This window comes from Deltaproteobacteria bacterium, from assembly GCA_016223005.1.
Taxonomy (GTDB): Bacteria; Desulfobacterota; GWC2-55-46; order UBA9637; family GWC2-42-11; genus JACRPW01.
The window spans coordinates 1-49,317 of the sequence record JACRPW010000001.1 but is presented as its reverse complement, the minus strand read 5'-3'; the positions used below and the strand labels follow the sequence as shown (position 1 = coordinate 49,317).

At 39.8% G+C, this 49,317-nt stretch carries 50 protein-coding genes and 1 tRNA gene; 20 read left to right on the top strand and 31 right to left on the bottom strand.

What is annotated here, in order from left to right; all coding sequences use genetic code 11:
- The 25 genes from HZC45_00255 to HZC45_00135 form a co-directional block, all read right to left on the bottom strand.
- On the bottom strand, positions 1-106 hold a 106-nt coding region (locus HZC45_00255), incomplete at its 3' end, for a redoxin domain-containing protein (GenBank protein ID MBI5681603.1).
- A gap of 186 nt (positions 107-292) precedes the next feature.
- Positions 293-1,123, bottom strand: a complete 831-nt coding sequence (ccsB, locus tag HZC45_00250; GenBank protein ID MBI5681602.1) for a c-type cytochrome biogenesis protein CcsB — start codon at positions 1,121-1,123, stop codon at positions 293-295.
- Positions 1,120-2,538 carry a cytochrome c biogenesis protein ResB gene (locus HZC45_00245; GenBank protein MBI5681601.1) on the bottom strand — a complete coding sequence of 473 codons (1,419 nt, stop codon included), beginning with the start codon at positions 2,536-2,538 and terminating at the stop codon, positions 1,120-1,122. Before HZC45_00245 ends, ccsB (HZC45_00250) begins: the two co-directional genes overlap by 4 nt.
- 13 nt (positions 2,539-2,551) lie before the next feature.
- Positions 2,552-3,109: a tetratricopeptide repeat protein gene (locus tag HZC45_00240; GenBank protein ID MBI5681600.1), complete on the bottom strand. Its 558-nt coding sequence runs from the start codon at positions 3,107-3,109 to the stop codon at positions 2,552-2,554.
- 17 nt (positions 3,110-3,126) lie between these two features.
- Positions 3,127-3,573, bottom strand: coding sequence for a hypothetical protein (locus tag HZC45_00235; GenBank protein MBI5681599.1), 447 nt, complete (start codon positions 3,571-3,573; stop codon positions 3,127-3,129).
- Between the two features lie 62 nt (positions 3,574-3,635).
- Positions 3,636-3,731 (bottom strand) — tRNA-Sec (locus HZC45_00230).
- A gap of 13 nt (positions 3,732-3,744) precedes the next feature.
- The gene (selD, locus tag HZC45_00225) at positions 3,745-4,794 is read right to left on the bottom strand and encodes a selenide, water dikinase SelD (protein MBI5681598.1); all 1,050 of its coding nucleotides are present in this window, start codon (positions 4,792-4,794) and stop codon (positions 3,745-3,747) included.
- Positions 4,795-4,879: 85 nt separating this feature from the next.
- Positions 4,880-5,824, bottom strand: a complete 945-nt coding sequence (hemC, locus tag HZC45_00220) for a hydroxymethylbilane synthase (GenBank protein ID MBI5681597.1) — start codon at positions 5,822-5,824, stop codon at positions 4,880-4,882.
- A 46-nt stretch (positions 5,825-5,870) separates the two neighbouring features.
- Positions 5,871-6,617: a hypothetical protein gene (locus HZC45_00215; protein MBI5681596.1), complete on the bottom strand. Its 747-nt coding sequence runs from the start codon at positions 6,615-6,617 to the stop codon at positions 5,871-5,873.
- Between the two features lie 10 nt (positions 6,618-6,627).
- Positions 6,628-7,650, bottom strand: coding sequence for a site-specific DNA-methyltransferase (locus tag HZC45_00210; GenBank protein MBI5681595.1), 1,023 nt, complete (start codon positions 7,648-7,650; stop codon positions 6,628-6,630).
- A 15-nt stretch (positions 7,651-7,665) separates the two neighbouring features.
- A complete protein-coding gene (locus HZC45_00205) occupies positions 7,666-8,967 on the bottom strand; it encodes a glutamyl-tRNA reductase (protein MBI5681594.1) in 1,302 nt (433 codons plus the stop codon).
- A gap of 9 nt (positions 8,968-8,976) precedes the next feature.
- Complete coding sequence (gene ccsB, locus HZC45_00200) at positions 8,977-9,795, bottom strand: c-type cytochrome biogenesis protein CcsB (protein MBI5681593.1); 819 nt, start codon at positions 9,793-9,795, stop codon at positions 8,977-8,979.
- The gene (locus HZC45_00195; GenBank protein MBI5681592.1) at positions 9,792-10,454 is read right to left on the bottom strand and encodes a bifunctional precorrin-2 dehydrogenase/sirohydrochlorin ferrochelatase; all 663 of its coding nucleotides are present in this window, start codon (positions 10,452-10,454) and stop codon (positions 9,792-9,794) included. Before HZC45_00195 ends, ccsB (HZC45_00200) begins: the two co-directional genes overlap by 4 nt.
- 47 nt (positions 10,455-10,501) lie before the next feature.
- Complete coding sequence (locus HZC45_00190) at positions 10,502-12,973, bottom strand: PAS domain S-box protein (protein MBI5681591.1); 2,472 nt, start codon at positions 12,971-12,973, stop codon at positions 10,502-10,504.
- The gene (locus HZC45_00185) at positions 12,960-14,003 is read right to left on the bottom strand and encodes a chemotaxis response regulator protein-glutamate methylesterase (GenBank protein ID MBI5681590.1); all 1,044 of its coding nucleotides are present in this window, start codon (positions 14,001-14,003) and stop codon (positions 12,960-12,962) included. The genes HZC45_00190 and HZC45_00185 overlap by 14 nt, the downstream gene beginning before the upstream one ends.
- On the bottom strand, positions 14,000-14,461 hold the full coding sequence (locus tag HZC45_00180; protein ID MBI5681589.1) for a chemotaxis protein CheD: 462 nt from the start codon (positions 14,459-14,461) through the stop codon (positions 14,000-14,002). The genes HZC45_00185 and HZC45_00180 overlap by 4 nt, the downstream gene beginning before the upstream one ends.
- Position 14,462: 1 nt before the next feature.
- Complete coding sequence (locus tag HZC45_00175; GenBank protein ID MBI5681588.1) at positions 14,463-15,326, bottom strand: protein-glutamate O-methyltransferase CheR; 864 nt, start codon at positions 15,324-15,326, stop codon at positions 14,463-14,465.
- A 158-nt stretch (positions 15,327-15,484) separates the two neighbouring features.
- Positions 15,485-17,224, bottom strand: a complete 1,740-nt coding sequence (locus HZC45_00170) for an MCP four helix bundle domain-containing protein (GenBank protein MBI5681587.1) — start codon at positions 17,222-17,224, stop codon at positions 15,485-15,487.
- A 27-nt stretch (positions 17,225-17,251) separates the two neighbouring features.
- Entirely contained in the window at positions 17,252-17,722 is a 471-nt protein-coding gene (locus HZC45_00165) for a purine-binding chemotaxis protein CheW (GenBank protein ID MBI5681586.1), read from the bottom strand.
- A gap of 19 nt (positions 17,723-17,741) precedes the next feature.
- Complete coding sequence (locus HZC45_00160; protein ID MBI5681585.1) at positions 17,742-19,859, bottom strand: chemotaxis protein CheA; 2,118 nt, start codon at positions 19,857-19,859, stop codon at positions 17,742-17,744.
- A gap of 16 nt (positions 19,860-19,875) precedes the next feature.
- Complete coding sequence (locus HZC45_00155; GenBank protein ID MBI5681584.1) at positions 19,876-20,247, bottom strand: response regulator; 372 nt, start codon at positions 20,245-20,247, stop codon at positions 19,876-19,878.
- A 1-nt stretch (position 20,248) separates the two neighbouring features.
- Positions 20,249-21,439, bottom strand: coding sequence for a hypothetical protein (locus tag HZC45_00150; protein ID MBI5681583.1), 1,191 nt, complete (start codon positions 21,437-21,439; stop codon positions 20,249-20,251).
- Entirely contained in the window at positions 21,436-21,693 is a 258-nt protein-coding gene (locus HZC45_00145; protein MBI5681582.1) for an STAS domain-containing protein, read from the bottom strand. The genes HZC45_00150 and HZC45_00145 overlap by 4 nt, the downstream gene beginning before the upstream one ends.
- Before the next feature lie 225 nt (positions 21,694-21,918).
- Positions 21,919-23,271 (bottom strand): sigma-54-dependent Fis family transcriptional regulator, encoded by a 1,353-nt coding sequence (locus HZC45_00140; GenBank protein ID MBI5681581.1) that lies wholly within the window; start codon positions 23,269-23,271, stop codon positions 21,919-21,921.
- A gap of 6 nt (positions 23,272-23,277) precedes the next feature.
- Positions 23,278-24,336 carry a diguanylate cyclase gene (locus HZC45_00135; protein ID MBI5681580.1) on the bottom strand — a complete coding sequence of 353 codons (1,059 nt, stop codon included), beginning with the start codon at positions 24,334-24,336 and terminating at the stop codon, positions 23,278-23,280.
- Between the two features lie 184 nt (positions 24,337-24,520).
- Between HZC45_00135 and HZC45_00130 the strand changes: the two genes are divergently transcribed.
- The 14 genes from HZC45_00130 to HZC45_00065 all read left to right on the top strand — a co-directional run bounded on the left by HZC45_00130 (position 24,521) and on the right by HZC45_00065 (position 35,239).
- On the top strand, positions 24,521-25,168 hold the full coding sequence (locus HZC45_00130) for a TraR/DksA family transcriptional regulator (protein ID MBI5681579.1): 648 nt from the start codon (positions 24,521-24,523) through the stop codon (positions 25,166-25,168).
- 19 nt (positions 25,169-25,187) lie between these two features.
- The gene (locus HZC45_00125) at positions 25,188-26,216 is read left to right on the top strand and encodes an FAD:protein FMN transferase (GenBank protein ID MBI5681578.1); all 1,029 of its coding nucleotides are present in this window, start codon (positions 25,188-25,190) and stop codon (positions 26,214-26,216) included.
- Between the two features lie 59 nt (positions 26,217-26,275).
- Positions 26,276-26,491 carry a glutaredoxin family protein gene (locus tag HZC45_00120; protein MBI5681577.1) on the top strand — a complete coding sequence of 72 codons (216 nt, stop codon included), beginning with the start codon at positions 26,276-26,278 and terminating at the stop codon, positions 26,489-26,491.
- A gap of 243 nt (positions 26,492-26,734) precedes the next feature.
- Positions 26,735-27,151 (top strand): nucleoside-diphosphate kinase, encoded by a 417-nt coding sequence (gene ndk / locus HZC45_00115; GenBank protein MBI5681576.1) that lies wholly within the window; start codon positions 26,735-26,737, stop codon positions 27,149-27,151.
- Positions 27,152-27,154: 3 nt separating this feature from the next.
- Positions 27,155-28,042 (top strand): phosphate-starvation-inducible PsiE family protein, encoded by an 888-nt coding sequence (locus tag HZC45_00110; GenBank protein ID MBI5681575.1) that lies wholly within the window; start codon positions 27,155-27,157, stop codon positions 28,040-28,042.
- 58 nt (positions 28,043-28,100) lie between these two features.
- Positions 28,101-29,132 (top strand): 23S rRNA (adenine(2503)-C(2))-methyltransferase RlmN, encoded by a 1,032-nt coding sequence (rlmN, locus tag HZC45_00105; protein MBI5681574.1) that lies wholly within the window; start codon positions 28,101-28,103, stop codon positions 29,130-29,132.
- A 98-nt stretch (positions 29,133-29,230) separates the two neighbouring features.
- Complete coding sequence (gene lipA, locus HZC45_00100; protein ID MBI5681573.1) at positions 29,231-30,103, top strand: lipoyl synthase; 873 nt, start codon at positions 29,231-29,233, stop codon at positions 30,101-30,103.
- Between the two features lie 70 nt (positions 30,104-30,173).
- A complete protein-coding gene (gene alaC, locus HZC45_00095) occupies positions 30,174-31,352 on the top strand; it encodes an alanine transaminase (protein ID MBI5681572.1) in 1,179 nt (392 codons plus the stop codon).
- A 69-nt stretch (positions 31,353-31,421) separates the two neighbouring features.
- Complete coding sequence (locus tag HZC45_00090; protein ID MBI5681571.1) at positions 31,422-31,634, top strand: DUF4258 domain-containing protein; 213 nt, start codon at positions 31,422-31,424, stop codon at positions 31,632-31,634.
- Entirely contained in the window at positions 31,631-31,831 is a 201-nt protein-coding gene (locus tag HZC45_00085; protein ID MBI5681570.1) for a DUF2283 domain-containing protein, read from the top strand. The genes HZC45_00090 and HZC45_00085 overlap by 4 nt, the downstream gene beginning before the upstream one ends.
- 176 nt (positions 31,832-32,007) lie before the next feature.
- Entirely contained in the window at positions 32,008-32,313 is a 306-nt protein-coding gene (locus HZC45_00080; protein ID MBI5681569.1) for a nucleotidyltransferase domain-containing protein, read from the top strand.
- Positions 32,310-32,669, top strand: a complete 360-nt coding sequence (locus tag HZC45_00075; protein ID MBI5681568.1) for a HEPN domain-containing protein — start codon at positions 32,310-32,312, stop codon at positions 32,667-32,669. The genes HZC45_00080 and HZC45_00075 overlap by 4 nt, the downstream gene beginning before the upstream one ends.
- 67 nt (positions 32,670-32,736) lie before the next feature.
- Complete coding sequence (locus HZC45_00070) at positions 32,737-34,116, top strand: homoserine dehydrogenase (protein ID MBI5681567.1); 1,380 nt, start codon at positions 32,737-32,739, stop codon at positions 34,114-34,116.
- 70 nt (positions 34,117-34,186) lie between these two features.
- Entirely contained in the window at positions 34,187-35,239 is a 1,053-nt protein-coding gene (locus HZC45_00065) for a threonine synthase (protein MBI5681566.1), read from the top strand.
- Positions 35,240-35,271: 32 nt separating this feature from the next.
- On the opposite strand, the gene rsmB is transcribed toward HZC45_00065, so the two are convergent.
- From rsmB to HZC45_00045, 4 genes are all read right to left on the bottom strand, one after another.
- Positions 35,272-36,603: a 16S rRNA (cytosine(967)-C(5))-methyltransferase RsmB gene (rsmB, locus tag HZC45_00060; protein MBI5681565.1), complete on the bottom strand. Its 1,332-nt coding sequence runs from the start codon at positions 36,601-36,603 to the stop codon at positions 35,272-35,274.
- Between the two features lie 20 nt (positions 36,604-36,623).
- The gene (locus HZC45_00055; protein MBI5681564.1) at positions 36,624-38,312 is read right to left on the bottom strand and encodes an arginine--tRNA ligase; all 1,689 of its coding nucleotides are present in this window, start codon (positions 38,310-38,312) and stop codon (positions 36,624-36,626) included.
- 65 nt (positions 38,313-38,377) lie between these two features.
- A complete protein-coding gene (locus tag HZC45_00050; protein MBI5681563.1) occupies positions 38,378-39,196 on the bottom strand; it encodes an acyltransferase in 819 nt (272 codons plus the stop codon).
- Positions 39,197-39,202: 6 nt separating this feature from the next.
- Positions 39,203-39,493: a septum formation initiator family protein gene (locus HZC45_00045; protein MBI5681562.1), complete on the bottom strand. Its 291-nt coding sequence runs from the start codon at positions 39,491-39,493 to the stop codon at positions 39,203-39,205.
- A 277-nt stretch (positions 39,494-39,770) separates the two neighbouring features.
- Here HZC45_00045 and HZC45_00040 point away from each other — a divergent pair, with 277 nt between their 5' ends.
- The 3 genes from HZC45_00040 to hpt all read left to right on the top strand — a co-directional run bounded on the left by HZC45_00040 (position 39,771) and on the right by hpt (position 41,916).
- The gene (locus HZC45_00040; GenBank protein ID MBI5681561.1) at positions 39,771-40,274 is read left to right on the top strand and encodes an ATPase; all 504 of its coding nucleotides are present in this window, start codon (positions 39,771-39,773) and stop codon (positions 40,272-40,274) included.
- 86 nt (positions 40,275-40,360) lie between these two features.
- Entirely contained in the window at positions 40,361-41,368 is a 1,008-nt protein-coding gene (gene amrS, locus HZC45_00035) for an AmmeMemoRadiSam system radical SAM enzyme (GenBank protein ID MBI5681560.1), read from the top strand.
- A gap of 5 nt (positions 41,369-41,373) precedes the next feature.
- The gene (hpt, locus tag HZC45_00030) at positions 41,374-41,916 is read left to right on the top strand and encodes a hypoxanthine phosphoribosyltransferase (protein MBI5681559.1); all 543 of its coding nucleotides are present in this window, start codon (positions 41,374-41,376) and stop codon (positions 41,914-41,916) included.
- Here the strand turns inward: hpt and radC are convergent.
- Positions 41,894-42,586 (bottom strand): DNA repair protein RadC, encoded by a 693-nt coding sequence (gene radC, locus HZC45_00025; GenBank protein ID MBI5681558.1) that lies wholly within the window; start codon positions 42,584-42,586, stop codon positions 41,894-41,896. The genes hpt and radC overlap by 23 nt on opposite strands.
- A gap of 3 nt (positions 42,587-42,589) precedes the next feature.
- On the bottom strand, positions 42,590-44,935 hold the full coding sequence (locus HZC45_00020) for an endonuclease MutS2 (protein ID MBI5681557.1): 2,346 nt from the start codon (positions 44,933-44,935) through the stop codon (positions 42,590-42,592).
- A 30-nt stretch (positions 44,936-44,965) separates the two neighbouring features.
- Here HZC45_00020 and HZC45_00015 point away from each other — a divergent pair, with 30 nt between their 5' ends.
- The 3 genes from HZC45_00015 (at position 44,966) to hflX (ending at position 48,692) form a co-directional block, all read left to right on the top strand.
- On the top strand, positions 44,966-46,075 hold the full coding sequence (locus HZC45_00015; GenBank protein ID MBI5681556.1) for a DUF1925 domain-containing protein: 1,110 nt from the start codon (positions 44,966-44,968) through the stop codon (positions 46,073-46,075).
- Entirely contained in the window at positions 46,069-46,977 is a 909-nt protein-coding gene (locus HZC45_00010) for a DUF1926 domain-containing protein (protein MBI5681555.1), read from the top strand. Before HZC45_00015 ends, HZC45_00010 begins: the two co-directional genes overlap by 7 nt.
- A gap of 98 nt (positions 46,978-47,075) precedes the next feature.
- A complete protein-coding gene (gene hflX, locus HZC45_00005; GenBank protein MBI5681554.1) occupies positions 47,076-48,692 on the top strand; it encodes a GTPase HflX in 1,617 nt (538 codons plus the stop codon).
- Positions 48,693-49,317 lie beyond the last annotated feature (625 nt).

Sequence of the window (49,317 nt, the reverse complement as noted above, 5' to 3'; positions counted from 1 at the left end):
AGTTTATAAATACAACCTTGCCCCTATATTCCGAAAGACTTTTATTCCCACCTTTTAAATCTGGAAGTGTAAATTCAGGTGCCCGCGTCCCTGCCTCAACAGACATGAATTTCTCGCTTCTGCCAAAGACAACAACAAGGACTATTATCAGCAATATGGCAACAAATATACCTGTAAGGACAGAGGTAGAAAGTCCTTTATTTTCATTTCCTATGTTTTGCTCTTGTTCAATTTTTTTTTTTTTTCTTATAACTCATAACTCTCAACTCAACTCTTAACTCATCACTGTCTTTTATGCATACGCATGTAACCCTGGCAGGATAAAACTAACCCCCCAGTAAAGGAATATCACTGCCAGAAAGCCAATGACTGAGAGCCATGCAGCCCTCTTGCCCCTCCATCCCCTTGTAACCCTTGCATGAAGATACGCTGCATAGATAAACCATGTAATAAGCGACCATGTCTCCTTCGGGTCCCAACTCCAGTATGTGCCCCATGCGTTATTTGCCCAGTATGCCCCTGTGATTATACCTATTGTCAGAAACGGAAATCCCCACATAATGCCCTTATAACTCAATTCATCCAGTATTGTAGTCGCAGGAAATGCATCTATCAAGGCATTCCTTCTCCCCTTTTCAATCATCAACTCCTTTATTAGATACATTATAGACAAACCAAATGCTATGGCAAAGGCAGCATAACCTACAAATGTTGTAAATACATGGATTTCCAGCCATATGCTCTGCAGTGCAGGGTTCAACTTCTCAACATTCTGAAACCTGTACGGCAGTTGCGATGCAGAAAACATAGCAATAAATGCCAACGGCATCACAACAGCACCTATGACCTTAATCTTATACCTGAATTCAATAATAAGATAACCTATTGCTGTAGCCCATACAAATAAAACCATTGATTCGTAAAGATTTGAAAAAGGCGCATGACCTGACTCTATAGTCCTTGTAACCAGTATCATTGTATTTGCAAAAATCGCAATAAATGCCATTACTGTAGCAGACTTTCCAATCCAGTCATACTTAACAATCCAGTTAAGTATATACAATACGGCAGTTATAAGATAGAACCAAAATGCCATATCAAAGAACATAAGGGATTTTATCATTTTACAACCTCCACATTTGCCTTTAAAGACTCAACTAATTCTGAAAATTCCCTCTCAAACATAATCTTATTTTTATTTATCATACCGCCTATATAAATATCCATACCATTTTCTCCCCTTTTAATCCTGACCCACACCCTTTTATAAAATATAAAAAAGGCAAGTGTGAAACCAACAGCCATCAGGATTGAACCGAGCCACACAATATTTGTGCCGGGGTCCTTTGTCATCTGCAGTCCTGTAAAGTAAATCCCCTTGTAACCCATGAATATCAGGTCATAGTCTGTATCCGGTATTGCGGCAAATATTTCAGGATAATTAAGAAAAAGCCACGGGCGGGATATAAGTTTATCACCATCATAAACTTCTACACCAATTGCCGGGTTATTATGCTCATTAGACCTTGTATATATCTGTTTCATCTTTTCATCAAAACCAAAGTCTGCAACAAAACCTGTGGCCCTGACAGTAAAATTTGAATCAGGTATTTTAGATTGCTCATCCCATTTTATTGTAAAGGGTTTACCGATAATCTTATTCTCTTTTTTATTCTTTAGAACCAGTTGTGCCTCTTTTATCCTGTCATATGCCAGCCCATAATTGCTCTGATAAAACCAGACGCCTTTATATTTGAGAGGTTCGTTAACCCATATCTGTTTTGATAATACCCCTTTGCCATCTTCAATAACAGTCAAACTGCTGTTGAACTGTTTTATAGCACCCGAATCATAATAGTCTATCCAGAACTTATCCAGTTTAAGTTTGAAATCCGTTCTTGGGGTCTTGACTGTTTCCCCCTCTATTATGCTCACATAATCTCTGAAACCGAAGATACTCCCTAGTATTGCACCTGTAAGAATGAGGATTAAGCTCACATGCGTAACATCGGAACCAAAACGTCCTATTGTCCCCTTCCACGCATAGATTGAAGCACCTTTATCTGTGTCAGAGTTTTTTATCTTATACCTTTTTCTCTTAAGATAATCTATCACCCTTGCCTTTATATCCTGAAGATTGCCTCCTTGAATGGTAAAATAACTATTATTGCCAAGACTTTTTATAAATGACGGCTCTGCCTCAATCTTCCCACCAAAGGTGGATTTCCACTTTTGAGGGAACCTATCAATAGTGCATACTATTATATTTGCTGTAAGCAGCCCCAGAAGTGCAAGAAACCACCATGTATGATACATATTATGAAAGCCGAATGTTACAATATACGATGCTATCTTCTCACCGTATTCCTTTGTATAAACTTCAATGGGCTTGCCCTGCTCAATGATAGTGCCAATGATGGAGGTAGCAGCCAGACTCAAAAGAACTGTAAGGTTAAGTTTAAGGGAATTGAAAAAATCCCAGACCTTACTGCCAACATTACTGCTGTTTTTCACCTTCTGTCCATCACCCTTTTCCAAGAATACCCCCCATTTATCTATTCTTTAACAGAAACTCCTCTGCAGCCTTACCCACATCGCTGTCAGGTGCCATCTTATACGCTATTTCCCATGACTGTCTTGCCTCTGGCAGTTTCCCTCTTACAGACAATATAAAACCCTTTGAAAGATATATCCTCTGATAGTTGGGATTTCTTTTTATGCAGTCATCAATATATTTAATTGCCTCTTGTGTTCTCCCTGTGTAATGCAGACATAACCCAAGGTCATTACATGAATCAATATCATCAGGGTCTATTGCAATTGCCTTTTTGTAAACATCTACTGCATCTTCAAACCTCTGGAGTTCAAAATATGTATCTCCAAGTGCGGCAAGTGCCTTTGCGTCATTCGGGTTTGTCTTAAGATGTCCTTGAATCTCCCCTATTACCTCATTATAATCTATATGTGAATTTGCTGCACCCTCGGATGAAGCAGTTTTTTTATCTATCTTGATGATACTTGGTTTTTTTGTCTTTGCACCAAACATATATCCCATTATCAGTGACAGCACAATAACACCAGCAACAAGTAAAATAATCTTTCTGTTCAAGCCTCACCTCTTTAGGGTCAATGGGAAAATGACGAATATTTTTTATCTATATATTTTCTGATACTGATTACATCCTTACCCTGCTTATAGAGGTCATATGCAATAATTGCCTCATCCATGCACACATCACAATATGCTGCATGGTCATCCACATAACACGACAGAAGGCTTTTATGTCCAAAATTTTCCTTGCACCTGCAGTAACAATAAAGGCTGTCCAGCACCTCAGGTATCTCCTTTGCTATCTGGTATGCCTTTGCTGTTCTGCCTGTAAATTTTACAGGTGAGAGTGTGGGGCTGGTTTCACCGCCGCGCAGTAATGCAATGTCAGTAATATCTCCATCCTTATCTGTTAAATACACAGAAAAGAAATAGCCGCCGCCAAAACCAATTAGTGCAAGCAGGATTATACCAATAATAAGGTTTTTGTTTGATGCCTTACCTTTTTCTTGTTTTTTTGTCATGCACCTATTATTTCACAGATTTGTTAAAAGCAGGTTAAATGAATATTAAGAAATTTTAAAACTGGCGGAAGGCGGAGGGAGTCGAACCCACCTCTCCTGTATTCACAGGACAGCACAGTTTTGAAGACTGGCAGCACCACCGGGTGATATCGCCTTCCAGATTACAATAATTCACTTTACAGATATCAGCCATTCGTTCCGCCTCATCACAGCCTCACCAATCTTATATCCTGCCACACCTTGTGATTTTAATCTTTCTAGTAATTGAGGCATCTTCTCCTGTGCCACAGATAATAACAACCCCCCTGATGTCTGGGGATCGTAAAAGAGGTCTTCCAATGCACTAGGCACATTATCAGAACACTCAACCCTTTCTTTAAAATACTCCTTGTTTGCAGCAATAGACTTGGGCATATTGCCCCTTTTCTTAACCAGTTTAATCGCTATGTCAAAGACAGGCACCTTTTTTGAGTTTATAACCGCAGAAACATTGCTTGCATCTGCAACTTCTGTTAAATGACCTATGAGTCCGAAACCTGTTATATCTGTGCAGGCATTGACACCTATTTCTGTCATAACCTTTGCCGATATATTATTCAATGCCTGCATTGAAACAATCGCATTATCAGCATCTTCTAGTTTTATATTTCTATTTTTCAGCGCAGTCGTAATAACACCCACGCCCAGCGGTTTTGTCAATATAAGGCTGTCCCCCGGCTTTGCGCCTGCATTCCTGACTATCTCATCAGGATGAACAAAACCTGTAACAGAAAGTCCATACTTGACCTCTTTATCCTCTATAGAATGACCGCCAACAAGCAAAACACCCGCCTCTTTTAATTTATCAACACTTCCTTTAATAATATCCTCAAGTATGGACAAATCTAAATCAGGTGGAAAGCACGCTATATTCATAGCAAGTTTAGGAGTCCCACCCATTGCATAAATATCACTTAAGGCGTTCGCCGCAGCAATACTTCCAAATATATATGGGTCATCAACAATCGGCGGAAAAAAATCAAGCGTATTCACAACAGCCGTGTCATTTGAAATTTTATACACCCCTGCGTCATCAGCAGTATCAATGCCTACCAAAAGATTTTCATCTTTTACATCTGGCAGATGATGCAGAACCTGCATCAGGGCTTTTGGCCCCATCTTTGCCGCTCAACCTGCGCATGATGCATAACTTGTGAGTCTTATTTTTTTGCCAGATGCCATTTAACTACCCCTTGAGACAAATAGGAAATAAGGGACACTTCCCCTATTTTTTATTTCTGACAACCAAAAAGAGAAATTGCAGTTGCTACCCCCCATATACCTCTTTTAAAATCTCCCATGCGCCTTTATTCAGAAGGGTTTCGGCAAGTTTTATGCCAAGGGATTCTGCATCTTTAACACTGCCGATAATAAAATCCTTTATAATATTTTTGCCGTCTACAGATGCTACAAGCCCTGTAAGGCTTAGGTTTTTATTTTCAATAACACCATATCCGGCAATCGGCACCTGACATCCGCCCTCTAGTTTCTTTAAAAACACCCTTTCAGCGCGAACGCAAATAGATGTTTCATTGTGGTTTAAAAATGCAGCCATCTTATTTGTGTCTTCATCATCAATCCTTGTTTCAATGCCAACAGCGCCCTGTCCAATTGCAGGTAAACTAATATCAGGGGAGAGGAGTTCTGTAATCCTATTTTTTAAGCCAAGCCTTTTAACACCGGCAGCAGCGAGGATTATGGCGTCAAACTGCCCTTCATCCATTTTTCTAATCCTTGTGTCAAGATTGCCGCGCAACCGAACAATCTTTAAATCAGGTCTTATATTTAGCAGTTGAGACGAGCGTCTCAAACTGCTTGTGCCAATAGTTGCACCCTGCGGCAGGTCTTTAAACCCTTGCCCCTTGCCCCTTGCCCCTTGCCCCTTTATTATCAACGCATCCCTTTGGTCTTCCCTTTCTAAAATTGCAGAAAGATGAAGGCCTTTTGGAAAATCAGTCGGCACATCTTTCATTGAATGAACTGCCAAATCAACTTTTTTTTCTAACAGCGCCTCTTCAATCTCCTTAACAAAAAGCCCTTTGCCACCGACCTTTGCCAAAGGCACATCTAATATTTTATCCCCTGTGGTCTTGATTTTCACAAGTTCAACCGTGCAGTCAGGGTATCTTTTTTCAAGTTCTGATTTGACGAAATTCGCCTGCCAGAGCGCCAATGCGCTGCCGCGTGTGCCGATTTTAATGACTTTCTTCAAGAGATACCTCTTTCATATGTTATTATTTTCCCATAACAATCGTGGTTTAAATCTTATGTTGCCTTTTGTAAGCCTCAATAACAGCTTTTTTAATATGCGTTGATTCAATAAGGTATTTATTAAATTCCTTAATGTTGTCATGGTTTAGGTGCAATTGTCCTTCATCTACATTTCCCCGGTGTTGTCCCTTTGAATAATACTTGCTGCTTTCAACTTCCTTTGAGGATAAAACCCAATATCTTATTTTATCCCGCCATACAGCAATCCATATAAACACATCGCAGCATTTTGGCTTGATTTGTTGGAAATTCATATCAAATGGTCGCTTTGAATCATGCGTGAGGGCTTTAATATACAAAGGTTGGTCGGCTCTCTCAAAATCAACAGCCCTTGATGCTTTTACCTCTATCTTGATTCCGTGAGTTTTCTTTTTGCCATCTGCCCATTCAAGATAAAAGTCGTATTCCCCGGAATAATCAGGGTCTATTTTTTTGGAGGGTCTTTGAAAATCCGGAACCAATTCTCTTAAGTGTCCAAATGCCCAAGTGTCGCCGAAACCTCTTGGTGCGGAAATTTCAAAAATGTATAGATATAGGTTGCGATCAATGTAAGAAATTCTCAGTTCTAAATATTCATCAAAAGTCAGCCTTCTTTTCCAGAGTAAAGTTGAAATGATATATTCATATTCGCTAAATGGAAATATTGACCTTAATGTTAAAATTTCTTCTCTGAAATTTTTGGCATGTTCAAGTCTGTCAATTAATTTTTGTAGTTGTTTGGTTAGTTCTTCCATAAAGTATCTCTTAAAAGCCAAAAAGTGTTAGAGGCTTCATTTTTTTATTATTTTCTATAGGTTCTTCTTGTTCTAATTGCAACTCACCTAGTTCAGGGAAAGGATTTTTAAATTGCCAACCGGTCTTGCCTGTTTTCCTCAAATGTTCCAATCTTCTAATCGTAACTTCAGCAAAAATCGGGTCAATGTCCATTGTGTAAACCCTTCTTTTATGGATTTCCCCTGCTATCAAAGTGGTTCCTGCATGGCTGAAAAAATCTGCAATCAAATCCCTTTGCTGGCTGCCCGCCCTAACAATTCTTTCAATCGACTTCAAAGGTTTTTGCGCATAACAACCGGGGACATTTTCTTCCATTCTGTAAAATACTTGCTGAATATCAACCCACACATTCCCCGCGCGAATGTTTTCCGACTTGCTTCTCTCAAAGTTTTCTGTTTTTTTACCATTTACCTCTTTGTAGTAACCTCTTAAAATCTTCGGAATGTCCGTATATTCAGCGTCAACATTGAAACATGCTTCTCCCTTTGTATAATAAAGCAGTTCCTGTCTTACCGCCATCCAGTTTTTCTGCGTGCCATATCCCCTTTGATTGCGCATGGTGATGAAGCTTCTTGAACGAATATCTTTGAAGCCTCTCATCATAATCATAAAATCAGGCAAAGGCTGAAAATGCTCTTTTTGGTCTGCGCCTAGCCAGATATAGAAGTTTGCATCTTTATCTAGAATTGAAATCGTATTTTCAACCCACTTTTTTGAAAATTCCATATACTGCTCTAACGTCCACTTAAAAAGATTATCGGTATTTTCATTTCCTACAATAACATTATACGGAGGGTCGCTAACAGCAAGTGTGGCTTTTTGTTTCTCAAATAATTCTTGTATATCCTCAATTTTAGCGGCATCTAGAATACCAACTCTATGCCCACTTACTTTATCCTCCCAAATCTCGCCATATTTTAGCCTGCAATACGGCAATATTTTTTCTCTAATTACGGGGGCAACATCAAGTCTTGGTAAAGGTTCTATTGACATAAACTTAACATCCAATTAACTTTCTTCAACCTTTCTTGAAACATCTTCCCCTTCTTTATCCAAATCAAACAACTTCCTTGCTGCCTCTATGTAAAAATCTCCTTCAATATTATGAGATTCTTTTTTCAAATGTGTTACAGGGTCGTGCATGACCTTTTTAATAATCGCATCAGCCATCTTTTCAATTGTCTTTTTCTGCTCATCTGAAAGGTCTTTCAATGATGATAATGCCTCGTTAAGTTCACCCTTTTTTATCTCATCAAACTTTTTACGGAGGGATATTATCGTTGGCACAACATTAAGTGATTTTATCCACCTGCAAAATTTTGCTACTTCATCATGAGTTATATTTTCTGCCAGCCTTGCCTCTTTCTGACGCTCTTTCAGATTTGCCTCTATCACACCCTGAAGGTCATCTATATTATACAAATAGACATTGTCTATATTGTTTATAAGCGGGTCAATGTTTCTTGGAACAGATATGTCAATAAAGAACATAGGCTTGTTCTTCCGTTCCTTTATTACATCTTCTATCTGAATGGGCATTATTATATACCGCGGGGCTGCTGTAGAAACGATAACTACATCAACCCTTTTCAGATAGTGTCCGAATTCCCTGAACATTATAGGAGTGCCTTTAAATGTTCTTGCCATCTCCACTGCCCTCTCATAACTCCTGTTGGCTATCAGTATTTCATTGACCCCGTTATTTAAAAGATGTCTTGCTGCGAGTTCCGCCATCTCTCCTGCACCGATTAACATTGCTGCCTTGCCTTCCATTTTGCCGAAAATCTTCCTCGCAAGTTCAACTGCAGCGTAACTTATAGACACAGCGCTTGAACCGATATTTGTCTCTGTCCTTATCCTCTTTGCAACGGAGAATGCCTTGTGAAAGAGTTTGTTTATGATTATCCCTGCTGTCTTATACTGGACTGCGTAACCGTATGCATCCTTAATCTGTCCGAATATCTGGGGTTCACCAATAACCATTGAGTCCAGTCCTGCTGCTACCTTAAAAAGATGTTGGACAGCGCCATCTCCTGTATATGTGTAAAGATGCTCCTCCAATGCATCTATCTGGACATTGTGGTATTCTGACAAAAACCTCTTTACCTGCCATAGACCCTTTTCAACATCAGGTGTTATTGCAAATATCTCTACCCTGTTGCATGTAGATACTATGACCCCTTCGTTTATGCTGGAATTACTGCATAACTTATTCAGAGACACGGCAATTGTTTCCGCAGGGAATGAAAGTTTTTCCCTGATTTCCACAGGCGCTGTTTTGTGGCTTAAGCCAACGATGATGATGTTCATAGATATCTATTACCTCAAAAACCCATGCCCGCCGAGTGATAAAAGATTTATTATTAAAAATGAACCAAGCAAAATACCAAACCCTGCAATTGCATACATCGCTGCCTTTCTTCCCCGCCAGCCTACTGTAAGCCTTCCGTGCAGAAGCGCTGCATACAAAAACCATGTAATTAAAGACCATATTTGTCTTGGCTGCCATGACCAATAACTACCCCAAACATATTCAGCCCATATAGCGCCTGTTATTATCCCTGCGGTCAGAAGCGGAAAGCCATAAGTAAGACACCTGTAACCCAGTTCATCAAGCACATCAAGAGACGGCAAGAGAAAATAAAGCCCGCCGAGTTTTCTTGATTTAAGATAATGCTCCTGTATCATATACATTATGCTTAATAAAAATGTCAGGGCAAAAAAGGCATTGCCAAGCATTGCAAGGGGCACATGGATATAGAGCCAGTAACTCTCAAGTTGGGGAACAAGCGGAACAATCTCCTTTGGCAGAAGGGATGCGGTTATCAAAAGTAAAAGCGCCAGGGGTGCAGCAAAAGATCCAAGTGATGCAATGCTGTATTGTCTGTCCACAATTAGATAAATCCCCACGAGCATCCATGCAAGAATAGACAGGGATTCATGCAGGTTTGTAACAGGAAGTCTCCCTGCCTCAATGCCTCTGGTTATAATTGTGATTGTATGAAGCAGGAAAGAGAAGAAAAGGATTCTACTGCCTGCCTTAACTATCTTCTCATTGTGAGAAAATAGAAATGCAGTATACACGCATGAAGCCGCCAGATATAAAAAAACTGTTATGTGGAATAATAGAAAGTTCAAAGTTTCACCTTCATCTTTGACAGTGTAAATGAACTGCCAAGCAATCTCTTTAAAAGGCTGTCAATCTCCTTTTTGTTCTTCTGCCTTATTAAATCAAGAAGCGCAGAGTTCACAAGTTCTTCAAATATCTTTTTATTTTTATCAGGCTCCTTACTACCGGTCAACACCTTCTCCCTTATCTTGCCCATAATATCAAGGAACACGCCATATTCCGTGCCGAATTCCTTTTCCAATCTTTCCCTGATTTTTTTTGCCATAGCAGGCGATTTCCCAGAAGTTGATATGGCAATCAAGAGAGCGCCCCTTTCAACCACTGACGGCACTATGAAATTGCACAATTCAGGCACATCAACCACATTGAGCAGTATGCCATTTTTTTGAGCCTCTTTAAAGACCATCAGGCTTACTGTCCTATTATCTGTTGCACTGTAAACAAGAAAGAGGCCTTTTACATCTCCTTGTTTGTATGCCCGAGAGATAATCTTTATTTTTTTTTGACAGGCAAGTCTTTTTATGGCGGGTGTAACATCAGGGCTTATTACACAAACCTTCGCGCCTGCATCAAGAAGGGACAACACCTTTCTCTCTGCGACCTTGCCGCCGCCGATAACAACACAGGGTTTGTCTTTTATGTCAAGAAATATTGGATAATACTCCATGAACTATCTATAACCTAAAAAGAGATGGGATTGCAAGGGGGGAATATTTACCTGTCCAGCACCTCTCTGACCTTAGTCAAAAACTGGCTGAGTATGAATGGCTTGCAGATAAAATCCATGTCATGTTCAAGGATTTTTCTCTCAAAGAGCATATCAGCGCCATAACCGCTGACAAATATAGTTTTAATATCAGGTCTGATTTTTTTCATTTCATCATATACCTCTTTGCCGTTCTTATCCGGCATTATTACATCAAGGATAACAAGACCTATGCCTTCCTTATTTTCTTCAAAGAGCCTTATGGCAGATTCCCCGCTATCTGCCTCTATGACCTTATAGCCAAATTCTTCAAGAAAGGTTTTTACAGCAGTTATTGTTTCGCAGTCATCATCTACAACAAGTATAGTTTCTTTCCCGCCTAACAGGGTAACTTCATGTCGTGTTTCAATAGTAACCTTTTCTTCAGTAAAAGGAAGGTATATTGTAAACTCTGTCCCTTTGCCCTGTTCACTATATACATTTATATAGCCGCTGTGTTCTTCAATCATCCCATACACAATTGCAAGTCCTAGTCCTGTGCCTTTTCCTACATCCTTGGTTGTAAAGAACGGCTCAAAGATATGCTCCCTTGTCTTTTCATCCATGCCTTTACCTGTATCTGCAAATAAGATAACAGCATATCTCCCGTTTTTGCCAAACCCGTGCGCCTTTATAAAACCATCATCCATCTCTATAATTTTCGTCTTTATGATTAAAACCCCTCCATCAGGCATGGCATCCCTTGCATTGGCAGCAAGGTTCATTAAAACCTGTTCAATCTGACCTCTGTCTGCTATTACACTAATTTTCTCATCGCTCAATACCTGTTCAATCTTAATATCTTCCCCAATCATGCCCTCTATAAAAACTATAGATTCTTTTACTATCTCATTTAAATTTACAGCCCTTTTTGAAGGTGTTAAGTCCTTTCTACTGAATTCAAGGAGACCCCTTATGAGATTGGCAGCCCTTTCTGATGAGGCAAGGATTTGCCTTGTATATGTAATCAATGGATCGTTATTAAGTTTTTTCTGCAAGATATAGGTGTAGCCTATTATTGATGTGAGTATATTATTGAATTCATGGGCTATGCCTCCAGCCAGTTTGCCTACTGCATCCATCTTTTGTGCATGACGGAGTTGTGTCTCAAGTTTCTTGTGCTCTGTTATATCCTGTGATGTCCCTGACATGAGTATTGCCCTGTTATCTTCATCAAAGGTTACCTTGCCCTCTGAATGCATAAAGCGGACTGAATTATCAGGCAGTATAATCCTGTGCTCAATAGAGTAAGGTCTTTTGTCATATACGGCTTCATTAACTGACCTTCTGACAAATCCCCTGTCTTCATGGTGCGCCCTGTTGAGAAAATCTTCATATGCAGGCGTAATCTCATATGGTTTTAAACCAAAGAGGCGGTAGGTTTCATCAGACCAGTATAATCCTCCTTTTTCTATGTCCCATTCCCAACTTCCTATGTGGGCAATTGCCTGAGCATGAGCAAGATGTTCTCTGCTTTTTATCAGATTATATTCTAATTGCTTGGATTTACTTATATCTCTGGCAATAGTAGAAAAGAATTTTACACTTCCATCATGTCTTTTGTGTGCTATTATTGTCTGGGATAAGGGTATCTCTGTGCGGCTGCGGGTTAAAATAGCGGTTTCACCTGTCCATGTGCCATGCTGGATGGCAAATGGAATGCCTTTATTTAACACAATATTATAAGCCCATTCAGGATGATAATCAGGGATGTATGTTTTTGAAATATCATCGTGCAGACCAATGCCAAGCATCTCTCTTCCTGCCTTGTTTATATAAATCAGCCTTTTGTCAGGAGAGGCAACCCCAACAAGGTCAGAGGTTGATTCTATAATAGATGTAATCTGCTCTATTGTCTTTACCAAAGATTTCTGGGCTGTTATATCCCTTGAAACCCGCAGTATGCTGGTAATATTGCCATTTGAATCCTTTATTGGTGTTAATTTGGAATCCCACCAGATTTCTGCGCCGTTTTTATTAACAGACTTATACTCAAGAGATATAGATTCACCCTTTGCAGCAGTCCTTACTGCGTCTTCTGCCAGAACCTTGTTGTCTATTATGCTGGCTGTGCAGTCTTTTCCAATAACCTCTTCTGGACTATCAAGTCCGTTCAATTTTAAGCCTGCCCTGTTCATACTAATAAATTTACCATCCAAAGAGATATGGCACATGCAGTCAGGAGATGATTCAAAGAGAAGATGTGTCTTTGTAAGTGTTTCAGAAAAAGGTTTAATAACCAGATACCAAAGGAAAGGTATCATTACAATTGCAAGGGCTGTCACATCTAAAAATGTTTCTACAATTATGCCCTTTTCAGGCAAAAATATGTGCAGAATAGACATAATAAATAGTTCAGCAAGGAAGATAACTGCAAGGACTTTAAAAAAGATATTGCGGAGTGAGATGGAATAACCTGATGGATTATTAGATGTTTTCATTTATACCCTCTGCTATCTTTTCCAGAGGTAATACCTTGTCTATTGCGCCAATCTCTATTGCCTTTTTTGGCATGCCGAATACAACAGATGTTGCCTCGTCCTGTGCAATTGTCCATGCCCCTGCCTCTTTCATCTCCAGCATCCCCCTTGCACCATCTTCACCCATGCCTGTAAGAATAACTCCGATAGCATTTTTACCTGCACATCTTGCAACAGACCGAAACAGGACATCTGCAGAAGGTCGGACAAAGTTTACCATAGGACCGTCCTGAATATCCACATAATACATGGCGCCGTTACGCTTTACTGTCATGTGTTTATTACCGGGCGCTATTAAGACAGTCCCTGTCAACACCCTGTCTCCTGAACATGCCTCTTTTACATCCAGTCTTGAAACAGAATTTAACCTGTCAGCAAATGAGCGGGTAAACACAGGAGGCATGTGCTGGACTATAACAATGCCGGGTGTAGATTCAGGGAGATTGGCTAGGACCTCTGTTATAGCCTGTGTCCCGCCTGTTGATGCCCCTATTGCAATTATTTTATCAGTGGTGGTTTTGAGTTCAGAGTTTTGAGTTTTACCCCTGACCGTGAAAAGCATGCTTTTCACCCCCTGACTCCTGACTTTTCTTAAATTCGCCTTTGCAGCAACCCTGACTTTACTTGCAATCTCATCACCCAGTGCTGAAACACCGTTTGATACATCAATAGATGGTTTGCTTACATAATCAACAGCGCCAAGTTCAATCGCCTTTAAAGTGGTGTCACCGCCTTTCTGTGTCAAGGCGCTAATCATAACCACAGGCAGGGGATTTGTCTTCATTAGTTGTTCAAGGAAGGTGAGCCCGTCCATTCGGGGCATCTCTACATCAAGGGTAATAACATCAGGTTTGAGGTCATTTATTTTCTTCATTGCAAATATCGGGTCAGAGGCAGTGCCTACTACCCTGATGTCATCTGTATCATTAAGTATCTCTGTGAGGAGATGCCTTATAAGTGCAGAATCATCTATGAGCATTACCTTTATCATACAACCCCTAGTCTCTTTATAAACGCCCTTCCTGTGGATGTGCAGAATATTACCTTTATGCCATAATCAGGTCCTGTAAATTCCTTTATTACAGAGATGCTGTATTTATCCAGTATATCCTTTGCAATACGGACATTCTCTTTTCCAATATCCATTGTTCTTTTCTGGTAAATAGTCTTATTTACCCTACTGCCGCCAAAGACCTTTGCCTTAAGAGACTGTGCAGCAGAGCCAAGTCTTATAAATTTATTGACCATTTCGTGAATAGATTCACAGCCGTAATATCCTTTGTCCTTTGTGTTATCTTTTGTCTGCGGAAGCATGAAATGGTTCATGCCGCCTATGCGCAGTCTTTCGTTCCACAGGCACACAGAAACACACGAACCCAGAACCGTTTCCAATAAGGCAGGCTCACTGGACACAATAATGTCACCAATGTTAATTATAATCCGCTGCATATCACATCTTCTTCCTATACACCGTTATATAAACAGGCGTAAATACCTCTTTATTCAATACGGTTTCTGAATGACCCAAAAACATGCAGCCATCATCTGTCAGATGTGTGTGGAATTTATTCATCACATGGCGCTTCATGTTTTCATCAAAATAAATCATCACATTCCTGCAGAATATGACATCAAACTTTTTTGAAAACTGGTATTCTGCGTCTTTAAGATTGAGCCGTCTGAACCGTATCATCTCCTTTAAAAAATCCTTTGCCTTTATTCTGCCCTCATTTTCCTTAATGCCCTTCATAAAATATGCCGCAGTTATTTCAGTGGGCAAATCATCAGGTATCTGTTCCATCTCATATATCCCTGCCTTTGCAGTTTCTAAAGCCTTTGTGGATATATCTGTTGCAAGGATTTTAATGTCCCAACCGCGCCTTTTCACTACCTCACAAACTGATATGGCTATGGAATACGGCTCTTCACCTGTTGAGCAGCCTGCGCTCCATATCCTTATTGTCCTGTCATTTGTCTTGTCCTTCAGTAATTTTGGTATTACACTATTTTTCAGATACTCAAAATGATAATTCTCCCTAAAGAATTTTGTTGTGTTAGTGGAAATGCGGTTAAGCATCTCTATCCGTTCATCTTCGCTATCCCTCACCATCTGATAATAATCATAAACCCCCCGCAGTCCCAGTTGATTTATCCTCTTTGCAAGCCTTGATGTAAGGAGGTTTTGCTTATTAGCATTGAGTTTTATTCCAGAGTATTTGTATATCAGATTTGAAAAGAGGGAAAACACATCATTGGTCAGCCCATCCATTCCTTCCTCATCCTCATATGGTATAGTGTGTATATATGCTGTCATTTTTAACTATAGTAACGGCATTAAGTTTTTTGTCATGCCTGCGAAAGCAGGTATCCAGAATCTTTTTATTTTACTGGATTCCCGCCTGCGCGGGAATGACAATAATGTAAATTTATTTATTGCCTTTACTATAATGTCTTTTTGCCGTTGCTGTCATTTTAGAACTCTGCAAAACCCTCCTCCACATTTCCTGAAACCTCTGATTTATAATTTGAAACTTCTGATGTAGTTGGCTTTCTTTCTGCTCTACCCGATGCACGGGGCAGGGCCTTTGCTGTTTTGCCTGATACTGCATGGATGGCAGTCCTCTTTACAGGGTGTTCTCTCATCCCCCTTTCAAAGTGGGTTTCTTCGCCTGTTCCATTTAATTTAAATACAGATACAAGACTTATAAGTTCCTTTGCCTGTGCCGCAAGTTCCTCTGCAGATGCGGATGTCTCTTCTACAAGAGAGGCATTCTGCTGGGTGGTCTGGTCTATCTGGGACACTGCTGTATTAACCTGATTGATTCCTGATGCCTGCTCTTGTGATGCTGCTGCAACCTCATCCATCAAATCAGCAACCTTTTTTACACTTATTGCTATCTCGCCAAGTTTTGTGTTCAATTCATTGGCAAGATGCACACCCCTCTTTGTCTTTTCCACGCTTTCCTGTATAAGTCCTGTAATTTCCTTTGCTGATTGGGACGACCTTTGGGCAAGGCTCCTGATTTCAGACGCAACTACTGCAAAACCCTTTCCATGCTCTCCTGCCCTTGCTGCCTCAACCGCTGCATTTAAGGCAAGGAGGTTAGTCTGAAATGCGATTCCCTCTATCACATTTGATATGTTTACTATCCTGCCTGATGACCTGTTCATATCATCCATTGCCACAATGGTCTCCTCCATTACAGCGCTTCCTGATTCTGCAAGACAGAGTGTGCCCTGTGCAAGTTTATTTGCCTGACTTGCGTTTTCTGCAGTATGTTTTATTGATGCTGACATCTCTTCCATAGTGGCTGATGTTTCTTCTATGGAGGCTGCCTGTTCTGTGATTCTCTGTGAAAAATTCTGGTTGGCATCTGCTATCTGGTCTGCTGCAATGGACACCTGACCGGCTGCCTCCTGTGTCTGGGACACAATCATCCTTAAGTTTGCAACCATATGGGTTAATGAATCCATCATCAGTCCAACCTCGTCTTTTGATGAACTATTGATGCTGACCCTTAAGTCTCCATCTGCAATCTTATTTGCAGCATCACCTGCTGCTATGATAGGGTTTGTTACCATATTGGAAATAAGCAGTGACAGCAAGAGTCCAGACAGTATGGCAAAGATACTCGCCCCTATTGTAGCGGCAGCAGTCTTTTTATACATATCCTGCACACCTGCCTTCAGCGCCTTTTTTGCCTTACTGTTTTCTTCAATTAGTTCTGATGACAGTGTGTATATCTTTTTAAACCGCACTGCCTGTTCACCAAGGGCAAGCATCTTTGCCTGCTGGATTTCACCTTTGTATATGTGTGGAATTAGTTGTTTGTCCCTTACATCCCTGAATTCCTCCCATGTCTTTTTCATTTCCCTGAATTTGGTGTCCTGTGTTTTTTTATCAAAGCCTGCCATAATGCTGTCGGTTTTTAAAGTTGCCTCTTTTATTATAACGTGCTGTGCCTCTTGTTTTACCTTGTCAGTTTCTGAGGTCATAATTACAAGGGATGCCCTTGCAGCATTCATATTTGCCTTGAGGTTTGCAAGTTCATAAGCATTTTCAGAAGTGTCATCCATTTTAGCCATTGCATCATTTATTTCAGACAGACTTCTATAGCCCATAACCGCCCCAATACTCATAAGGAGTAAAAGTATAAATGTGTTTATGAGTAGTTTTGTCTTCACCTTGAGTGATTTGAATTTGTTAAGCATATCATCCTCCTTTTTAAATGTTTTAAATTAAATACTGCTTGCCGCTGCCTCTGCGGCTATAGCTGCCTCTTCATTAGAAAGAACCATTTCCACATCAAGGACTATGACCAGTTTTTCATCCACCTTTGCCACACCATTAATAAAGTCTGCCCTTACCTTTGTCCCAAAAGAAGGGGCAGGTTTAATGGATTCCTGCGGCATATTCAGAACATCTGATACACTATCAACAATCAGTCCTGTAACACCCCCTGAGAATTCTGTAACAATAATACAGGCATGGGCCTTATATTCCTCTGAATTCATGCCGAATTTTTGTTTCAAATCAATTACAGGGATTATGGTGCCGCGGAGGTTTATAACACCTTTTATGAATTCAGGCAGGTGCGGCACCTTCGTTATATTTGTCAGTTCTATAATCTCCTGAACAGATAATGCCGGGGCAGCAAATGCCTCATTATTGAGATAAAAGGTAACATACTCTCTGCACTCATTTGGCATATAAAACACCTCCTTTTGTTTATTTTATGCCCTTTTCCACCACACCATGCACATCAAGGACAAGTGCAACCATGCCATTGCCAAGTATTGTTCCCCCTGCAACAGAACTAACCTTTGGCATTGCCCTGCCAAGGTTCTTTATAACAACCTGCTGCTGTCCGAGGATTTCATCAGCCATCAAACAGTATTTCCCATTTTCAGTTCCAACAATAACCACAATGCCGTCCCACGGCTCTTTTTTGCCGGGCATTATATTCATAGTTTCATAAAGTCTTATAAGCGGTATAAACTCTCCCCTGACATTTACGACCTCTTCCTTTTCTGCGATTGTCTGCACATCTTCTTTCCGCGGTCTTATGGATTCAACAACAGATGCCATTGGCACAACAAAGGTTTCGTTCCCAATAAGGACTGTAATCCCGTCTATGATGGCAAGGGTTAAAGGCAGTTTAATGGATATGGTTGTCCCTGCATCATGTCTTGTGCGGATAAAGACACTGCCGTTTAAAGACTCTATGTTCCTTTTCACCACATCCATACCCACACCCCTGCCTGATACATCTGTTACCCTGTCAGCAGTTGAAAAACCCGGCAGGAAAATAAGATTATAGATTTCCTCATCTGTAAGTTCCTTATTGCCATTTATAATCCCTCTTGAGACAGCCTTTTCCAGAATCTTCTCTTTATTGAGCCCCCTGCCGTCATCCTCCACATCTATATAAACAGAGTTGCCAAGTTGATACGCGGTTAAATGGATTATTGCAGTTTCAGTTTTTCCTTTTAAGAGCCGTTCTTTAGGGGCTTCTATTCCGTGATCAATGGAATTCCTGATAAGATGGACAAGCGGGTCTGTAATCTTTTCAAGGACACCTTTGTCAAGTTCTGTTTCTTCACCGCTCATTACCAGTTGAATTTTTTTGTTCTCGCTTACAGAGAGTTCCCTTACCAGTCTGTCAAACCTGCGGAACACATCACCTACAGGCAGCATCCGCAAGGACATGGTATTTTCCTGTATATCTTTGCTTACCCTTGTAAGCTGCGAGAAGATTGCATTTAATTGTTCCACTGTGATTTTTGCATCACCTGCTGTTTCCTGTTTGTCTGATACTAATTGCTGGAACATGGAATTTATGATTACCATCTCACCCACAATGTTTATAAGTCTATCTAATTTTTCTAGGTCAACCCTGATGGTTGATGATACAGAACTTTTAAAGGACTCTGATTTTATACCCTCTTGTTTTTTAAGCACCTTTTCAATCTGCAGCGGTGTAGCTTTCCCCTGTTCAACAAGGATTTCGCCAAGTTTTTTCTGTGCCCTTAATGCCTCTTCAATGTCTTTAGGACTCACAACCCCTTCTTCCACAAGCATCTTCCCTATAAGCGGCATATCCTTTTGGGTTGAAGATGCGGGGATAATCTTGATTTTGCTTCCGTCCTCAACAAATTCAAAAACCTTCCTTATCTCTTCTTCATCCTTGTCTGTTTTAAAGCAGATGTCCCATTTTAGGTAAAGATTTTCAGGGTTAAAATCTTTTAGAGGGGGGATGTTATTTGTATCTGCATTTATGTTTGCAACTGTGCCTATTTTTTTGAGGTCATCCAATATTATGGCAGGGTCTATGCCCCTTTTGAAAAGGTCTTGAGGAGGGATGAAGATAATCCTGAATGTCCTGAGTTCACTACTGGCAGGTGTGGTTTTCAAACCCTTTATATCTTGGTCTATGATAGGAATGACCTGCCTATCTCCAGCCCTTATTTCCTCCATCCGTTCTACAAGACTATTGCACCTTGTAAAATCAAATACAGTGTCAGATGCAACAGACTCCACCATCTCTTTGATTAAGTCAGTGGAATCAAGAAGGGTATTTATGATTTCCTTATGAGGCGATAATCTTCCTTCCCTCATAAGGTCTAATATTTCTTCCATATTATGGGTGAATTTTGAAATATCTTTTAGTCCCAGTGTTCCGCTGGAACCTTTTATGGTGTGGGCAGCCCTGAAAATCGTGTTGAGGAGTTCCTTATCATCGGGCGTTCTTTCTAGTTGCAGGAGTCCACTTTCAAGTTCTGCAAGTCTTTCCTGAGACTCTTCAATAAATATGGAGTGAAGTTTTTTAAAATCCATAGTTTTCAAACCTAAAATCTGCAATTCATCGTCTTGCAAATTTTTTCACAACATCTAATAGTTGTTCAGGTGTAAATGGTTTTACAATCCAGCCGCTGGCACCTGCCTGTTTCCCGTCCTGTTTCTTTGAATCCTTTGATTCTGTTGTCAGCATTACAACAGGTGTAAACTTGTATGAAGGATGCCTTCTAAACTGTTTTATGAATTCTATCCCGTCCATTTCAGGCATGTTTAAGTCTGTTATGACCATATCTATCTTTGCCCCATTATTCAGTTTATCCAGCGCATCTTTGCCGTGGACTGCCTGAACCACACTGTAACCTGATGCTGTCAAAACAAAGTTCACCATTTGCCTCATGGATATTGAGTCATCTACTATCAGTATTGTCGTTGCCATGTTATGCCCTCCCTTTGTCTTCAGTAAGCAGTAACTGCCCACTGACTGCTGTATTTCTAAGAACCTTTCTCTCTGATTCCATTGTGTACATATTCTCAAGCGATTTCATACTGCTGTCCTTTTCCCATTCATGGAGTTTATTCTCCATGTTCACTGATTGTTTTATGATTCCATCCATATCTGATTTTAGCCCGGAAAGCGGTTCTATTACATGCTCTATGCGCTGCCTTGTTATATCCTGAAACTGCATTGATACAACAATACTGCTTATATCCTTTGCCAGAGTTTGGGTCTGGGTGGTAAGGGTATCCAACTGACTCTTTGCCTCTATTATGATTCCTTCAATCTTTCTTAATGTATCCCTTGCTATGTCTTCTGATTCCTTTGTCCGCTCGTTGCTTTCTATGGTAGTTGTCTTTGTTTTTGAATAGATGCCCTTAATATCGGTTTCTATCCTATGTGTCCTTTCCTTTATCTTGTTTGCCGCCGTATTTGACCTTTCAGACAATTTTCTAATCTCGTCCGCAACGATTGCAAACCCCCTCCCATGCTCTCCTGCCCGCGCTGCCTCAATCGCTGCATTAAGGGCAAGCAGGTTTGTCTGGTCAGATATATATTCAATCTCTGTAACTATTTGCTGAATACTGCCCGCATCATTTATAATAACGTCCATATTTGTAAGGGTATGGTTAATGCCGTCTGTAAGGCTGTTTAGGTTTTCTATAATATCTGAAAGCGCCTTCTTGCTTAGTCCTGTAAAGTCACTGCTTGTGCCATCGACACTTCCAGCAAAAAGTTTAAACACTGTCTCTGTCTTATTTGCCTGCTGCTGCGCCATGCTCACAATATTCATAAACCTTTCACCTATATCAAGGGCTGCGGTTTCTGTCTCGTGTATAACCTCTTTTAATTGACCCACTAACACAGGGATAGTATTGCTTTTCTCATATAATGTTTTTGTAATAGGCTCTACTATGTTTTCCATCTCTAAAAGATGCCCCCTTTCTCTTGCAACATCTTCCTTTTTTAATGTGTTTTGCATCTGTCTGAATAACAGGTAGATTATTGTAAGGCTCGCTATGTAAGCAGCAGATGCTAATATTATCCGAATAGGTGTTTGGGTTATCATTGATGGCAGAAAAACAAGAAGGATTACGAATGCTTCTTTTACGGTAAGTTTTAAGTCTCTCATATCTCTCTAACCCCAATCATAGACATAAGGTCTGCTACTGCATCAGAAACCTTAAGAGTAACTTCCTGCCCTTTTCTTATACACTCCTTTTTTAAGGCAACCAGCATCTGCACCCCTGCTATATCAACCTTTGTTATATTTTCTGTATTAACCACTATTTCATCACTTGAGTTTATTGTATCCCGTATTGTGTTAAAGAGAGTATCTAATTGATTTATAGTGAATTCGTCTTTAAATGTTATTGCCGCTGCCATAACTTTACCCTCCTTTTTATATTGCTTAATATATACTATATGTGTGTTTTCAGACTTTTTACGACTTCATCAAGTGTTTAAGCAATAAAAATGCCAAAAACCAATGGGTAAGGATAACCTGTTTAAATTTAAGGAAATTTTATTAAAATGCTGCTGCAATGGATGGGTAATATGATTATCTCACTATGGAATGTCTTCCATAGTTATGGATGGAATTCCATGATTTTATATTCCGTATTCCTTAATCTTTGTGAGGAGGGTCTTATAGTCTATCTGAAGGATTGATGCGGTTTTTGTCTTGTTGCCATTTGCTGTGTACATGGCTTTTTTTATAGCCTTTTTTTCAGCATCTCTTACAACAGCAGCGGACAATTCCTTTAAAGGCATAATAGGGCGGGTGTCTTTATATTCATTCTTATCCTCAATAAGGAATTCAAGATGAGAAGGTCTTATTGTGCCGTTATCACACATAATCGCTGCCCTTCTGCATACATTTTTAAGTTCCCTTACATTGCCTGACCACGGATATTGTTTAAGGAGGTTCATTGCTTCAGGGGTTATCTCCCTGAATTGTTTATTTAGTTCATCAAACGAATCATTTAAAAACCTGTATGCGAGGAGGGATATGTCTTCAACCCTTTCCCGAAGCGGTGGCAAACTAATAATGAATTCACTTAAACGGAAGAACAGGTCTTCGCGCAAATGCCCTTCTTTAAGCGCCTGCCGTACATTTACATTGGTTGCTGCAATAATGCGGACATCAATATCCAGAGGTCTAGCAGCGCCTAAAGGATATATCTGTTTTTTCTCCACAGCACCCAGTAATTTACCCTGCATTACAGACGGCATATTTTGCAGTTCATCAATAAAGATGGTGCCACCATTGGCAATTTCAAAGAATCCTTTTCTCTTTTTTTCAGCACCTGTAAATGCCCCCTTTTCATATCCAAAAAGTTCACTCTCAATAAGTGTATCAGGTATTGCCCCAATATCTACTGTTATAAAAGGCTTATCTCTTCTTCTGCTCTGGTCATGGATTGCACGGGCAGCCATAGTCTTGCCTGTGCCTGTCTCTCCCTGTATGATTACAGAAAAGTCGCTTGAGGCAATCCGATGAATCTGCTTTATAACTTTTTTTATTTCCTCATTTTTGCCGAGCAACCCTTCAATAGATGTATCTATAACGGTATTTAGCTTTAAAACCTCTTTTTCAAGGGATGCCTTTTCAATTGCCCTTTTTATAACAATGAGAAGCCTATCAAAGTAAGGTGGTTTGACAATAAAATCGTAAGCCCCTTGTTTAATACTTTCTACTGCTGTAGGGATATTACCATGACCGCTTAACATAATGACAGGTATTACATGGTCTATCTTTTTTAGTTCCTGCATTGTTTCTATGCCGTCCATGTCAGGCATCTTAAGGTCTAAAATCACTGCATCAGGGTTCTCCCTTTTAAAAACCTCTATGCCATCCCTGCCCCCTGAAGCATCTATAGGGAGAAACCCGTTTAAATCCATAACCTCTTTTATGGCAAGGCGGGTTGTCCTGTCATCATCTATAATCAGTATCTTATGCATGCTGTGTCAGATATCCTCAATCCTGTCCCGTCCTGTCTCTTTAGCCTGATAAAGGGCAGAATCAGCCCTCTCCAGAATTGTTTTTCCATCGTCACCATCCTTATATTCTGTAATGCCAAAACTGGCAGTAACCTTAAGACAAATAGATTTTTTCTTATCCATAAATGCCTTTTCCTTCATTTCAATTCTGATTCTTTCAGCAACTATCCTTGCCCCTTTCCTGTCTGTTCCGGGCAGGATAATGGTAAACTCCTCACCGCCGTATCTTCCAGCATAGTCAGTTTCCCTTAAATGATTTTGTAGTAAAGAGGCAAATGCTATCAAGACCTCGTCACCAACAGAGTGTCCATAAGTATCGTTTATCTTTTTGAAGTGGTCAAGGTCTATGAATACAATAGAAAGACTGCCTCCATACCTTTTTACACGGTTTATCTCGTGAATGAGTCTTAAGTCCAGGGACCTCCTGTTTGGAATCTGGGTGAGAGGGTCTGTAACTGCCATCTTATTAACCTTGTCAAGCCTCTCCTTTTTATCTTCCAGATCTTTTGTGGTTTCATCCAACTGCCTTTTTAAAGAGGTATTGTCCTCTTGTATCTTTTGAAGTTCTCCAATCAATATCTTTTTAACTTCCATAACGGCATTATTGGTATCTATCCTCTCTATCTTCTTCACATCATCGTCCAGACTTTTATTCTGTTTGATTGACCTGTCCTTCAATGACTCTATAACCCCCATCACCTCATCCATTACCTTCTTTGCCTCTTCAGCCATCTCTGATAAAGCCTTCTCTTTTTCAATGGAAATGGCGCTTTCATCATAGCCCACATCATCAGGATTGGAACATTCGGGCAGGAGTTCCAGTAGAGCACTCATTCCTAAATTCTTTGCAGACTGTTCAAATTGCTCCTTGTAGTTTTGAGGGGTAATGGGGATATTCTTTAGCACAAGGGATTTCAGGGTATCCCTTGCAATAATAGAGACATTGTGGACAAGGGGTGTTTTGTCCTGTCCTGCCACTCTGTCTTTAACAGGTTTCATCTTTATATCAGGCATTGTATCAGACACCCTTACTACCCATTATACACGAATACCTCTCCATTTTATATATCGCTAAAAAAATACAGAACTTTAGCAGAAATTATACTATTTTATGCCCCAAAGGAAAAGATTTTAATTTTTAATTTTTAATTTTTTAATTTTTAATTTTAATTGACAGTTTATTTTTTTTCTGTATACTTCTTAACCCAATATGCCAAACTCAAAAAATCAAAAACAACAATCTGCCAAACAACGAAAGAAACCTTCTGAAAAGCAAAAAGGCAATACAGGAAATCAGAAAAAGTCAGATAGAAGGGTAAAAGGGTCTGCAGTCAAAAAAACTGTCAAACTACACCCAAAGGATAAAGAACCCTTTAAAAAACAGAGGTTGACCGCCGCAAAGCCAACTATTACTACTGGTATATCTCGTCCAAAGGGTAAAGAACCTTTTGAAAAACAGATAACAAAAATACTGTTTAAGGCAAAAGAAGAACTTCTCATGGATGTAAGCCAGAAGGTTAAGGAAGAAACTAATACATCAAAATTTGAGATAGGTGATATCTATGACATAGCAAGCACTGAAAGGGACAGAGAACTATCACTTATATTAGGCGACAGAGACAGAGAGAAACTGGCAAACATAGAAGACGCCTTTGAAAGACTTAAAGACGGCACTTATGGTATATGCGAAGAATGCGGTGAACCTATCGGCGAGGAAAGACTTAAGGTGCTGCCTTTTACAAAGGTCTGCGTGGAGTGTAAGTCAAAAAACGAGCGGGAGCATGGTTGCCGTAGAAAATACGAAGAAGAAACAGGATTTGGCATAATAGAAAAAACTGAAGTGGAAGAAGAGTTTTAAGTTTTAATATGCCTTCCAGATGAATAAAAGAGCCGCCCTGACTTATCTCATGGTTACTGCCGTAGTCGTTGTAATTCTGGCAGTATCACTCCTTAAAAAAAAACCTGAACAAATCAAATACACCCAACTCTTAATGGGCACTATCGTTGAGATTACCCTTGTTGGTAATAATATAGAATTGATGAATAATGCCAAAGATTCTGCTTTTAAAGAGATACAACGGCTGGAATCTCTTATGAGTCATTATCAGGATGCAAGCGAGGTTTCAAGAACAAACAGAGAGGCAGGCAGAGAACAGGTAAAGGTATCTCAAGAGGTTATTGAGGTCATTGCAAGTGCAAAAAAGGTTTCAGAGATGACCGACGGGGCATTTGATATTACAATGGGTGTGCTTGGCAAGGCATGGCATTTTACAAATGACGACAAAGGAGAACCGCTGCCACCTGCAAAGAAAGATATTGAACATCTCCTTCCGCTTATTGATTATAGACAAATAATCATAGATAAAGAGTCAAAAACAGTAAAACTGAATAAACAAGGTATGCAGATAAATCTGGGGGGTATTGCAAAAGGGTATATTGTTGCAAAGGCTGTGGATGAAATTAAAAAAAAAGGTATTAAAAAAGGGGTTGTCCATGCAGGTGGTGATATGTTCGTATTTCAGGATAATGAGGATACACCATGGAAGATAGGCATTAGGCACCCCAGAAATAAAGATGCAATTCTTGGAACTATTACTATATCAAATGGCGCGGTTGCCACATCAGGGGATTATGAAAGATTTTTTGTAAAAGATGGCATAAGGTATCATCATATTATGAACCCAAAAACAGGTTTCCCGGTATCATGGACACAATCTGTAACTATTGTAGCAAAAGACGCAGTCATGGCAGATGCACTTTCTACAGCAGTATTTGTAATGGGCACAGAAAAGGGAATGGATTTGATTGAAAGACTGCCAGATATTGAAGGATTGATAGTAGATGCAGATGGCAGAATAAAGGTTTCATCAGGTTTAAAAGAAAAGATTACGATGGAAAGGCAATAAATATATTGCAAAATTAGTATTAAATGATAATATTTCAAAAAATTCGACAGGAGGCCTTTATGCCAGAAAATGTTCTCATCTTTGGGAAAGATACCTGACCATACACAAATGCAGCCCGTGAGGATTATGCAAAAAGAGGATTTGATGTTAAATACTTCAATGTAAAGGCAGATGAAAATGCCATGAAAGAGATGCTGGTATATTCAAAGGGAAAACGGGATGTGCCTGTCATTGTTGAGGATAATAAAATAACAGTAGGTTTTGGAGGCACTTGAGGGATTTAGATTGCTGGCAGGCTGCCAGTATATTTCTTCTATGGATAAAAATTGGATTAAATGCCCTGAATGCAGTTTTGAGGGAAAGCCAAAGAGGTTTTCTTCACAACCGAAACAGATAGTGCTTAGAATATTTTTATGGTTTTTTTTCCTCCTGCCCGGTTTTATTTATGATATGGCTATTGAAAATAGATTTATATGTCCAAAGTGTAAAACAGAAATTCATTGAATGCGGAGGTATGAATGGAAAGGACTTTGTCTATTATCAAGCCTGATGGTGTAAAAAAGGGGCTTATCGGTGAGATAATCTCAAGATTTGAAAAGAATAATATAAAGGTTGCAGCAATAAAGATGCTCTGCCTTTCAAAAAAAGAGGCAGAGGGCTTTTATGCAGTCCATAGGGCAAGACCGTTCTTTGACAGCCTTACAACATTCATGTCTTCGGGACCTGTTGTTGTAATGGCGCTGGAAGGTGTGGATGTCATAAAAAAGAACAGGGACTTAATGGGTGCTACAAATCCTAAAGATGCTATGCCCGGCACTATCAGAAGGGATTATGCGGATTCTATTGAATCAAATATAGTTCACGGTTCTGATGCGCCTGAAACAGCAGTGTTTGAAATAGGCTATTTTTTTAATTCATTGGAGATATGCGGATAGAATATGGAATCCATCAGGGATATAAAAAAACATTACAACTTCTTTGAGAGGGATGAAAAGAACCTTACGCATATTGCGCCGGTAATGATGAAATATACGGATGAGTTTCCTGTAAAGTTTTATGAACACATAAGGGACTTTGAAGAAACACCCCATTTTCTTAAAGATGAATTGGTTGTAAAACGGCATCAGCATTCCCTTAAGGAATGGTATGCAAACCTGTTTTCAGGGGATTATGAAGAAGGTTACCTTCTCGGACTGGAAAAGATAGGTTATGCCCATGTAAAGATAGGTCTCAAACCGCATTATGTCAATGCTGCGATGAACTTTGTCAGAATCTTTTGCCTTGATATATTGAGAAAGGAATATAGAGATGAATCAGAAAGAAGGGAGATTGCAAATTCCTTTACAAAGATAATTGATATAAACCTTGATATAATGACAAGTTCATTCGTTGAGGGTGAACTTAGAAATTATTTTATCTCCCAAAAACTAGAATCTTACATGGTTCAGATTGCAAAGAGATTTACACACGGACTGAACCTCCTATTACTCATAGGACTCATACTAATGTCTGTAATGGTTATGGGTCTCTTTGTCTATGATGTAAGCCATATATTTGAAGGTGATATAGAAAAGGGGCTGTTAAGCACCTTGGGTTCCCTGCTTGTTTTATGGGTTGTCATTGAACTTCTGAATACTGAAATAAAACACCTAAAGGGCGGGAAGTTTGCAATAAAGGTCTTTATAAGCGTTGCATTAGTATCTGTTATAAGAAAGATTCTTATCACAACACTCAAGGGAGAGGCGATTGAGGCACAACTGACCCTGATTGCTGCTGTTGCTGTTCTCGGCGGTGTATATTGGTTTATTGCCAAGTTGGAAGCGTGATATATTACACACAGCCTTTGTCCCTTTGCTCATTACTACTTGCCTTTCATCTTTTTAAATGCAAAACATTTTAGACCTTACACTAAAAGATATTGAGAAACATCTTCTTGCAGCAGGAGAAAAACCATTTCATGCAAGGCAGATAATTGCATGGATTTATTCCAGAGGCATTACCTCTTTTGATGAGATGACAGATATTTCAAAGGGATTAAGGGAAAAGGTCAAAAATGAGTTTTACATAAGCATTCCTGAAATTGCTGCAACAGAGGTTTCCTTTGACGGCACACGAAAAGTCCTCTTAAAACTTCATGATGGAAACTTTATTGAGTGTGTCCTTATACCTGAAGAAAAAAGACTTACCCTATGTGTTTCAACACAGGTTGGATGCAGCCTGACTTGCAGATTCTGTCTGACAGGCAAAATGGGTTTTACAAGAAACCTTAAGGTATCTGAAATGTCTAAACAGGTGTTTGCATGCAAATCACTACTAGCGGATGGTCAAAAGATTACAAATGTAGTTTTGATGGGCATGGGCGAACCTCTTTTAAATTATAGCGAGGTGATAAAATTTTTAAACATTTTAACCGAGCCAAAAGGCTTCGCATTTGCCACAAGGAGGGTAACTGTTTCAACAGCAGGGATAATACCAATGATGGAAAGACTTGGTAAAGAAACAAAGACCAATCTTGCTGTTTCATTAAATGCTGCAGAAGATTCGCTCAGGAGTTATCTTATGCCTGTTAATAAAAAATATCCTTTAAGGGGACTTCTGGATGACTGTCGTGCATACCCCCTGCAAAAGAACAGAAGGATAACATTTGAGTATGTCCTTATTAAAGGTATCAATGATTCATCCAGTGATGCAAAAATGCTTATAGAACTTCTACAAGGCATCCCATGTAAGATAAATCTAATTCCTTTTAACCCATTTCATGATTCGTGTTTTGAAAGACCTGCGGATGCGGTAGTATCAAAATTTCAGGAAATCCTCTTAAATTCCAGATACACAGCATTTATCAGGCAGAGTAAGGGCAGGGATATATCCGCTGCATGCGGTCAACTTAAAGGCAGGATACACCCTGCTTCCTAAAGCATAACTCCAAAATTGACCTTATATAAAAATACAAAACCATGTATGGTTAAGTCAATTGTATTTATTAAAATAAGGTGATAATATCCTTAAATATTATGGATGGGCAAAGTGTTGGACGGCTTCCGTCATGGCTTATTAAGAAGATGGGGCAGCCGAGCAGTATTCATAGTGTTAAAAGTGTGCTGCGGAGCAGGAACCTGCATACTGTCTGTGAATCTGCAAGGTGTCCGAATATTGGTGAATGTTTTTCAAAACCGACTGCGACATTTATGATATTGGGAAATATCTGCACCCGCTCATGCGGTTTTTGTAGTGTGGAAAAATCGGCACTGCCTATGACTGTTGACCCTCTTGAGCCTCAAAATATTGCCTTGACTGCAAGAGAAATGGACTTAAAACATGCAGTCATAACATCAGTTACAAGGGATGATTTAAAGGACTTTGGCAGCATGCAGTTTGCCTTGACAATCAGGGCGATTAAGGATACTATTTCTGCCATTTCTGTAGAGGTCTTAACCCCTGATTTTAAAGGAGATAAAGGGTGTTTGAAGGCAGTCATGGATGAATTGCCTGACATATTCAACCACAATCTTGAGACAGTTCCTTCGCTTTATGGCATTGTCAGACCTCAGGCTGATTACAAAAGGTCTTTAAAGGTTCTTGAAACGGCAAAAGAGATGTCGGATGGTATTATAACAAAATCAGGCATAATGGTTGGATTGGGTGAGACAAAGGATGAAGTTAAAAAGGTTTTAAGGGATTTAAAATCTGCTGGATGCGACGCAGTAACAATTGGGCAGTATTTAAGACCAACAAAAAATAATCTGGAAGTTAAGGAATATGTGCATCCTGATATTTTCAAGGAATATGAGGATTTTGGAAAAGAAATAGGTCTAAAATATGTTTATTCAGGGCCGTTTGTGAGGAGTTCGTATAATGCAGAGAAACAGGCGATAGGCAATAGGTAATGGGTAATAGGAAAACACATAGCCTATAGCCTATAGCCTATTGCCTATAGCCTGTATTTTTGGAGATTTTATGGAAGAATTTCACCGCATAAAAAGACTGCCGCCTTATGTCTTTAACATAACAACAGAATTGAAGATGGATGCACGCAGGCGCGGGGAGGATATAATTGATTTTGGCATGGGCAACCCTGACGGACCTACGCCAAAGCATGTGGTGGATAAACTCATTGAATCTATCCAGAAGCCTGTGAACCACAGATATTCTGTATCAAAAGGCATTTATAAACTGAGGCTTGCAATAACTGACTGGTATAAAAGACGGTATGATGTTGCTCTTGACCCTAATACAGAGGCAATTGCAACAATAGGTTCAAAAGAGGGGATTTCACATCTTGCGCTTGCTATAATCGGTCCAGGTGATGTTGTGTTTGCGCCGAATCCTACATACCCGATACACGCCTATTCTGTGATTATTGCAGGCGGCGATTTGAGAAGCATCCCGCTTATACCCGGCAGAGATTTTTTTGAAGACCTTCTCTCTGCCACAAAGCAGACATGGCCAAGACCTAAAATGCTTGTAATCAATTTCCCTCACAACCCTACAACAGAGGTTGTTGATCTGGAGTTTTTTAAAAAGATAGTTGATTTTGCAAAAGAGCATAAGATGATGGTTGTCCATGATCTTGACTACGCTGATATTGTATTTGACGAATATAAGGCTCCGAGCATTCTTCAAATCCCAGGCGCAAAGGATAGTGCTGTTGAGTTCTTTACCCTCTCAAAGAGTTACAATATGCCGGGCTGGAGGGTTGGTTTTGCTGTCGGCAATAAACATATGATAGGGGCATTGGCAAGAATCAAGAGTTATATGGATTACGGCATGTTTCAGCCGATTCAGATTGCCGCTATACATGCCCTTAATGGTCCGCAGGACTGTGTGCATGAAATCTGCGAGACATACAGAGTTAGAAGGGATGTTTTAATTAAGAGTTTTGCGCAGGCAGGGTGGGAGATTGAAAAACCAAAGGCGACAATGTTTGTATGGGCGAGGATTCCAGAGCCTTTCAGAAAGCTCGGTTCTCTGGAGTTTTCAAAATTTTTATTAAAAGAGGCGAAGGTCGCTGTGTCGCCGGGTGTGGGTTTTGGAGAATACGGCGATGAATATGTAAGAATAGCCTTGATTGAAAATGAACACAGGACAAGACAGGCAGCGCAAGGGATCAAGAGGGCGTTGAAGAGGGTAGGTTAAAAATGATGTTAGCGGAAATATCTTGTTGGTAAGCGTATGGATTTTAAATTATCCTCACATGCTCAAGATATGTTGCAAGAACGCAATATCCATGAAGAATGGGTATGGCGAACCATTGATAGTTATGGATGGAAAAATATTGGGGAAGACAATAATATACATTATTTCAAAAGCATTCCAGAGCATGATGGGCGAATTCTCCATGTGGTTGTAAATCCCCATGTTTCGCCAAAGAAAATAGTTACCGTATTTTTTGACCGCAGGGCAAGGAGGCAACAATGAGGTTAAAAGTAGACAAAGAAAACGATGCCCTTTATTTTCGATTGGATGAATCTTCTATTGTGGAATCAGAGGAGGTGCAGCCGGGGGTAATTCTGGATTTTAACGCTGAAGGCAAAGTAGTGGGTGTTGAAATGCTTAATTTAAGTCTGCGGGTGAAACCTGAACAGATGAAGGTTCTTCAATACGAAACTGTGTAGAGCAGGAAAAAGGCAATAAAAGAGTTTGCAAATCGCTATATCACCAAGATAAAGGAGTTCAGGCAATGGCTTTTAAAAAAGGTGAAAAGTTAATTTATAAAGAATAGCATATAGTGCCAGCAACCATTAAAAATGACTTTGCCTGCAATGGCAGACTAAAATGAGGTTTTAAACCCATGGATACGGTAACTAACAATTTTGCAGAAATTATCAAAAACAAATTGAAAAGACATTTAAAGAAGGTAGTTTTATTTGGTTCTCATGCCAGAGGTGATTTTACAGAGGGTTCTGATTATGATTTCTTGATTATTGTGGATAAGAGAGAGAAAAAGATTCAGGAGATTGTTTTGGATGCCTGTGTTGAAATAATGAATAAGTATTATGCATTGGTAGGATGTATTGTATGCGATGAAAAGGAATGGGAAAGTAAAAAGAGATACCCTATTGGTTTGAATATATTAAAAGAGGGGGTTGAACTGTGAAGGCAGCCGATATTGATGTTATAAAGGCAATGCTTTCAAAGGCACATGAAAAACTAAAAACTGCCCATATAGATTTTGACAATAAAAGATATGATGATTCTGTCTCCCGCACATATTATGCGGTCTATCATGCAATCTCTGCTGTTTTGCTTTCAAAGGACTTGCATTTTTCATCGCATGGCCAGACAATCGGTGCGTTTAACAGGGAATTTGTTAAAACAAAAAAGTTTCCTGCTGTATTTACAAAGATGATAGAAAAATTGTTCAATGAACGGCAAACTGGCGACTATGACTTTGAAAGTTATATTGATGAGGATATTGCACAAGAAGATTTAATCATGCAGAAGATATATTAAAGGCATGTAAGGAATATTTAACAAAATTATACAAAATCAAAAATACCTTCTGGAAAGAATAACAACCATGCAAAAAATAAACATAGGTCTCATAGGTTTCGGCACAGTGGGCGCAGGGGTCGTGAAGGTTTTGCATGAAAATGCGAAAACAATTCAAGACAGACTTGGCGCAGAGATTGTGCTTAAAAGGATTGCTGACAAGGATATTGAAAGGGACAGGGGCGTGCCTGTTGACAAGGGGATATTAACGACAGATGCCTTTGATGTTATAAATGATCCTGAAATATCCATTGTCATTGAACTTGTAGGAGGTATTGAGCCTGCAAAGAAATTTATCCTTAAATCCCTTGAGAATAAGAAAAATGTTGTTACTGCGAACAAGGCGCTCCTTGCAACGCATGGCGAGGAGCTCTTCAATGCGGCAGTAAAAAATGGTGTTGATATTGGATTTGAGGCAAGCGTCGGCGGCGGCATACCAATAATAAAATCAATTAAAGAAGGGCTTGCTGCAAATAAAATCAACTCAATCTACGGCATCATAAACGGCACGGCAAACTATATCTTAAGCAAGATGACAAATGAGGGGGGCAAGTTTGAGGATGTTTTAAAAAAGGCGCAGGAAAAGGGTTATGCAGAGGCAGACCCTACCTATGACATTGAAGGCATAGACACAGCCCACAAACTAGCAATTTTAATAAACCTTGCATACGGGACGAATATAAAACTTGACGACATATATATTGAAGGCATCACAAGGGTTGCGCCGCTGGATATAAAATTTGCAAAGGAATTCGGCTACCGCATAAAACTGCTTGCAATTGCAAAAGAGGATGCTGGAAAGATTGAGGCAAGGGTGCATCCGACAATGCTCCCTGACAATCACCCATTGGCAAATGTTGACGGTGTGTTCAATGCAATCCTGCTTAAAGGCAATGCAGTCGGCTCTGTTATGTTTTACGGAAGAGGCGCGGGCATGCTCCCAACAGGCAGCGCTGTTGTTTCTGATGTAATTGACATATGCAGGAATATGAGAATGGGTATAAAGACAAGGGTATCTCCTCTTTCCTATATGCCGTCTGTAATAAGAAAGGTGGAGATTAAGAATATGGAATTGCTGGAGATGCCTTATTATATAAGGTTTTCTGTTATTGATAAGCCTGGGGTGCTGTCTAAAATATCAGGTGTGCTTGGAAGTTACAATATAAGCATATCCTCTGTTGTTCAGAAGGACAGAAAAGTAAGCGGCGCTGTCCCTCTTGTTGTTGTTACGCATGATGCAAAAGAAAAAGAGATGAGGCAGGCAATTTCAGAGATTGATAAACTTGATATTACACTGGACAAGACAGTTTACTTAAGGATTGAAGAGAAGAATAGATTAGACTCAAGACATAAGACATTAAGACTTATGACAAAAACTGTAACTCAAACCTTTAGAGCCTGCCCCTGAATGTTTTTATCAGGGGTTTGATGTCAAGGCTAAAGCCTTGAGTTACAATTCTTTACACTAGGAGTTCATTATGAGATGGAATGGTGTCATAAAGGCATTCAGGGAATATCTGCCTGATATAAAGGACGATGCGATTGTTACACTTAATGAAGGGAATACCCCCTTGATTGAGGCTAATAACCTTACAGATATTATCGGGAATCTCAAGATGTTCCTGAAATATGAGGGTGTAAACCCGACCGGTTCTTTTAAGGACAGGGGCATGACAATGGCTGTGTCAAAGGCAAAGGAATCAGGCTCTCACGCTGTTATATGCGCCTCCACTGGGAATACATCTGCGTCTGCTGCAGCGTATGCAGCAAGAGGCGGGCTTCGCGCATATGTCCTTATACCTGAAGGGATGATTGCGCTTGGCAAACTTTCTCAGGCAATGATGCACGGTGCAGAGGTGATCCAGATTGAAGGAAATTTTGATGATGCGCTGACTATCGTAAGAGAAATCTCAAAGACATATCCTGTAACCCTTGTAAATTCCATAAACCCGTTCAGGCTTGAAGGACAGAAGACAGCATCGTTTGAGATATGTAATTATCTCGGTTTTGCGCCGATATACCATTTCCTGCCTGTTGGGAATGCAGGCAATATAACTGCATACTGGAATGGGTATAAGGAGTTCAAAGAAAAAGGTATTACAAAAACCCTTCCAAAGATGTTCGGCTTTCAGGCAGAAGGTGCAGCGCCCATTGTCCTTGGACATCCCATTAAAAAGCCTGAGACTGTTGCATCCGCAATAAGGATTGGCAATCCGTCAAGTTGGCAGAATGCCGTAAAGTCAAGGGATGAATCAAGGGGCGTGATTGATATGGTCTCTGATGATGAAATCATTTATGCATATAAACTCCTTGCCTCAAGGGAAGGGGTATTTGCAGAACCTGCATCTGCCGCATCTTTGGCAGGTGTAATCAAGATGCACAGAAAGGGCATATTTAAAAACGGCGATACAATTGTATGCACACTTACAGGACACGGCTTAAAAGACCCTGATACAGCAATTAAATCATCTGATAAACCGATTACACTTCCGCCTAATTTGAAAAAGGTTGTTAAGGTGTTGGGGTTTTAACCCAAATTATGCACTAATAAAACCACATTGGTTCATATCCTCTCCATCCTTGCCCCGAAAAACCCATCCATATTATGTTTATGTGAAGATGTCCTCAAAAAACCGTTTTCATCAACAATGGTATCCGACAAAAACATTTTTGCATTTGTAAGTTTAAATTCAGTGTGGGCTTTAAGAAACCCATATATAACTTCTTCATTTTCCTCTGGTTCGGTTGTGCATGTTGAATATATAAGTCTTCCGCCCTTTTTTACATATCTGGAAAGGTTTTCCAAAATCCCTTTCTGTAATCTGGTCAACCCATTCATGTCAGGTTTCTTCCATTTTGCATCAGGGTTTCTGCGGAGCACACCCAGACCTGAGCATGGCGCATCTATCAAGACGGCGTCAAAACCGTTTTGGGGAACAAATTGCAAATCTTTAGTTCCATCACTCAAAAATGTTTTTACAATATTTATGCCCAATCTTTTGCAGGTTTGTGAGATTGTTTCCAGCCTTGATTTATGGATGTCCATTGCATAGATACATCCTTTATTATTGAGCATCTGTGCCATGTGTGTTGTCTTGCTGCCCGGTGCAGCACAGGTATCAAGGATACCCTCTCCGGGTTTTGGTGCAAGGAGATACGAAACCATTTGAGATGCCTCATCCTGAATATAAAAGAGTTCCTGCGGCAGCATTTCCATCTGCGGATAAAAACCCCTGCCTACAATTACACCGTCAGGAGAATATCTTGTCTTTTCTGCATCTATGCCGTGATCTGCAAGTCTTTTTAAGAAGTCATCTCTTGTTGTTTTTAATGTGTTGACCCGCACAACAACCGGAGGTATCTGATTATTTGCCTGACAAATTTTTATTGTCTGTGCAACGTCGTATCTGGTAATCCATCTTTCAATAAGCCAATCAGGGTGGCTAAATACAACAGAAACATATTTTATAGGCTCTATTTTGATATTGGGAAATATTATATCCTTTCTTTCAGCGTCAATCCTTCTTAAAACAGCATTTATAAATCCCGATTTCTTTGTGCAGCTTTTTTTAACAAGTTTAACAGACTCATCTATTGCAGCAGAGGCAGGTATCTTTGTAAGAAAGAGAAGTTGATAAACACCAAGCCTTATCGCGTTCAGGACAGTATGCTCCATCTTCTTTGTCTTGATTTTTGAAAATTGGTTGATAATCCAGTCTATCTTGAGTCTCCATCGTAGGACACCATAGACAAGTTCTGTTGTAAGGGATTTATCTAATTGTGAGAGGCTGCCCTTTTCAAGTTCATTAGCCAGCAGTATGTCAGCAAAAGAGTCTTCTAACCCTATCCTTATGAGGATATTAAGGGCAATCTTTCTGGCAGGGTTTACTTGCATGAATGGTGTGGGATAGTATATTACATAACATCCGGTGCAGAGACCTTTAGGATGGAAAGTCCATTTTTTATTACTGTCTTTACAGCATTACAGAGAAACAGCCTTGACTTGCTTAAAGGGATATTATCCGGAGAAACAACCCTGTTTTTATTATAGTACGGATGAAAGATCCCTGCCAATTCCTGCAGATAGAATGTAAGTTTATGGGGTTCAAGGGATACTGCGCAGGTTTCAAGGACATCAGGGAAACTTACAAGGGTTTTGATAATGGTTAGTTCCTCATCCTGATTTAAAAGGCTTAAATCTACATCTTCAGAGCAAGGGCATTCAACATTATTTTCCTTTGCATGTTTTATTATGCTGCATATCCTTGCATAGGCATACTGGACATAGAATACAGGATTTTCAGGCGCCTGTTTTTTTGCAAGTTCAAGGTCAAATTCAAGATGGGCATCGGATTTTCTCATCAGAAAGAAAAACCTGCATGCATCCCTGCCGACCTCATCAAGAACCTGCCGCAGTGTTACAAAATCGCCTTCCCTTTTACCCATTGGCACATTTACACCGTTTCTTAAAAGAGAGACCAGTTGAACAAAGATGATTTTCAGCATCTCCTTATCATCATATCCCATTGCCTTAAACACTGCCCGTATCCTTGCCTCATACCCGTGATGGTCAGCGCCCCAGATATTGATTATTGTATCAAACTTCCTGTTTATTTTATCCAGATGATATGCAGCATCAGATGCAAAATATGTTTTTTCGCCGTCCGCCTTCTCTAAAACCCTGTCCTTGTCATCATCAAAATCAGTTGTCTTAAACCATGCTGCGCCGTCCTGCTCAAACACAACCCTTTTTTTTCTGAGTTCGTCTATTGTCTTATCCACAAACCCTTTTTCATAAAGGCCGCTTTCGCTGAACCAATTATTAAATGTTACGCCAAAATCCTCAAGGTCTTTTCTGATATGGTTCAAAAGAATAGATTTGGCAAATCTAGCAATCTCTTGCACTGGTTCAGGTGTTTGGGGACAGATTTTAAATCTGTCCCCAGAGTATTTGCTGCCATACTTTGAGACTAAATCACGGGCAATATCTTTTATGTATTCACCCCTGTAAAAGTCTTCCGGCATTGAAGCCTTTTCACCAAGGAGTTGTTTGTAACGAATATAGCAAGACCTGCCCAGAGTTTCTATCTGCCTGCCCCTGTCATTAATATAGAATTCTTTGAATACATCATAGCCAACAGACTCAAGGATATTTGCAAGCGCATCTCCTACAGCAGCGCCCCTTGCATGTCCTATGTGAAGCGGTCCAGTTGGATTTGCACTGACAAACTCTATCTGAACCTTTTTGCCTTTTCCAATGTTAGTCTGTCCATATCTATTCCCAATTACTGCTATATCTTTTAAAGATTTAAGCCACTGCCCTTTTTCAACAAATATATTTATAAAGCCCGGTCCTGCAATATCAACCTTTTTGATAATCTTTCCTTCATCCCTTATCTCTCTAGTTATTATCTCCGCTATCTTGCGGGGAGGCTCGCCCTCTTTTGATGCAATAAGCATTGCAGCATTTGTAGAGAAGTCTCCGAACTCTTCTCTCTTTGGTCTTTCAATGATTATAGGGGGAATTTCTTCTATGGTAAGTAAGCCCTTATTTTTACAAATATCAAGGGTGTTTTTTATAATGTTTGTGATGGTATCTTTCATTTTGGTGTAAAGTGTAAAGCAAAAAACGAAGGTGCATTAGTTTTTCACTTTTCACCTTTCGCTTTTCATTTTTTTATTATTTCTCCATACTGGTCGGGTCTTCTGTCTTTAAAGAATGCCCAGTCCTGTCTTATGACATCTATTGCCTTAAGATTTATACTGACTATTACAACACCGTCAGATTGTCCAGAAGGCTTGTCAATAAACTCTCCATCTGGTCCGACGCAAAAACTCCTTCCATAAAATTCCTGACGGGACTCTCTGCCTATTCGGTTGAGCCTGAATATAAATATGCCGTTCATGTGGGCATTTACTGCCATTGCCCTTTCCCATCGTTCATGGGAGTGACTGAATGCCGAGGCTGTTGGTGCAAATATAATCTCGGCACCTTTCAAGGCGAGTATCCTTGAACCCTCAGGGAAAAAATTATCCCAGCATATCTGGATGCCTACCTTTGCATATTTTGTATCAAATACAGGAAAGCCGAGATTGCCCGGCTTGAAATAAGACCTTTCTTCCCAGAACGGCAGCTGCGGGACATGAACCTTCCTGTATTTTCCAATAACCTCGCCATGTTCGTCTATGACAAAGGCAGTGTTATAGTAATCATCTCCGTCTTTTTCAAATATCGGACATACAAGAACAACCTTTTTTCTTCTGGCAGTATCCTTCATTACATTCAAGGTATGTCCTGCCTCGTCTTCTGCAAGTTTGAAATTGTCAGGGTTTATATCTCTGGGAAACCAGCGGGTATTAAAGAGTTCAGGGAGGCAGATAATCTTTGCCCCTTTATCAGAAGCCACTCCCACAAGGTTCTTTGCCTTTTCAATGTTACTATCTTTATCTTCATTTGTAATTAATTGTATGCCTGCGATTTTTAGCATAGTCCTCTATTTTTCAAACTGGTAAATAATATCCGATGGTCTTACCATACCGAGTTCTTTGCGGGCAACTTCTTCTATGTATCTCTTATCTGTCTTAAGCCTGTTTATTTCGTTTTTTAAATTTTCATTTTCTACATTTATTATTGCATTGTTTATCCGTATGTTGTCCCTTTCTTTGGAGAGGTGATATATTTTTATCAGCCCTTTATCACTGAATACTGTCAAAAATATCATAAAGATTACAAATACAGAGAGGAGATATAGGTAACCCTTATTATTTTCATTTATAAAAGCCATATTGGACTAAAATTAACAGAGTATGCGCCAAAAGTCAACATCGGGCTGTGTGTCCTGTTAGAGCCAGCAGTGATTTTTCCAGCAATTCATGATAGTGACCAAAAATAGACATTGATTTTTGGGGAAACCTGCCTTTACAGGCGGGGAGTTCCCGCTGAATTAAAATAGCGAGGTTTTTAATCGCTATTTTACGGTAGTGATTTCTTATGGCTAAATATTTGCAATAATGTTAAATTGTTATTCAACTGAAAATATTATTCAAAGGAGGCACAATAAAGTGAAGGTAAAAAAATCTGCACAAAAGGTTACAAAAAAGGCAATTGATACCTGCAAAGACCCCTATCTCCCAAAATGGGGTCAGCATGACATGGCATTGTGCAAAAACTGCCATGCTATATATAATAACAAAAGGTGGTCATTTGATGAGAAACTTTACATGAAAAAGAGAGACCACAAAAAGACCATCATGGTTCTTTGTCCTGCGTGTCAGAAGATAAGGGATGGGTATGCTGAAGGGTTTGTAACTTTGAAGGGGGATTATCTGAAAGAACATAAAAATGATATCCTGAATCTTATAAAAAACGAGGAAGAAAGGGCAAAGGGGTTAAATCCTTTGGAAAGGATTATTGAAATCAAGGACAGCGGCAAGGTTATTGAAATCACAACGACCCATGAGAAACTTGCACAGCGCATCGGTAAAAAGGTGCATAAGGCATGTCATGGTGAACTTATAATCAAAATGACACAAGACAGGGTAACAAGGGTGGTGTGGAGTAGATAACAGAAATTACGAATTAGGAATTAGAAATTAAAAACCAGATCTACCTCAATTCGTAATTCATAATTTTTAATTCGTAATTGTATTTTATGGAAGCGCGTCTATACAATAAAGCAGATAAAAATTATGTCCACTGCTTTCTCTGCTCCCATTATTGTAGAATAGCTGATGGCAAGAAAGGGATATGCGGTGTCAGGGAAAATAGAAACGGGACGCTCTATACCCTTGTTTATGGCAAAGCCATTGCCCATCATATAGACCCCATAGAGAAAAAACCGTTTTTTCATTTCCAACCCGGGAGCCGTTCATATTCCATTGCCACAGTTGGATGCAACTTTAGATGTCTTCACTGCCAGAACTTTGAAATCTCCCAAATGCCTAAAGACCAGAAACGGATACTCGGTGAAGATATAACACCTGAAGAGATTGTGCATGAGGCACTGGAGACAGGGTGTCAGAGTATATCCTATACATACACAGAGCCAACCATCTTTTTTGAGTTTGCATATGATTGTATGAAACTGGCAAGGGAAAAGGGTTTAAGAAACACCTTCGTAACAAATGGCTTTATGACAAAGCAGTGCCTTGATGAGATGAAAGGGCTTCTGGATGGTGCGAATGTGGATGTAAAGGCATTCACAGAGGAGTTTTACAAAAGGGTATGCGGTGCAAAATTAGCACCTGTGCTTGAGTCAATTGAATATATGCGGGCAATTGGTATATGGGTTGAGGTAACAACCCTTATAATACCAACACAGAACGATTCTGAAGACGAACTCAGGCAGATTGCAAAATGGATATATAAAACTGATAAGACCATGCCGTGGCATATAAGTGCGTTTTATCCAACATATAAGATGTCCAATCTGCCAAGGACACCTGTGTCCATCATTGACAGGGCAAGGGTTATAGGATTGGAAGAGGGTTTGAGATATGTTTATACAGGCAATGTGCCTGGGGACATTGGTGAATCCACATACTGTTACAACTGCAAGAAAAACATCATTGAAAGACACGGTTTTTTTGTTAAAAGAAATCTCGTGCAAGATTCAAGATGCCCATATTGTGATGCCCGTATAGATGGTGTAGAACTATAAAATCAATGCAAAAACCTCATTTAAAGTCTATCATCTCACATACCAAAATCAGACAAGCAGTCCAAAAACTTGCCTCTGAAATAAGAAAAGATTATTCAGATAAAAATCCTGTCTTGATTGGCATATTAAAGGGGTCTTTTGTATTTTTGTCTGACATTGCAAGGGAATTAAATATACCTCTAAAGATAGATTTTATAAGGGCTGCAAGTTACGGCTCAAAGGATTATAGTGGAGGTGCGGTAGAGATGATAAAGGATATAGAGATGTATGTTGAAGGCAAAGATGTCCTTATTGTTGAAGATATTGTTGACACAGGACTCACCATTCATTTTGTCATAAATCATCTGAAAGAAAAGATGCCTGCTTCAATAAAGATATGCAGTCTGCTTGATAAACCATCAAAAAGAAAGGTTGATGTCAGGGTTGATTACAAGGGCTTCACGCTTGACAAGGATATCGGTTTTGTTGTCGGATACGGTCTTGATTTTAATGAGGAGTACCGGTATCTGAAAGATATATATGAACTCAAACCAGCCTTTTCTCTTTAAAACTAAAGTAATTATCCTTGCCAATAATTATATGGTCTAAAACCTCTATCCCTAAAATCTTACCAGCCTCTGCCAGTCTTTTTGTAATCTTTAAATCATCTTCTGAAGGTTCAGTATCTCCTGATGGATGGTTGTGAACCAAAACAACTGCATTGGCACTGTGCATTATTGCATCCTTAAACACCTCTCGGGGATGCACTATGCTTGCACTTAAAGAGCCAATAGAGATGGTAGAGATGCCGATGATTTTATTGCGGGTGTTTAAAAGGATGAGTTTAAAGTGTTCTTTTGCCTTATCCTTAATGCTGGACTGGATGGCTTTGACAACACTTTGAGGGTCTTTTATATTGAAGTCTTTTAGTTCATGTTCCGAATCCTTTCTTTTGCCAAGTTCAAAACACGCCTTAATCTGCACTGCCTTTGCAAAGCCGATGCCTTTTATTTGAGAGAGTTCTTCTAATGATGCCTCGCTTATTGCCTTTATACTGCCAAATTTTACAAGCAAATCCTGTGCAATAGTCATTACAGACTTTTTAGATACACCACGACTGATTACTAGTGCCAGAAGTTCCTGTAGAGAAAGCGCCTCAGGTCCAAACTGCTGCAACCTTTCACGGGGTCTTTCAGATTTTGGAAGATCTCGCACAGTAAACGATTTTTTATAATCCATTTCCTATAACTCCACCACTGTTGCGCCGCTGCCGCCTTGTTTTATGTCAGCATAATGAAACCCTTTGACTGCCTTGTGGTTTTTTAAGTATTCGTGGACAGCGTTTCGCAGTCTGCCTGTTCCTGCGCCGTGTATAATCACAACACTTGTCATACTGCTGAGCAAGGCGTTGTCTATAAATTTATCAACCTTTGGCATGGCATCATCAATTGTTAAGCCTATGATGTTTATCTCACGGGAAACATCCGACAATGAGGCTGAAGGCTGAATTGTAAAGGCTGAAAATAACTTATCACCTGCTATTTCCCCATGCCTTTTTTCAGCAAACTCAATACTCTCAAACGACATCCTAACCTTAATACTGCCTATCAAAACCTCTGCCTGCCCCGCATCCTCATCTATATCTATAATCCGCCCCTTATTCTGCCTGCCCATAATATTTACGACATCGCCAACCTTTGGAGTATAAGATGGCTTCCTTTTCTCTGTTTTCAGTGCCTCAAGTGTTTTGGTTTTTATTTCTTCCAATGCCTCTCTTCGCACCCTTGAGTCCTTGAACCCATGAGCCCTTATTTCTTCAATTATCTTTTTTAATTCCCCTTCTGCGAGCCTTATAATCTCCTCTGCCTTTTTCCTTTCCCTCTCAATAAGTTCATGCCTTTCCTCATCAAATCTGTTTACTGCCTTCTTCCTTCTCTCATTTATTTGCAGAGTTTCTCTGCTCAATTCTTCTAATTTCAACCTTTCATCCATCAGGAGTTTTTTTTCATATTCAAGTGTCTTTATAAATTCAATGCCTGCGCCCTCTGTGCCTTTAAGATACTCCTTTGCCTTTTTTATGACATCCCTTTCTATACCCCATTTCTCTGCAATGGTTATAGCGCAGCTTTGACCCGGTATACCGTAAATCAGTTTATAAGTGGGTTTTAAGGTTACTTCATTAAATTCTACAGATATATTTTCAGCAAAGTCATTTGTGTATGCAAAGGACTTGAGGGTGTTTAGATGTGTTGTTACAACTGTTACTGCACCAAGGAATTCAAGCCTTTCAAGCATTGCAAGACTTAATGCCCCTGCCTCTACAGGGTCTGTGCCGTCGCAGATTTCATCTATAAGCACAAGGGTATTTTCTCCAGCAGTGCCCATGATTTCTCCAAGCCTTTTTAGATGACCTGAAAATGTGGAAAGGTTTAACTGTATGTCCTGCCTGTCGCCAATGTCTGCAATTACATTATCAAATATATTTATCTTGCTCCCCTCTACCGCTGGTATTGTAAAACCTGACTGAGCCATAAGTGTCAGAAGTCCAATAGTCTTTAAAGCAACTGTCTTGCCCCCTGTATTTGCACCTGATATTACAAAGACTTTCTTATCGTATTTAAGACACATATCAACAGGCACAACACTGCCTTTTAATGCAAGAAGCGGATGCCTTGCATCTATTATATGCACATCGCCGCCATTACAAACCTCAGGCTTTATTGAATTCAGCATAATGCCGAATTTTGCCTTTGCATATATCATGTCTATCTCTGCAAGGAGGATAATATCCTTTGTAATGTCATCCCTTCTTTCCATTACAACGATTGACAGTTTTTTTAATATTTTTATCTCCTCATCTCTTTCGTCTTTTGCAAGTATGGTGAGTTGATTATTGAGTTCTACTGTTTCAAATGGTTCTATAAAGTATGTTTCACCGCTTCCGGATTCACTGTGGATTATGCCCTTCATCTTGCCCTTAAAATCCGACTTTAGTGCAAGACAGAACCTGTCGTCCCTTATGGTTATAAAATCATCCTGAAACGCGGGTCTCAAATCCTGCCTTCTTAAGAGTTCGTTTAATATATTTCTTGCCCTGTTTCTTACCTCAAGAATTTCTTTTCTTATCCATGAAAGTTCAGGGGAGGCACTATCTTTTATACAGCCCTTTTCATCAAAGGTCTTTGTTACCCCTTCCAAAAGTTGATTGTATATACACAGATTTGAAGCCTTCAAAGATATTCTTGGATATTTTTTAGATATGGGCGGAAAAAAATCTCTTATATAATGGATTGCGGTAAAGGTAGATTTGAGTTGTAAAAATTCTTCGGGAAGGAGATAGGCATTTTCAACTGATAATTTCTTCAGATGTGGTCTTACATCAATTATCCATGAAAGCGGCAATTCCCCGTGAATCTTTAGAATCTCCTGCATCTCAAAGGTATCCAGGAGTGCATTATTTATATCCTGCAGTGCTGTAGAAGGTTTGATAGAGTTGCACAGAGATTTACCGCAGGATGTTATGGCAAGGGAAGACAACCTTTCAATAATCTTATTGTATTCCAACGCCTCTAATGTTTGCTTATCCATGTGGATATATGATATAGATTATCAACGGATTTGGCAAGAAAGAGATTTGGAAAGAGATTTGGAAAAAAGACATTGACAAACTTTATCTTCTGCATACACAATCACCAGCCTGTAGGTAATTTTGGTTTTGTAATTGAAGATGCCTACAAAAATTCATATCTGCCCTTTCTTAAGATACTTTCAAACTACCCATCCATAAAATTATCTCTCCATATATCAGGGTATCTTCTGGATTATCTTATGGAGAACCATAAAGAATATATTGAACTTCTTGGCACAATGATTGAACGGGGACAGGTTGAGATGCTGGGAGGTGGATATTATGAGCCTGTTCTTATTGCTATTCCTGAAGGGGACAGGATTGGGCAGATAAAACTGATGTCAGATAAATTACATGAATCCTTTGGGGTTAGACCGCGGGGTATCTGGCTTACAGAGAGGGTATGGGAACCACGCCTGCCTAAATCTTTACATAAAGCAGGTGTTGAATATGTTGTTGTTGATGACTATCACTTTGTAAAGGCAGGACTTAAGAAAGAAAATCTGTCAGGGTATTACTTAACAGAGGAAATGGGGTATCCTTTAAAGGTGTTTCCCGGCAGTGAAAGGCTACGTTATCTTATGCCCTTTGAGTCACCTGAAAAATTCATTGAACACCTGAATGAATTGGAACAGAAATCACCACTCACTACTCACCACTCACCACTTACTGTGTTTGCTGATGACGGCGAGAAATTTGGTGCATGGCCCGATACTCATAAGTGGGTTTATATTGATAGATGGCTTGAAAGGTTTTCAGAGGTATTAACATCTAATCTTGAGTGGATAAAACCTATAACATTTTCTGAATACATTGCAGGCAATAATCCATGCGGCAGAGTTTATCTCCCAACAACTTCATATATGGAAATGGGTGAATGGGCGCTGCCCGCAGAGGCATCATTTGAATACACAAATCTGGTAAATGATATAAAGACATGGCAGGACGGTGAAAGGATAAAGAGATTTCTTCAGGGCGGAATGTGGCGTAACTTTATGGCAAAATACAGTGAGGCAAACTGGATGCATAAGAGGATGCTGATGGTAAGTAAGCAGTTAGCAGCTCACAGTTCACAGATTACAGCTCGCCACTTATTATAGCAGAAAATCTTTTAGAAGAAGCGGGCGATTATCAAGGGACGAGAGTCGAGGTAGATGATCTTGATGCTGATGACAAGAAGGAGATACTTATCAAGACCCCTGACTTTAATATCTACCTGAAACCACATAATGGCGGGGTAGTTCAGGAACTGGACTTTAAACCAGTTCCCTATAATCTGACGAATGTCCTTACAAGACGATATGAAGGGTATCACAATAAAATCAGACCTCTTGAAACAAAAACAGGACAAGGCGTGGCAAAAAGTATTCATGGACCCTTTGCATCAAAAGAGACAGGTCTGGAAAAGGCACTTATCTATGATACCTATGAGAGGCGCTCCCTCGTTGACCATTTTGCAGCACCTGATACACCCATAGATGCCTTTCTATCAGGAAACTATATGGATTGCGGAAGTTTTGTTGATGCAGACTATACATACAAGATTAACAGAGATAACTCAGATGTGCTGTTGTATTATAATGGCATGGTATCTAGTAAGCATGTTGGACTCCAAAAAAAGATTTGTCCTGCTCAAAAATCATCCATAAAGATTGTCTATCAGATAACCAATCTGGATACCCTCCCTTTACATACAGTATTCTTATCAGAATGGAACATCCTTATTGGTTTTGGAATGAAGCAGCAAAATTTAGGCATGATGGAAGAGTTCGAACTTCAAGAGGACTGGTTAGGCTTAAAGTTTAAGATGCAGTTTAAACCTACTGCCAATCTATATATATATCCTGTTGAAACCGTATCTTTATCAGAGGCAGGTTTTGAAAAAAACTTTCAGGGACTCTGCTGGCTGCCTTCATGGGAATTAAAATTGGCTCCCAGAGAAACCTGTAAAATAGAATTACTTATAGATGTTTCCAGCCTTGCTATGCAGCCTCATTCCTGATGATTAACTAAAATTACAGCAAACAGGGCGCCATGACAAAGTCATAGAACGTGGCATTTTTCAGCGTGAACTAACCATAAAGGAGCAACAACATCCCAATCATACACGGCAATACAAACGGACTTAAGGCAAATGAGATAAAAAGGATTCAGAGGATTTATAACCGCAGAATTCCTGCATCTCAACTCATCACACCTGAACTCGCCCGATATATTACAGAGATATCCCGAGAGATAAACCGCCAAATCGGTCTTATTGTAAACAGGCAGGGGTTTGTGGAATATGTGATTGTCGGCGATGAAAAAGAGATTGTTATCCCTGTCCTTGAAAAATATCCTCTTGGAAGAAAGCGGCTTCGCGGCGTCAGGTGCATTCACACGCACTTAAAAAATGAACCTCTTTCTCAGGATGACTTAACTGACCTTGCCATTTTAAGGCTGGATATTATGGCTGCAATCGAGGTTTTGGAAAACGGACTTCCGGGGAATATTTATCTTGCCCACTTATTGCCTTTTAACCTGGATGCAAAACCTTATGAAATCCATCCTGCGATGCAGTTTCATAGATTTGAAATGCAGTTTAATGAGCGCATCTCTGCGATTGAGGATGAGATGGGCAGGGCGATTACAAGGGATGTGAATGATAAAAGGGAGCGGGCAATACTTGTAAGCGTTTCAAAAGAGGATAAAGAAACACAGGGAGAATCCATTGAGGAATTAAAGGAACTTGCAAGGACAGACAATATCTCTGTGCTTGACACAATCATCCAGAGGCCGAAAGAAATCAATCCAAAATATCTTTTGGGCAAGGGGAAAATCAAGGAACTCATTGTAAAGGCGCTGCAGAATGAGGCAGGTTTGCTCATATTCAATCAGGAACTGACGCCGACACAGGTTAGGGAGATTGGAGAAATCACAGAATTAAAGGTAATTGACAGGACGCAGTTGATTCTTGATATTTTTGCAAACCGCGCGCACTCAAGGGACGGCAAGGTGCAGGTTGAACTTGCGCAGTTGAAATATTTATTGCCTAAATTAACAGGCAAGGGAACAGCATTATCAAGGCTTGAAGGGGGCATTGGCGGAAGGGGCCCCGGCGAGACAAAACTTGAGAATGACAGACGCAGGGTGCAGGACAGGATTACACATCTTGAAAAACAGTTAAAAATATTAAGCAAAGGCAGGTATGAAAGGAGAAGGCGCAGGGCAGAAACAGGCATACCGATTATATCCATTGTCGGCTATACAAATGCAGGCAAGTCAACGCTTTTAAATGCGCTTACAAAGAGCGAGACATTTACTGAAAATCTTTTGTTTGCGACCCTTGATACAGCCTCAAGGAGACTGCGGTTTCCAAGAGAGAGGGATGCAATAATCACAGATACAGTCGGCTTTATAAGAGATTTGCCAGAGGATTTATTGACTGCATTCAAGGCGACACTTGAAGAGATGAAGGATGCTGATTTGCTTGTCCATCTTGTTGATGTGAGCAGTCCGAATTTTGAAAAAAGGATTGACTCTGTCCATAAAATCCTTAAAGATGTAGGACTTGATAATATCCCCAGCATTCTGGTTTTTAATAAAGAGGATAAGGTTGACAAAGAAGTTTTAAAAAATCTTTGCAGGAGATTTGACGCTGTTTCAATATCTGCTTTCCAGACAGAAACACTGAAGAGGCTGTTAAAAGCGATAGAGCAGAGGTTGTGGGATTTCTAAGTGAATGGTTAGGCTTTCATTGTCTTTTAATGGTCAATGTCCCTATTTTCCCCTAAATAATTTTACCTCACACACACAATGAGTCCACAAATTGCTTCGCCTCTAGTAACGACCAGCCAGTTGCATTCCTAACCAATTTGCAGGCATTTACAGTATCGCCTGCTTGTATGGACGATATAATATTTTGCAATGAGTCTCCACAGGGATTCGTGACTGGATTTGGCTGTCCGCAATGGGGACAAGATTTAGCTTCATGGCTAACACGACCACGACAACACTTACAAGAGCCGAGAATGACCATAAATATCCTTCCATTTTAACTCTAAATACCTAACAAGTTCTTATTCACTTTCCTTTTTTGCCTTTTACCAAAACCTAACCTGAAAAGCAAGGCAAAACAGTAAAAAACAATATAGGAAAAACAATCTCATAGATCTCATAGATTGGTTGCCTTTCCTTATGAATTAGCATAAACTATACATAGCGTCATAACTTCGCATACCTTCGTTGCCTGCCTGTGCGTTGCACGCAGACAGGTCGTTGCGGCGTATGCTTAAAATACGCCTCACTCCTCGCTTTTGTCGCGCCCGGGGCACCCATGCGAAGCATGGGTCGTGCTTTGTTC

Coding starts and splice junctions, on each gene's coding strand:
- ccsB (MBI5681602.1), bottom strand. CDS start 1,123: ATGATAAAATCCCTTATGTTCTTTGATATGGCATTTTGGTTCTATCTT.
- HZC45_00235 (MBI5681599.1), bottom strand. CDS start 3,573: ATGACAAAAAAACAAGAAAAAGGTAAGGCATCAAACAAAAACCTTATT.
- HZC45_00215 (MBI5681596.1), bottom strand. CDS start 6,617: ATGGAAGAACTAACCAAACAACTACAAAAATTAATTGACAGACTTGAA.
- HZC45_00210 (MBI5681595.1), bottom strand. CDS start 7,650: ATGTCAATAGAACCTTTACCAAGACTTGATGTTGCCCCCGTAATTAGA.
- HZC45_00205 (MBI5681594.1), bottom strand. CDS start 8,967: ATGAACATCATCATCGTTGGCTTAAGCCACAAAACAGCGCCTGTGGAA.
- HZC45_00195 (MBI5681592.1), bottom strand. CDS start 10,454: ATGGAGTATTATCCAATATTTCTTGACATAAAAGACAAACCCTGTGTT.
- HZC45_00190 (MBI5681591.1), bottom strand. CDS start 12,973: ATGAAAACATCTAATAATCCATCAGGTTATTCCATCTCACTCCGCAAT.
- HZC45_00185 (MBI5681590.1), bottom strand. CDS start 14,003: ATGATAAAGGTAATGCTCATAGATGATTCTGCACTTATAAGGCATCTC.
- HZC45_00180 (MBI5681589.1), bottom strand. CDS start 14,461: ATGCAGCGGATTATAATTAACATTGGTGACATTATTGTGTCCAGTGAG.
- HZC45_00175 (MBI5681588.1), bottom strand. CDS start 15,326: ATGACAGCATATATACACACTATACCATATGAGGATGAGGAAGGAATG.
- HZC45_00170 (MBI5681587.1), bottom strand. CDS start 17,224: ATGCTTAACAAATTCAAATCACTCAAGGTGAAGACAAAACTACTCATA.
- HZC45_00165 (MBI5681586.1), bottom strand. CDS start 17,722: ATGCCAAATGAGTGCAGAGAGTATGTTACCTTTTATCTCAATAATGAG.
- HZC45_00155 (MBI5681584.1), bottom strand. CDS start 20,247: ATGGCAACGACAATACTGATAGTAGATGACTCAATATCCATGAGGCAA.
- HZC45_00150 (MBI5681583.1), bottom strand. CDS start 21,439: ATGAGAGACTTAAAACTTACCGTAAAAGAAGCATTCGTAATCCTTCTT.
- HZC45_00145 (MBI5681582.1), bottom strand. CDS start 21,693: ATGGCAGCGGCAATAACATTTAAAGACGAATTCACTATAAATCAATTA.
- HZC45_00140 (MBI5681581.1), bottom strand. CDS start 23,271: ATGCATAAGATACTGATTATAGATGATGACAGGACAACCCGCCTTGCC.
- HZC45_00130 (MBI5681579.1), top strand. CDS start 24,521: ATGCCAAACTCAAAAAATCAAAAACAACAATCTGCCAAACAACGAAAG.
- HZC45_00125 (MBI5681578.1), top strand. CDS start 25,188: ATGAATAAAAGAGCCGCCCTGACTTATCTCATGGTTACTGCCGTAGTC.
- ndk (MBI5681576.1), top strand. CDS start 26,735: ATGGAAAGGACTTTGTCTATTATCAAGCCTGATGGTGTAAAAAAGGGG.
- HZC45_00110 (MBI5681575.1), top strand. CDS start 27,155: ATGGAATCCATCAGGGATATAAAAAAACATTACAACTTCTTTGAGAGG.
- rlmN (MBI5681574.1), top strand. CDS start 28,101: ATGCAAAACATTTTAGACCTTACACTAAAAGATATTGAGAAACATCTT.
- lipA (MBI5681573.1), top strand. CDS start 29,231: ATGGATGGGCAAAGTGTTGGACGGCTTCCGTCATGGCTTATTAAGAAG.
- alaC (MBI5681572.1), top strand. CDS start 30,174: ATGGAAGAATTTCACCGCATAAAAAGACTGCCGCCTTATGTCTTTAAC.
- HZC45_00090 (MBI5681571.1), top strand. CDS start 31,422: ATGTTGCAAGAACGCAATATCCATGAAGAATGGGTATGGCGAACCATT.
- HZC45_00085 (MBI5681570.1), top strand. CDS start 31,631: ATGAGGTTAAAAGTAGACAAAGAAAACGATGCCCTTTATTTTCGATTG.
- HZC45_00080 (MBI5681569.1), top strand. CDS start 32,008: ATGGATACGGTAACTAACAATTTTGCAGAAATTATCAAAAACAAATTG.
- HZC45_00070 (MBI5681567.1), top strand. CDS start 32,737: ATGCAAAAAATAAACATAGGTCTCATAGGTTTCGGCACAGTGGGCGCA.
- HZC45_00065 (MBI5681566.1), top strand. CDS start 34,187: ATGAGATGGAATGGTGTCATAAAGGCATTCAGGGAATATCTGCCTGAT.
- rsmB (MBI5681565.1), bottom strand. CDS start 36,603: ATGCAAGTAAACCCTGCCAGAAAGATTGCCCTTAATATCCTCATAAGG.
- HZC45_00055 (MBI5681564.1), bottom strand. CDS start 38,312: ATGAAAGATACCATCACAAACATTATAAAAAACACCCTTGATATTTGT.
- HZC45_00050 (MBI5681563.1), bottom strand. CDS start 39,196: ATGCTAAAAATCGCAGGCATACAATTAATTACAAATGAAGATAAAGAT.
- HZC45_00045 (MBI5681562.1), bottom strand. CDS start 39,493: ATGGCTTTTATAAATGAAAATAATAAGGGTTACCTATATCTCCTCTCT.
- amrS (MBI5681560.1), top strand. CDS start 40,361: ATGGAAGCGCGTCTATACAATAAAGCAGATAAAAATTATGTCCACTGC.
- hpt (MBI5681559.1), top strand. CDS start 41,374: ATGCAAAAACCTCATTTAAAGTCTATCATCTCACATACCAAAATCAGA.
- radC (MBI5681558.1), bottom strand. CDS start 42,586: ATGGATTATAAAAAATCGTTTACTGTGCGAGATCTTCCAAAATCTGAA.
- HZC45_00020 (MBI5681557.1), bottom strand. CDS start 44,935: ATGGATAAGCAAACATTAGAGGCGTTGGAATACAATAAGATTATTGAA.